Annotated in this window: 42 protein-coding genes (1 of these 42 running past the window's edge); 18 read left to right on the plus strand and 24 right to left on the minus strand. The window is 63.3% G+C overall.

Features of this window, described 5'->3' with window-relative positions; all coding sequences use genetic code 11:
* Positions 1 to 119 precede the first annotated feature (119 nt).
* The 4 genes from AC13FW_RS05260 to AC13FW_RS05275 form a co-directional block, all read right to left on the minus strand.
* Positions 120 to 3,908 carry a LamG-like jellyroll fold domain-containing protein gene (locus AC13FW_RS05260; RefSeq protein ID WP_482988426.1) on the minus strand — a complete coding sequence of 1,263 codons (3,789 nt, stop codon included), beginning with the start codon at positions 3,906 to 3,908 and terminating at the stop codon, positions 120 to 122.
* A gap of 3 nt (positions 3,909 to 3,911) precedes the next feature.
* Positions 3,912 to 5,108 carry a pectate lyase gene (gene pelA, locus AC13FW_RS05265; RefSeq protein ID WP_482988427.1) on the minus strand — a complete coding sequence of 399 codons (1,197 nt, stop codon included), beginning with the start codon at positions 5,106 to 5,108 and terminating at the stop codon, positions 3,912 to 3,914.
* Between the two features lie 78 nt (positions 5,109 to 5,186).
* Positions 5,187 to 8,357 (minus strand): TonB-dependent receptor, encoded by a 3,171-nt coding sequence (locus AC13FW_RS05270; protein ID WP_482988428.1) that lies wholly within the window; start codon positions 8,355 to 8,357, stop codon positions 5,187 to 5,189.
* A 209-nt stretch (positions 8,358 to 8,566) separates the two neighbouring features.
* Positions 8,567 to 11,374 carry a TonB-dependent receptor gene (locus AC13FW_RS05275; protein ID WP_482988429.1) on the minus strand — a complete coding sequence of 936 codons (2,808 nt, stop codon included), beginning with the start codon at positions 11,372 to 11,374 and terminating at the stop codon, positions 8,567 to 8,569.
* Positions 11,375 to 11,647: 273 nt separating this feature from the next.
* Between AC13FW_RS05275 and AC13FW_RS05280 the strand changes: the two genes are divergently transcribed.
* Both AC13FW_RS05280 and eda read left to right on the plus strand, forming a co-directional pair.
* The gene (locus tag AC13FW_RS05280; protein WP_482988430.1) at positions 11,648 to 12,670 is read left to right on the plus strand and encodes a sugar kinase; all 1,023 of its coding nucleotides are present in this window, start codon (positions 11,648 to 11,650) and stop codon (positions 12,668 to 12,670) included.
* Positions 12,657 to 13,295, plus strand: a complete 639-nt coding sequence (gene eda / locus AC13FW_RS05285; protein ID WP_296247385.1) for a bifunctional 4-hydroxy-2-oxoglutarate aldolase/2-dehydro-3-deoxy-phosphogluconate aldolase — start codon at positions 12,657 to 12,659, stop codon at positions 13,293 to 13,295. The genes AC13FW_RS05280 and eda overlap by 14 nt, the downstream gene beginning before the upstream one ends.
* Positions 13,296 to 13,521: 226 nt before the next feature.
* Here the strand turns inward: eda and AC13FW_RS05290 are convergent, their stop codons facing one another.
* A complete protein-coding gene (locus AC13FW_RS05290; RefSeq protein ID WP_482988431.1) occupies positions 13,522 to 15,381 on the minus strand; it encodes a sigma-54-dependent Fis family transcriptional regulator in 1,860 nt (619 codons plus the stop codon).
* A 243-nt stretch (positions 15,382 to 15,624) separates the two neighbouring features.
* On the opposite strand from AC13FW_RS05290, the gene adh reads away from it, so the two are divergent.
* Together adh and adhP are read left to right on the plus strand one after the other, a co-directional pair.
* On the plus strand, positions 15,625 to 17,154 hold the full coding sequence (gene adh, locus AC13FW_RS05295; protein ID WP_296247381.1) for an aldehyde dehydrogenase: 1,530 nt from the start codon (positions 15,625 to 15,627) through the stop codon (positions 17,152 to 17,154).
* 108 nt (positions 17,155 to 17,262) lie between these two features.
* Positions 17,263 to 18,291: an alcohol dehydrogenase AdhP gene (adhP, locus tag AC13FW_RS05300; RefSeq protein ID WP_296247378.1), complete on the plus strand. Its 1,029-nt coding sequence runs from the start codon at positions 17,263 to 17,265 to the stop codon at positions 18,289 to 18,291.
* A gap of 238 nt (positions 18,292 to 18,529) precedes the next feature.
* Here the strand turns inward: adhP and AC13FW_RS05305 are convergent, their stop codons facing one another.
* Positions 18,530 to 18,853, minus strand: a complete 324-nt coding sequence (locus tag AC13FW_RS05305; RefSeq protein WP_296247419.1) for a hypothetical protein — start codon at positions 18,851 to 18,853, stop codon at positions 18,530 to 18,532.
* 276 nt (positions 18,854 to 19,129) lie between these two features.
* Positions 19,130 to 21,250: a TonB-dependent receptor family protein gene (locus AC13FW_RS05310; protein ID WP_482988432.1), complete on the minus strand. Its 2,121-nt coding sequence runs from the start codon at positions 21,248 to 21,250 to the stop codon at positions 19,130 to 19,132.
* A 175-nt stretch (positions 21,251 to 21,425) separates the two neighbouring features.
* Between AC13FW_RS05310 and AC13FW_RS05315 the strand changes: the two genes are divergently transcribed.
* Positions 21,426 to 22,628: an amino acid aminotransferase gene (locus tag AC13FW_RS05315; RefSeq protein WP_482987100.1), complete on the plus strand. Its 1,203-nt coding sequence runs from the start codon at positions 21,426 to 21,428 to the stop codon at positions 22,626 to 22,628.
* 304 nt (positions 22,629 to 22,932) lie between these two features.
* Here AC13FW_RS05315 and AC13FW_RS05320 read toward each other — a convergent pair whose 3' ends face one another.
* The gene (locus AC13FW_RS05320) at positions 22,933 to 24,168 is read right to left on the minus strand and encodes an MgtC/SapB family protein (RefSeq protein ID WP_482988433.1); all 1,236 of its coding nucleotides are present in this window, start codon (positions 24,166 to 24,168) and stop codon (positions 22,933 to 22,935) included.
* A 286-nt stretch (positions 24,169 to 24,454) separates the two neighbouring features.
* On the opposite strand from AC13FW_RS05320, the gene AC13FW_RS05325 reads away from it, so the two are divergent.
* The 3 genes from AC13FW_RS05325 (at position 24,455) to AC13FW_RS05335 (ending at position 26,745) form a co-directional block, all read left to right on the plus strand.
* Positions 24,455 to 25,468 (plus strand): class 1 fructose-bisphosphatase, encoded by a 1,014-nt coding sequence (locus tag AC13FW_RS05325; RefSeq protein ID WP_282269224.1) that lies wholly within the window; start codon positions 24,455 to 24,457, stop codon positions 25,466 to 25,468.
* A gap of 138 nt (positions 25,469 to 25,606) precedes the next feature.
* Positions 25,607 to 26,326 carry a 2OG-Fe(II) oxygenase gene (locus AC13FW_RS05330; protein WP_482988434.1) on the plus strand — a complete coding sequence of 240 codons (720 nt, stop codon included), beginning with the start codon at positions 25,607 to 25,609 and terminating at the stop codon, positions 26,324 to 26,326.
* On the plus strand, positions 26,323 to 26,745 hold the full coding sequence (locus AC13FW_RS05335; protein WP_482988435.1) for a hypothetical protein: 423 nt from the start codon (positions 26,323 to 26,325) through the stop codon (positions 26,743 to 26,745). Before AC13FW_RS05330 ends, AC13FW_RS05335 begins: the two co-directional genes overlap by 4 nt.
* 343 nt (positions 26,746 to 27,088) lie before the next feature.
* Here AC13FW_RS05335 and AC13FW_RS05340 read toward each other — a convergent pair whose 3' ends face one another.
* The 5 genes from AC13FW_RS05340 to AC13FW_RS05360 all read right to left on the minus strand — a co-directional run bounded on the left by AC13FW_RS05340 (position 27,089) and on the right by AC13FW_RS05360 (position 32,137).
* A complete protein-coding gene (locus AC13FW_RS05340; RefSeq protein ID WP_481565610.1) occupies positions 27,089 to 28,180 on the minus strand; it encodes a PA0069 family radical SAM protein in 1,092 nt (363 codons plus the stop codon).
* Between the two features lie 64 nt (positions 28,181 to 28,244).
* Positions 28,245 to 29,243 (minus strand): HlyD family secretion protein, encoded by a 999-nt coding sequence (locus AC13FW_RS05345; RefSeq protein WP_482988436.1) that lies wholly within the window; start codon positions 29,241 to 29,243, stop codon positions 28,245 to 28,247.
* A gap of 14 nt (positions 29,244 to 29,257) precedes the next feature.
* Positions 29,258 to 29,467, minus strand: a complete 210-nt coding sequence (locus tag AC13FW_RS05350) for a DUF1656 domain-containing protein (protein WP_282268358.1) — start codon at positions 29,465 to 29,467, stop codon at positions 29,258 to 29,260.
* A complete protein-coding gene (locus tag AC13FW_RS05355) occupies positions 29,457 to 31,625 on the minus strand; it encodes an FUSC family protein (protein ID WP_482988437.1) in 2,169 nt (722 codons plus the stop codon). The genes AC13FW_RS05350 and AC13FW_RS05355 overlap by 11 nt, the downstream gene beginning before the upstream one ends.
* A complete protein-coding gene (locus AC13FW_RS05360; protein WP_482988438.1) occupies positions 31,622 to 32,137 on the minus strand; it encodes a MarR family winged helix-turn-helix transcriptional regulator in 516 nt (171 codons plus the stop codon). The genes AC13FW_RS05355 and AC13FW_RS05360 overlap by 4 nt, the downstream gene beginning before the upstream one ends.
* A gap of 427 nt (positions 32,138 to 32,564) precedes the next feature.
* On the opposite strand from AC13FW_RS05360, the gene cls reads away from it, so the two are divergent.
* The 3 genes from cls (at position 32,565) to AC13FW_RS05375 (ending at position 35,275) form a co-directional block, all read left to right on the plus strand.
* A complete protein-coding gene (gene cls / locus AC13FW_RS05365) occupies positions 32,565 to 34,025 on the plus strand; it encodes a cardiolipin synthase (RefSeq protein ID WP_482988439.1) in 1,461 nt (486 codons plus the stop codon).
* 177 nt (positions 34,026 to 34,202) lie between these two features.
* Positions 34,203 to 34,511 carry a hypothetical protein gene (locus AC13FW_RS05370; protein WP_482988440.1) on the plus strand — a complete coding sequence of 103 codons (309 nt, stop codon included), beginning with the start codon at positions 34,203 to 34,205 and terminating at the stop codon, positions 34,509 to 34,511.
* Positions 34,508 to 35,275, plus strand: coding sequence for a pyridoxine 5'-phosphate synthase (locus AC13FW_RS05375; protein ID WP_482988441.1), 768 nt, complete (start codon positions 34,508 to 34,510; stop codon positions 35,273 to 35,275). Before AC13FW_RS05370 ends, AC13FW_RS05375 begins: the two co-directional genes overlap by 4 nt.
* Positions 35,276 to 36,531: 1,256 nt before the next feature.
* Here the strand turns inward: AC13FW_RS05375 and AC13FW_RS05380 are convergent.
* The 11 genes from AC13FW_RS05380 to dnaA all read right to left on the minus strand — a co-directional run bounded on the left by AC13FW_RS05380 (position 36,532) and on the right by dnaA (position 49,843).
* The gene (locus tag AC13FW_RS05380) at positions 36,532 to 36,942 is read right to left on the minus strand and encodes an ExbD/TolR family protein (RefSeq protein ID WP_282268368.1); all 411 of its coding nucleotides are present in this window, start codon (positions 36,940 to 36,942) and stop codon (positions 36,532 to 36,534) included.
* Positions 36,943 to 36,945: 3 nt separating this feature from the next.
* Positions 36,946 to 37,371: an ExbD/TolR family protein gene (locus AC13FW_RS05385; protein WP_282268370.1), complete on the minus strand. Its 426-nt coding sequence runs from the start codon at positions 37,369 to 37,371 to the stop codon at positions 36,946 to 36,948.
* 47 nt (positions 37,372 to 37,418) lie between these two features.
* Positions 37,419 to 38,162, minus strand: a complete 744-nt coding sequence (exbB, locus tag AC13FW_RS05390; protein ID WP_057629874.1) for a TonB-system energizer ExbB — start codon at positions 38,160 to 38,162, stop codon at positions 37,419 to 37,421.
* A gap of 86 nt (positions 38,163 to 38,248) precedes the next feature.
* Positions 38,249 to 38,920, minus strand: coding sequence for an energy transducer TonB (locus AC13FW_RS05395; RefSeq protein WP_481508234.1), 672 nt, complete (start codon positions 38,918 to 38,920; stop codon positions 38,249 to 38,251).
* Between the two features lie 146 nt (positions 38,921 to 39,066).
* Positions 39,067 to 40,251, minus strand: a complete 1,185-nt coding sequence (locus AC13FW_RS05400) for a heme biosynthesis protein HemY (RefSeq protein WP_296247346.1) — start codon at positions 40,249 to 40,251, stop codon at positions 39,067 to 39,069.
* Between the two features lie 131 nt (positions 40,252 to 40,382).
* On the minus strand, positions 40,383 to 41,189 hold the full coding sequence (locus AC13FW_RS05405) for a M48 family metallopeptidase (protein ID WP_282268375.1): 807 nt from the start codon (positions 41,187 to 41,189) through the stop codon (positions 40,383 to 40,385).
* 70 nt (positions 41,190 to 41,259) lie between these two features.
* Entirely contained in the window at positions 41,260 to 42,093 is an 834-nt protein-coding gene (locus AC13FW_RS05410) for a CPBP family intramembrane glutamic endopeptidase (protein WP_296247342.1), read from the minus strand.
* 70 nt (positions 42,094 to 42,163) lie between these two features.
* Positions 42,164 to 44,623: a DNA topoisomerase (ATP-hydrolyzing) subunit B gene (gene gyrB / locus AC13FW_RS05415; RefSeq protein ID WP_296247340.1), complete on the minus strand. Its 2,460-nt coding sequence runs from the start codon at positions 44,621 to 44,623 to the stop codon at positions 42,164 to 42,166.
* 109 nt (positions 44,624 to 44,732) lie between these two features.
* On the minus strand, positions 44,733 to 45,833 hold the full coding sequence (gene recF, locus AC13FW_RS05420; protein WP_482988442.1) for a DNA replication/repair protein RecF: 1,101 nt from the start codon (positions 45,831 to 45,833) through the stop codon (positions 44,733 to 44,735).
* A gap of 1,213 nt (positions 45,834 to 47,046) precedes the next feature.
* The gene (dnaN, locus tag AC13FW_RS05425) at positions 47,047 to 48,147 is read right to left on the minus strand and encodes a DNA polymerase III subunit beta (protein ID WP_057629944.1); all 1,101 of its coding nucleotides are present in this window, start codon (positions 48,145 to 48,147) and stop codon (positions 47,047 to 47,049) included.
* Between the two features lie 367 nt (positions 48,148 to 48,514).
* On the minus strand, positions 48,515 to 49,843 hold the full coding sequence (gene dnaA / locus AC13FW_RS05430; RefSeq protein ID WP_282268384.1) for a chromosomal replication initiator protein DnaA: 1,329 nt from the start codon (positions 49,841 to 49,843) through the stop codon (positions 48,515 to 48,517).
* A gap of 252 nt (positions 49,844 to 50,095) precedes the next feature.
* Here dnaA and rpmH point away from each other — a divergent pair, with 252 nt between their 5' ends.
* From rpmH to AC13FW_RS05465, 7 genes are all read left to right on the plus strand, one after another.
* On the plus strand, positions 50,096 to 50,236 hold the full coding sequence (gene rpmH, locus AC13FW_RS05435; RefSeq protein WP_006404565.1) for a 50S ribosomal protein L34: 141 nt from the start codon (positions 50,096 to 50,098) through the stop codon (positions 50,234 to 50,236).
* A complete protein-coding gene (gene rnpA, locus AC13FW_RS05440) occupies positions 50,233 to 50,736 on the plus strand; it encodes a ribonuclease P protein component (protein ID WP_481508240.1) in 504 nt (167 codons plus the stop codon). Before rpmH ends, rnpA begins: the two co-directional genes overlap by 4 nt.
* A complete protein-coding gene (gene yidC / locus AC13FW_RS05445) occupies positions 50,736 to 52,445 on the plus strand; it encodes a membrane protein insertase YidC (protein WP_482988443.1) in 1,710 nt (569 codons plus the stop codon). The genes rnpA and yidC overlap by 1 nt, the downstream gene beginning before the upstream one ends.
* A gap of 258 nt (positions 52,446 to 52,703) precedes the next feature.
* Entirely contained in the window at positions 52,704 to 55,382 is a 2,679-nt protein-coding gene (locus AC13FW_RS05450) for a polysaccharide deacetylase family protein (protein ID WP_482988444.1), read from the plus strand.
* A 3-nt stretch (positions 55,383 to 55,385) separates the two neighbouring features.
* Positions 55,386 to 56,735 carry a tRNA uridine-5-carboxymethylaminomethyl(34) synthesis GTPase MnmE gene (gene mnmE, locus AC13FW_RS05455; RefSeq protein WP_482988445.1) on the plus strand — a complete coding sequence of 450 codons (1,350 nt, stop codon included), beginning with the start codon at positions 55,386 to 55,388 and terminating at the stop codon, positions 56,733 to 56,735.
* 60 nt (positions 56,736 to 56,795) lie between these two features.
* The gene (locus tag AC13FW_RS05460) at positions 56,796 to 57,182 is read left to right on the plus strand and encodes a VOC family protein (RefSeq protein ID WP_482988446.1); all 387 of its coding nucleotides are present in this window, start codon (positions 56,796 to 56,798) and stop codon (positions 57,180 to 57,182) included.
* Positions 57,183 to 57,395: 213 nt separating this feature from the next.
* On the plus strand, positions 57,396 to 57,671 hold the 5' end (the start) of the coding sequence (locus tag AC13FW_RS05465; RefSeq protein ID WP_482988447.1) for an ATP-binding cassette domain-containing protein. The gene runs 1,341 nt beyond the window's last position; the window shows 276 of its 1,617 coding nt (coding positions 1-276); the start codon lies at positions 57,396 to 57,398; its stop codon lies beyond the right edge, outside the window.

Raw genomic sequence — 57,671 nt, forward strand, 5'->3', positions numbered from 1 at the left:
CCAGGCGGCCCCCGCCCCCCCCCGCCTGATGCGCGAGCCCCCCCCCCGCCCCCCCCCCCCCCGCCCCCCCCACTACAGTTGGCAAAGCCCCTCTCCCTTCGGGAGAGGGGCTTGAACAATCACTGCAGCGGCAGCCGGTTATTGAGCTTGGTCACCTCAGCTCCATCCCCTTCCAGGCCAACCCGCACGCTCGCGCCCTCGCGCTTGAACCCGGCCGGCATCTGCAGCTCCACCGTCGCCGTCCGCGGCGACAGATCCAGCGGCGCTTCCAATGCAGGCACCGCAACCCGAGCGACCTCACGACCGCGCGCATCTTCCAGCACCGCATAACCAGCGCCAGTCCCGACATGCCCCAGGCTGTGCACGGTCAACAGCACGCGCTCACTCTCGATCTTCAGATCGCCGCGACCAATGCCCAGATCCGCGCGCGTCTCCACCGGCGTGCCCGGCGTCACCAGCTCGAACTCGAATACCTGGCTCTGCTTCGGCGCAAACCGCAGCCGCGTACCGACGCTCTTCTCCAGCAATACCTCGCGAACATCGGCCTTGCCGTCGATCACATCGTCACCATCGCGATCCACACCGCTACGCACACGCCAGGTACCGGCGACGACATTCCAACCGGTCATGGTCGCGTCGAGCGGCGTATTGCCAAGGTTGTAGGCAATCACCTTGAAGCGCTCGCGTGACGGCGCATGCACCAGCAAGGCGACCTGTTCGGCACCCTCAGGCTGGGCGAACTGCCAACTCACCGTATGCCCCGGCCAGCTCTGGTTGCGCTTCAGGCCGATGCCCCCCAGGCGCAGGCGCTGCAGGAACTCGCTCGGTGCTTCGACGCGGTCACTCCACCAGTGGCCTTCGGTGTTCATGTACTCGCGCTGCGCCTTGGCCTGGATGCCGTCGGCGTGCAGCGTTTCCAGGTACTTCTTGTCACCGGTCTGCTGCCAGGCGCTGATCGCGGTGAAGCCGCTACCGCCCTTGTCGGCGTCGGCCACCAGCTGCTTGCCCCAGTCCTGCTGCCTGCCCAGCACATCGACGTAGTTCTCGCCGAGGTTGGACAGCACGCCCGGCCCGCCACGCACCACGCGGTAATCCAGCGCCTGCAGGTACTTGGCATCGCCGGTCCAGCGCCATGCAGCCCAGAAGGTGTGCATCACATCGCCGCTGCCCGAGCCCTGGTTCAACTCACCGCCGCGGGTCTTGCCCGTGGCCCAGTTGATCTCGTTGGGCAGGGTGAAGCGGCCCTTGTCGTCTTTGTAGGCATGGGCCAGGTAGCCGTCAGCCAGACCGGTGACCAGCTTGCGACCGGTGGGATCGGCGTTGTACTCGCCGATCAGGAAAGCCGGATGCAGCGCCGGGAACGAATACGGCTTCTGCCACTGCCAGTTCGGCTCGCGATAAACCTTGTTGCCGCCAAACCAGTTGCTGGAGAACAGCAGGTTGCCCTGCGGGTTGCGCAGGATGATGCGTTCGTCGAAGGCCTTCACCGTCTCCATCAGGCGCTCGACGGTGAGCGGATCGCCCCAGTTGAGGTAGAGCATCGCGCTGTTGGCGTTGATGCCTTCCTCGTAGGCGTGCAGCTCGTCGGTCTCGATGGTGCTCAGGCCGTTGGAGAACATGCCGTTGCGGTAAACCGCATCGGAGAGTGCCGTCAGCGAGCGGTTCAGGCGCTCGGGCTCCACGCCCATCAGTGCCAGTCCCGGCCACTGTTGGGTCAGGTCGCTGTCATCGGAAATGCCGCCGCCGAAATCGCCGTAAGCGACCTGCCGGTTCTCGATCCACCAGTCGACAAAGCGACGCACGTACTTCAGGTCTTCGACCTGGCGGAACGCCCACAACGGAACGCCCTTCGGCGCCTGCGGCTGTTCAAACGGTGGCTTGCCCTGGCTGTTGTAGCTGATGTAATTCCAATACAGGCGGCCCAGTTCATGGTCCGGATCGACCCGCAGCAGATCACTCAGATCAGCATAGACGCGCGAATACAGCCGCTGGCGCTTGGAGGTGGTGTGCTCCTCGACCAGGAAGCCCCAGTTGTCGCGCACCTGGTTGAAGCGGTCGGCGACGTGCTGCTTGATCGCCTCCTTGCGTTCCTTGAACACCAGCCGCACTTCGGCGCCGTCCAGCGATGCGGCATTGAAGCCGGGCGCGGCCGAGGCCACCGAGATCCACAGGCTGTCGGCGGTGAGGATGCGGTCGCGCAGGTCCAGCCACAGCGTGCGTGCTTCACCCGGCTTCACCGACACCGAAACGTCGATCATGTCGCGCGCCGGCCAGATCGGGTCCTTGATGCGGATGTTCAGCGGGATCAGACCGTCATGCGTCGCCGGCAGATCCAGTGCGGGGATATCGATCGCCACACCATCGAGGCCGTCGTGCATGTTCTCCCAACTGTGCGCCCAGCTGCGGATCAGCGGCTGCGCGGCCGGTGCATCGCCGACGCCGGACGGAATCAGCACGTGCACGATCGGCATCGGCTTGGCCGGCAGGCTGTCGGCAGCGCGCTTGCGCGAGCCTGCGCCCTTGGGCAGCGCCATCACCGTGCTGCGCTCATCCGGCGCGAAGCGGCCGTCGATGTAGTCGCGCAGGCTTGCGATATTGGTGTAATCCGGCAGCACGCTGCTGTCGATCTGGTAGCGCTGCTTGACCGTGCCCTGCGGTTCGGCTGCGTCGCTGACCTGGTAGCCCCAGATCTCCTGGATCGGGGTTTCCTGCGCGGTGTTGTGGAAGTGCAACGTGCCACCAACCTGGTCGGCGAAGCTGTCCACGCTGCGCACCACGCCCTGCGGACGCTTGAACAGGGTGCCGGCCGTTCCCTTCAGCTCGCCGTAGGCGGCGCCGCGGATCTCGATGCGATTGATGTGCTCGCCTTCTGGAACCGTCAGGTCCAGTTGCTGGCCACCTTCGACGTAGGTGTTCCAGTCCGGCAGCTGGAAGTAATCATTGCGCCCGGGCAGGCGCGAGCGGTTGTAGACGCCCGGCCAGGTGGTTTCGGCGATGCCGTCAGTGCCTTTCCACATCCACTGCAGCTTGTCTTTTACGTCAGCAAACTCGACCTTGCGAATGCTTGTGGTCGGCGCGCTCAGTGCCGGCGGCGCTGCACCTTCCCAACCATAGCGGTGCCACCAGGCGCGCTGCGAGGCGCTGCCGCTCTCGGCGCTGCGCGGCTCGGCATTGCGCGCAAGCGCGGCAACACCAGCGCCATCGAGCATGCGGTCATAGACGCGGATCTCGTCGAAGTCGCTGCCACGCAGGAAGTTGTAGCGGCTCTGCACCTGGTAGGGCGCCATCACCCGGCCGGCGAGGCCGAGCTGGTCCAACGCTGCGTCGTAGTCGCCGGTGGTGGCTGCCTGTGCGACTTCACGGCCATCGACGAACAGCTTGACGCCCTTGTCCTCGTCCCAGGCAAAGGCGATGTGCTGCCATTGTTCGGGCAACGGATTCTTGTCGAGTTTGAACGAGACACGGGTGCGGGCCAGGTTGGCATCGGTGACGAAGGCATCGAAGCCGTGCCCGTTCCAGTCGATGCGCAGCCACGCCATGTCCCAGCTGCTGTGGTCGGCGTAGCCGACCCGGAAGATCACGAACGGGGTTTCGCCCACCGCATAGCGCGAGCGCCAGAAGAACGACAAAGTGCCGCGCTCGGCCTGGATGTTGCCGGGCGCATTCCACGACAGCACGCCGTCGTCCTGCCATTGGATGGCGCGGCCATGTGCGCCATCGTCGACAAGGCTGACTTTGTCCTGGAAGTTCGGCGTGGCATCGCCACCTGCGCTGTCGGCGACGAAGCCCTTGTCCGCCGAGACGCGGAACAACAGCTCAGGCGACTGCGCGGCAGCGCTCAACGGTGCCAACAGCAGGCCCAGCACGCAGGCGAGGTGGGTGGGACGCAACTCGGTTTTCTGGTTCATTGTCTAACTCGTTCCAAATCGGTTGACTGCCTTGCTTAAGCCCCTCTCCCTCCGGGGTGAGGAGGGGCGCTCGCGAACCAAAGGTTCGCGCCTCTCCGAACGCCCATGCGCTGGCGCGAGGGCCGGGGCGCGGAGCGGGGGTTGGGGAGAGGGTTGCTCTCGCCCATGCCGCTGCGCCCATTTCGGCCACTCCCGTTCCAGCAACTGCTCCGGCCACACGCCATACCAGGCATAACCTACCCGGCGCTCGTTCGGAATATCCGCGAAGCGCGCCACACGCTCACCCTCGCGATTGACGAACATCGGACGCCCCTGTTCCAGATCGTAGAAGCGTGCCCACAGCCGTGCGCCTGCCAAAGGTTCTACAAGCACGTCCTTGCCACTGGGCTGCTCCGGTGCCTCGACCTTGCGCATCGCCAGGTCCAGCAAGGCATTGGCCTGCAGCCACTGCAGGCCGGCTTCGATGGCTTCGATGGTCTGCGGGCTCGGCTCGGGCTGGCGCATCAACAGCCGCAGCACGCCCACCGACTCGGATACCGCCAACGATGGCAGCTCGTAGGAGCGCGCCTTGGCCGGTTGCAGGCTGACCTCGTCGTATTGCGCGGCCCAGATGGACAGTCGGCCATCCATTCGCACCTGCGTGGCCAGCACATTCTGCAGGCCGCGCTGCAAGGCGGCGTTGGCCTTGCCTGCATAGTCCGGCGGCAGGCCCGCAACCGCGGGCGCACCTTCGGCGATGTCCTGCAGCAGGTCCAGCACGCGGGTCATCGCGTCGTCGTTGAAGGTGATCTGGTGCCGGTACAGCGAACGCTCGGGGTAGTACTGCGGCCAGCCGCCATTGGCGTACTGCGCGGCCAGCAGATAATCCACGCCGCGCCGTGCGGCGCTCAGGTAGGCGACGTTACCGGTGTCTTTCCAGGCCTGCAGCAGATGGCGGATCTCGCGCGTGGTCGCCTTGTTGTCGATATTAGCGTCATCCAGCCGATCCGGGTCCTGCAACGCTGCGCGCTCGCTGGCGCTGAACACGTGCTGGTAATCCACCGCCTTGCCCTGGTACTGCTTGGACCAACCGCCGGAGGCAGTCTGCAGCAGCAACATGTTCTCGGCTTCGGGCTCGGTGCGTTGCAGGGCCGCCTGCACCGCCGAGGAGCTCCAGCCCGTGCTGATCAACAGCGCGGCCGACAACCACAAATGCCTCATCGCATCCTCCTGCGTACACCGGGACACCAGCGTGCTGGCATCCCGGTGTTACTGCATTGGCCGTGCGTATGTTTCATCTCAGAACTTATAGCGCGCGCCGACGTAGTACTGGCGACCGGTAACGGTGTAGCGGTCGGCCATCTGCCGTGACGAGTCCACATAGCGCTCGTCCGGGGTGTCGAGCAGGTTGATCGCCTCGAAGGTCAGCGACAGCTTCTTGTTGACCTTGTACGACATGTTGAAGTCGACGTTGCGCACGCTGTTCTTGCCGGTCACATCCGGCGTTGCGAACTTATTGCCGTCCAGGTCCCAGACGCTTTCCTGGCTGAGGATCTCGCCGATGTAGCCGTCACGGTAGCTGGTGGATACGCGGGCGCTGAACTTGCCGTCGTCATAGTACAAAGTGGCGTTGTACGAATTCGGCGACAGGTTGACCAGGTCGTTGTCGGTGAAGGTGGTGGTGATGCTGGTATTGCTGTTGCCGGCCGAGCTGAACATGTATTTGATGCTCGACTCGACATGCGTGTAGTTGAGCTGGATACCGAACTTGCTCCAGATGCCGGGCAGGAAGGTAAACGGCTGCTGGTAGCTCAACTCGTAGCCCTTCAGTGGGCCGCCCGGGGTGTTGTAGTAGCTCTGCACGTTGAACATGGTGTCGGCGGTGAAGCCAGCCGGCAACAGGTCCAGCGCGTAGCCCATGTCACCCCAGGTGGTCAGCAGGCGGGTGCGCTGCACATAGCTGTCGATGTCCTTGTAGAACAGTGCCGCCGACAGCAGGCCACCATCACCGAAGTACCACTCCGCACTCAGGTCGTAGTTGGTCGAGCGGAACGGGTCGAGCTTGGGGTTGCCAAGATTGATCGCAAACACGCGCCCATCATCGAAGTAGCCGGTGGGGCCGCCACTGACGCTGGGTGACAGGTAGGCAAGGGTTGGGCGTGCCATGGTCTTGGCCGCGCCGAAACGCAGCACCACGTTCTCGGCCACGTCCCAGGCCAGGTTCAGCGACGGCAGCACGTCCTGGTAGCTGTGGTTGACCACCGAGCGCACCAGCGAGCGTTCACCGGCTGCAGCCGTCGCGCTGGCCACACCAAAGAACGATTCGCAGTTGGCCGAGTTGTTGCCCGATGTGGCTGCGTTGCACGGTGCCCAGCCCGAAGAACTGATCTGGGTGTTGACCACGCGCACGCCGAGATTGCCGCGGAAGGCGCGGTCCCACAGTTCGGTATTGAAATCCAACTGCAGGTAGCCGCCGAGGCTGCGCTCGTTGACCTCGAAGTTGTTGTTGGAAGCGCCGAAGTGGCCGACGCCGGCCAGACGGTAATCACCGCCCTGCACGCCTGTGTCACAGTTGCAGTTGATGTTGAGCAGTTCGGCGATCTTGCCGAAATCCGGGACTAGCCAACCGTTCGGCACATTGCCGGACAGGTTCTTGCCGAAACCGGTCAGCGTGGTGCTCAGGTCACCGACGGTAACGCCCGCCGGCAGGGCCTGGGCCAGGCGGCCGTAGCTGATGTGGCGGTACTCCTCCGACTCCATGTCGTAGTCCTTGTAGGCAAGGCCGGTACGCAGGGTGAAGGTTGGATTGATGTTGAACTGCAGGTCGACCTTGGCAGTGTCGAAAGCGTTGTTGACGTAACTCGGGTTCAAGCGCACTTCGCTGATGTTGCTGCCGCGCGCGGTGCCGTTGCTGTTGACCGGCACCGCACCGTAACCCAGCCACGACCAAGCCGCCGGGTCGTTCAAGGCGAAGGGCAGGGTCATGTTGGGCATGTCGCCGCCGTTGCGCATGTCCATCACGAAGCCATCGACATTGCTGTTGTCGAAGCTCACCAGCGAGAACACCGGGCGCTCGTAGTCCGAACTGGAATGGCCGAGCACGGCCTCCATCTTCACCGCATCGTTGAAGTGATGTTCCAGGTTCAGGCTGTACTGCTGGAAGGTGGTCGATTCCTCGATCAGGCTGGACTCGGTGCGGAAGTCAACGTTGTCGAACACGCCGTAGATCAGCCGGTTCTGCGCGTCCACCTCGGCCTCGCGTACCACGATCTGGGTCTTGCCGCCGAGGTTGGCGGCGCGATGCAGGTTGGCGCCAATGGAGTCTTCGCGTTGTTCCTTGTCCAGCTTCGAGTACATCGCATCGAAACTGAGCAGGGTGTCGTCGGAGACGCGGAACTGGAGCGCACCGGTTACACCCAGCCGCTCGATCTCATGCGCGGTGCGGATGTAGCGCGGGTAGCGCGGGATCCAGGCATTGGTCGCGGTCTCGTAGGCGGCGATGTTTTCCGGCGTATTGTCCGGGCGCGGCAGGTCGGTACCGCAATGGGTGGCGCTGATGCCGTAGCTGCCCCAGCCGTTGTTGCGGTCCTGGTTGGCCTGGCTGCCGCTGCCAGCCGGGGTTTCGTTCGATGCCGGGTTGCGCGGCGTCTGCGGGTCATAACCCACCGGCGAGCAGAAGCCGTAGGTGCCGTTGTTGGCGGCGTTGGACTGGTTCGAGTTGCGGTGGTTGCCGTGCTCCCAACGCACCGGGTTGTAGCCTTCCTCGTACACGTTGCGCTTGCTGTACGAGCCAGACAACAAGGCACCAAAGCGGCCATCGGCCCAGGTGTTGCTGATCAGGCCGGAGAAACGCGGGTCATACTTCTCCGCCAGCTCGCCATAGCCGGCCTGTGCCGATGCCGAGGCCTGGAAACCGGCAAAATCGAACGGCCGCGAACCACGCAGGTCGACGGTGGAACCCAGCGAGCCTTCATCCATCTGCGCTGACTGGGTCTTGTTGACCTTGACCTGGCTGAAGAGTTCGGAGGCGAAGGTATTGAAATCGAAGCCGCGACTGCGGTTGACGCCGCTGCTGCCGTTGCCGGCGGTAGCCAATGCTTCCAGGCCGTTGAGGCGCACGCGGGTGAAGTCCGCGCCCAAGCCTCGGATCGAGATGCGCTGGCCTTCGCCTCCTTCGCGATCAATCGATACGCCGGCGATTCGCTGCAGCGACTCGGCAAGATTCTGGTCGGGGAATTTGCCGATGTCCTCGGCGAAGATCGCGTCCACCTGTTCGGTGGTGTAACGCTTTTCTTCCAGCGATTTCTGCAGGCTCTGGCGGTAGCCAGTGACGTTCACTGCATCCAGCTGGGTGGCCTCGGCGGCCGCAGGTGCGGACTGGGCGAAGGCAAGGGGAGCGGTCAATACCGAAGCAATGGCGGTTGCCAACAAGGTAACCGGTGTCTTTCCAAAACGGCGCTTACGATCCATGCGGTTGGCTCCTTCCCCGGGCGGGGAATCAAGCGGACTGGGAAGGGTGTGGGGTTGTCCCTGGCGAGTACTTCAGAGGTGCTGTCGGGCCGTTGCGGCCGCGCGTGGACAGCCGTCAGGCCATGGCATGACCATGGCCTGCGGAGGATGAAAGGGCAGGGCCGGAGCTGCGGAGAGAGTGCGCTCCGGTCCCTGCCAAACGGCGGCTATCAGAACTTGTAACGCAGACCCAGGGTGAACTGGCGACCGGTCTCGCTGTATTCCAGCGGCAGCGATACCGACGGGTTGGACACCCACGACTCCTGTGCTTCGTTGGTCAGGTTGGCGCCTTCCAGGCTGATTTCCAGCTGGTCGCTGATGCGGTAGTGGATCGACGCATCGAGGAAGGTGGTGCCGCTCTGGCCGTGCACGCCGAGGCCTGCGCTGTCGAAGCCCTTCTCGGTGCCCGGCACCTGGATCAGGTAATCATCGCGGTTGGTCGCCGACACGCGGCCCGACCAGTTGGTCCCTTCGTAGAACAGGGTGGCGTTCCAGGAATTGCGCGACAGGCCCGTCAGATCAGTCTTCTGTGCAAGCGCGCCGCTGCTGGTGATGTACTGCACCTTCGATTCCACATAGGTGTAGTTGAACTGCGCACCCAGGTTGGACCACTTGCCCGGCAGGAAGGTGAAGGGCTGCGTATAGTTGAACTCGACCCCGGTCAGGTCACCGCCCGGGGTGTTGACCGGCAGCGAGAACACGAAGGTGTCATCCGGGCTGGCATCGGTGCCTGCCAGCAAGCTGGCCGGCAGGCCGCTTTCCGAATAGATGCGGCTCTCACGGGTGTTCTGGATGAAGCTGCCGATATCCTTGTAGAACACGCCGACACCGAGCATGGCACCTTCGTTGAAGTACCACTCGAAGCCCAGGTCCGCGGTCTTGGCGCGGATCGGCTCCAGGTCGGGGTTACCAGCACTAACCGTCTTGGCACTGCCGCTGACGCTGACGGTGACACCCGGGGTCAGGCTGCCAAGACCCGGACGTGACATCACCTTGGCCGCACCGAAGCGGATCAGGAAGTCAGGCGTGATTTCCGCAACCAGGTTCAGCGACGGCAGGAAATCGTTGTATTCACGCGTTGCAGTGGCCACGACGGGCGTACCGGAACCGGTGGCGATGCCGTGCGACGTCTGCTTGGTCTTGACGTAACGGGCACCGATGTTGCCGGACACCGGAATCGAACCCAGTTCGGTGGAGAAGCGACCCATCAACCAGCCACTGCGATCCTGCTCCTCAACACCACGGATGCTGGGTGCGTAGTCGGCAACGGCAAAGGTGCCCTGGTTGCTGAAGATGCCAAACTGGTCGGCAATCGCACCGAAGTTCGGAACCACCCACTTGCCGGGCGAGCCCGACATGCCGCCGAGACTGGCGAGCTCCGTCATGTCAGCAGGTACCAGCTTGTTGCCGGTGCTGAAATTCGGGACGTTCGATTCGGTGTCTGCGCGGCGACGTTCCATCGAATCGAAGCTGTAGTTCTTGGCCTGGATGCCGCCGTCCAGGGTGAAGGACGGTCCCATCACCCAGGAGAACTCCAGCTGGCCATTGTTGAACTCGTTGGTCACGTAGTTCTGGCGCAGGCGAATGGTGGACAGCGTCCAACCATTGGGGTCGGTCGGGCTCACACCGTAGTTGAACACCGGCTTGTTGGCATTGCCACGGTAGTCGTAGCTGTAACCATCCACATCCAGCTTGTCCATCATGATGGTCGCTTGGATGGGGTTCTCATGCTTGGACTTGGACGTGCCGATCTTGCCGGTGATGGTGAAGTTGTCGGTCAGTCGGTGCTCACCATCGAGGCTGAGCTGGTAGAAATCGGTGGTCCATTCGTCGTGGCGGTTCTCCGCACGGATGTCCACGTTGTCCATCTTTGCGTAGACCAGCGCGCCGTTCTCGATCACGCCATCGGTGACCACGGCCTGCGCCTTGCCAGCCGTACCAGTCTTGCTCAAGCCATTGGCTTCGATGTACTTCTCGTCGCGCTTGGCGTCGATCTTGGAGTACAGCATGTCCAGGTTGAAGCTGGTGCGGTCACTGGGCTTGAACTGCAGCGCGCCGGTGATGCCCAGTCGCTTCTGGTCATGCTCGACCAGCGTGTAACGCGGGAAGCGAGGCGTATAGACCTTGTCGCTGCAGACGCCGGGGAAGGGCGCGGTGCCGGTAGAGCAACCGGCGAAGCCGACACCGTTCGGGTTGGCGGTGTTGGTGGGCGTGTTGGCCAGCGCATTGGCCCAGCGCACGGTGCCACTGCCTTCTTCAACGGTTTCACGTTCGGAGTAGGCCACCGAGAACAACGCACCGAACTTGCCATCGGCCCAGCTGTTGGCGATCAAACCGGCAAAGCGCGGCATCGCCGACTGCGAGGCATCGTTGTAGGACGCCTGCACGTTGCTGACGATGGTCAGGCCGTCATAGTCGAACGGGCGACCGGTACGCAGGTCCACGGTGGCACCCAGCGAGCCCTCGTCCACATCGGCCGATGCGGTCTTGCGCGCGATCAGCTGGGTGAAAAGGTCGGCGGCGAACACGTTGAAATCGAAGCCACGGCCGCGGTTGGTACCGCCCTGACCGTCGGTGCTGCCGACCGTGCTCAGAGCTTCCAGGCCGTTGATTCGCACGCGGGTGAAGTCCGGGCCCAGGCCGCGTACCGAGATGTTGCGGCCTTCGCCGCCATCACGGGTGATCACCACGCCGGGAATGCGCTGCAGCGATTCGGCCAGGTTGCTGTCGGGGAACTTGCCGATGTCCTCGGCGACGATGGCATCGACCACGCCGGCTTCGCCGCGCTTGATGTCCAGCGCCTTCTCCACGCTGGCGCGGTAACCGGTGACGGTGACTGCATCCAGTTCGGTGGCGGCGGTGCCGGCAGCCGGCGCAGCGGCGTCCTGGGCCATGGCAGCGCCTGCCTGCAGGGCCAAACTGATCCCCAACGCGAGCAAGGTAACCGGTGTCTTTTTCTGCGAGTTACGTGGATTCATGTGCTTCCCCTCTCCAAGGTTTGCATGCGATGCAGTGGCTCCGGCTTGTGCTTTGCGCCGGATGACACCGCTGGTCAAAACGGAAAGTAGCAGCTGCGTGAAGAGGGAGCATCTTGCAGTGCAGCAGGACTCAAACAGGGCGGAAACCATTGTCTGAAGGACATCGGGGGACGGTAACACGGGCAGTCGGAGGGACAGTCGCAGGCAAATGACACCGATAGCCAATCAACCATGCCATGATGCGCGCCGATCGACGAGGAGACAGGAATGGCGATGATTTCCCCCCGTGTTGTCTGTTTTGGTGAGCTGCTGCTCCGCCTGGGCGCGCCTGGTAACCAGCTGTTGTTGCAGTCGCCCACGCTGGACGTGCATGCCGGCGGTGCCGAGGCCAATGTCGGCGTGTCGTTGGCCCACTTCGGCCACGATGTGGCGATGATCAGCGTGGTCGCCGACAACCCGCTGGGTGCGGCGGTGGCTGGCGAACTGCGCCGCCATGGCGTGGACACCTCGCGCGTGCGCCGCAGCGATGGCCGCATGGGCCTGTACTTCCTCACCACCGGCGCCGGCCACCGGCCCAGCGAAGTGGTCTATGACCGCGCGGACTCGGCCTTCGCCAGCGCCCGCGCCGACAGCTACGACTGGCCGGCACTGCTGCAGGGCGCGCAGTGGCTGCACCTGTCCGGGGTCAGCCCTGCCCTGGGCATGGAAGCCGCGCAGGCCACCCTGGCCGCCGCACGCGCTGCAAACGAACGCGGCATCAAGGTCTCCTTCGACGGCAATTTCCGGCCCAAGTTGTGGGAACGCTGGGGCGGCGACGCCAAGGCGATCCTGCGCGACCTGTTCGACTGCGCGCACATCGTGTTTGCCGACTACCGCGACATCGGGGTGGTGCTGGGCGGCGAGTTCAACCAGCCCGAACCACAGGCACGCGTGGATGCGGCGGCGGCAATGGCGTTCGCAGCGTTCCCGCGCCTGCAGTACATGGCCTGCACGCAGCGCACAGCGCACAGCGTCGGCCACCATTCGCTGGGCGCGATGCTGCTCGGCCGTGATGGCACCCGTGCATTGGCGCCAGCCGAAGAGCTGACCGATATCGTCGATCGCATCGGCGGTGGTGACGCATTCGCGGCCGGCGTGCTGCACGGCCTGATCGAAGGCATGGATGCGGAAACCACGATCCGTTTCGGCCTGGCCGCAGGCTGCCTGAAGCATTCCATTCCCGGTGATTTCAACCCAGTCGGCGTGGCCGACGTCATGGCCCTGATGGGCGAAGGAAAGTTCGATGTCCGGCGCTGATCCGCGCGTACGCGCAGTGCTCAAACTGGCCCCGGTGATTCCGGTGTTCACTCCCGACAATGTCGACGATGCGGTGCAGGTCGCGCAGGCCCTGTTCAATGGCGGTCTGCCGGTGATCGAAGTCACCCTGCGCACCGCAAACGCGATGGATGCGATCAAGGCCATGGTCGAGGCCGTGCCGGATGCAGTCGTCGGTGCCGGCACCGTGCTGACCCCGGCGCAGATGGAGAAGCTGAAATCGGTTGGCGGTCGTTTTGCGGTATCGCCGGGCGCCACCGACACGCTGTATGCGGCGGCGCGCGATACCGACTTGCCGTTCCTGCCCGGCGTTGCGACTTCATCCGAACTGATGCGCGGCCTGGAGCAGGGGTTGGATACGTTCAAGTTCTTCCCGGCTGTGCAGGCTGGCGGCGTAGGCATGTTGTCGGCTTGGAATGGCCCCTTCGGTGATGTGCGCTTCTGCCCCACCGGCGGTATCAGCGCGCAGACCGCATCGCAGTTCCTGCATCTGCCGAATGTGCTGTGCGTGGGCGGCTCGTGGTTGACCACGCGCGAGTTGTTGCAGGCGCGTGATTGGGCGGGGATTGAGGCGTTGGCAAGGGCTGCGGCGGTGTTGCCGGGTTGATATGGCCTTTGGGTTGGGTCTAGATCGAAGTCAAAATCAAAGTCAAAGTCAAAAGCTGACCCCTCCCCAACCCTCCCCTTGCCTTCGGCAAAGGGAGGGGGCAGACGCAGGATGCTGCAGGCCGCCGGAACCACCCCCTCCCTTTCGCGCAGCGAAGGGGAGGGCCGGGGAGGGGTGCTGTTGCTGTTGCTGTTGCTGTTGCTGTTGCTGTTGCTGTTGCTCGGCTCTAAAGCTTCAACCGCCGATACAAGGTACTGCGGTTAACCCCCAGCCTTTTCGCTGCCAGGCTCACATTGCCATCGCAGGCCGCCAAGGTCTGCCGCATCACATCCAGGGCCAGCTCCTGCAGGCTGCCATCCACCACCGGAGCAGCAGCACCGCGTCGCACAGCCTGATGCAGGTACTCCGGCAGCAATCCCCTATCAATCACCGCACCCGGCTCGGTCAACGCCACCAGGGTGCGCAGGCAGGCCGCAAGCTGGCGCAGGTTGCCCGGCCAGTCATACGCCACCAGCGCAAGCTCCGCCTCCACGCTCAACACACGGCCTTGCGCCAAGGGCTGCCACATCGCCTGCAGCAGCTGCGCGCGGTCCTGTGCGTCGCGCAGCGGCGACAGCCGCATCACGTGATCGGCGATGCGATAGTACAAATCCGAACGGAACCGGCCGTCATCCATCGCCTGCTGCAGATCGCAGTGGGTGGCGCAGATCAGCATGAAATCCAGCTTGACCGGCTTACCGCCACCCAACGGTGACAGCTCGCGGTCCTGCAGCACGCGCAGCAGGCGCGGCTGCAGGGCCAGCGGCATGTCGCCGATTTCATCGAGGAACAACACGCCACCCTGCGCCTGCCGCAGCAGGCCCTGGCTACCTTGTCGACGCGCACCGGTGAAGGCGCCTTCTTCGTAACCAAACAATTCCGATTCGATCAGGCCTTCGGGCAGGGCTGCACAGTTCACCGCGACGAAGGGTTTGCCGCTGCGACTGCCTTGCGCATGCAGCGCGCGCGCCGCCACTTCCTTGCCGGTACCGGTTTCGCCCTGCAGCAGTACCGGCAGGCCCGCTTCCAGCACGCGGCCGGCACGCAACAGCTGTTCGCGCTGGCCTGCGTCGAATACCACGGCGGGCGCGGCGACCGTGCTTGGCATCGGTCGCGCCAGCGGTGACGCGACGCTGGTCGTCCGCGTACGGACTGCCGATGCTGGTGCATCCAACTGACCATGCAGCACGCGACCACTGCGATCCTGCAACATGCCTTCATCGCGCATCCGCGACAGCGGCATCTCGAACAAGGCCTCATACGATGCGCGGCCGATATCACCGCGCTCCAGGCCAAACAGATGCAGGCCGACGCCATTGGCTGCGACCAGGCGGCCATTGCGGAAGCCGAGCAGGGCTTCGCCTGCGGTGCCCAGCAAGGTGCGATCGTGGTGCAGACGCAATAGTTCGCAGTCGCCAATACCGTTTTCGAAGAAGCGGTGCTCGATGCGATTGGCAGCCAGCCGTGCCAGGCCCATCGCGTGCATCTGCTGCACGCTGGCTGGGCCGCTGATGTCGAGCACGCCGGCCAATTGCCCATGCGGATCGTGGATCGGCATGGCCGAGCAGCTGAGGATGCCGTGCGGGGCGTAGAAGTGTTCGCCGCCACGGACTTCCACCGCGCGGCCTTCCACGATCGCGGTGCCGATGGCATTGGTGCCCACCGCCGATTCGCTCCAGCACACACCCGGCATCAAGGCCACGCGGCCGGCCTTGTCGAGGAAGCCGGCGCTGCCCTCGGCATTGAGGATCCAGCCGCTCTCGTCGGTCAGCAGCACGATGCTGCCGGTGCTGGCAGTGTGTGCAGCCAGCCCATCCAGCTCGGCGCGCGCCAGCCGCCACAAGCGTTCATGGCGCTCGCGCAGTTCGCGCAGATTGTGGCCGGGCAGGGGTTCCAGCGCAGGCTCGGCATCCACCAGCAGGCCGCTGCGCTGGCAACGCCGCCAGGACTGCAGGATGGTGTCGGGCACGGTGCCCACGGGCGTGGTGCCGCGCTCGAAGAACGAGCGGCGGGCGTTGCCCACGCGATGCTGCAGTGCCAGTGCCATGAGCGCTCCTGTGTCGCATTTTGCGACAGCTGTTCAAACCACTGTTCCGATTAACACCACACCGGAGCGTGCGCTGCAATCACCTGCGATTTCGCAGTGCAGCAAATCTGCCGCCACGCCTCCGTAGTCAATGGCGTTTCATCGTGCCGCAACGCAACAGGCGGAACTTGGCATCGCTCTTGCGCCTGTTGTAGCCACCGCCACACACGCGGCCCACACACCGCTGAACCGGAGATTCCACAGATGAACGCAGTCCTGTCCGCCAAACCGCATGCCACCGACCCGCAGTCCCTGTTCAAAGCCCGCTACGGCAACTACATCGGCGGTGAATGGGTGGCCCCGCGCAGTGGCCAGTATTTCGACAACACCACGCCAGTCACCGGCAAGGTGTTCACCCAGGTGGCACGCTCCAACGCCGAGGACGTGGAGCTGGCGCTGGATGCCGCCCACGCCGCCAAAGACGCCTGGGGCAAGCGTTCGACCACCGAGCGCGCCAACATCCTCAACCGCATTGCTGATCGCATCGAGGAAAACCTTGAGCTGATTGCCCATGCCGAAACCTGGGACAACGGCAAGCCGATCCGCGAGACCCTCAACGCCGACGTGCCGTTGATGGCCGACCATTTCCGCTACTTCGCCGGTGCCTTGCGTGCGCAGGAAGGCAGCCTGTCGCAGATCGACAACGACACCGTGGCCTATCACTTCCACGAGCCGCTGGGCGTGGTCGGGCAGATCATCCCGTGGAACTTCCCGCTGCTGATGGCGGCGTGGAAGCTGGCACCGGCACTGGCCGCCGGCAACTGCGTGGTGCTGAAGCCAGCCGAGCAGACCCCGGCCTCGATCCTTGTGTTGATGGAAGTGATCGGCGACCTGCTGCCGCCGGGCGTGCTCAACATCGTCAACGGCTTCGGCCTGGAAGCGGGCAAGCCGCTGGCCAGCAGCCCGCGCATCTCCAAGATCGCCTTCACCGGCGAGACCAGCACCGGCCGGCTGATCATGCAGTACGCCAGCCAGAACCTGATCCCGGTGACGCTGGAACTGGGCGGCAAATCGCCGAACATCTTCTTCGCCGACGTGATGGCCGAGGACGATGATTTCCTCGACAAGGCGGTGGAAGGCTTCGTGATGTTCGCCTTCAACCAGGGTGAGGTCTGCACCTGCCCGTCGCGGGTGCTGATCCAGGAGTCGATCTACGAGAAGTTCATCGAGCGCGCACTGGCACGGGTGGCGGCTATCAAGCAGGGCAACCCGCTGGATCCCAACACCATGGTGGGTGCACAGGCCTCGCAGGAACAGCTGCAGAAGATCCTGTCCTACATCGAGATCGGCAAGGCCGAGGGTGCCGAGGTGCTGATCGGCGGCGAGCAGAACCAGCTCGGCGGCGACCTGGCCGATGGCTTCTACGTGAAGCCGACGGTGTTCAAGGGCCACAACAAGATGCGCGTGTTCCAGGAGGAGATCTTCGGGCCGGTGGTATCGGTGACCACCTTCAAGACCGAAGAAGAAGCCTTGGAGATCGCCAACGACACCCTGTACGGCCTCGGTGCCGGCCTGTGGAGCCGCGACGCTTCACGCCTGTACCGCATGGGCCGTGCGATACAGGCAGGGCGGGTGTGGACCAACTGCTACCACGCCTACCCCGCGCACGCGGCGTTCGGTGGCTACAAGCAGTCTGGCATCGGCCGCGAGAACCACAAGATGATGCTCGACCATTACCAGCAGACCAAGAACCTGCTGGTCAGCTATTCGCCGAAAAAACTGGGCTTCTTCTGAACCAAGCCCGGATCCGCCCGGTCGGCACTGGCCGGGCGTGATCTGGATCAAGGCGCCAGGCCACGCTTGGCGCCATGCTGGACTTATCCCCGCAAAGGAGATCGATTGATGGACAAGACGATGAAAGCGGCCGTGGTCCGCGAATTCGGCAAGCCGCTGGTGATTGAAGAAGTAACCGTGCCACGTCCGGCTGCGGGCGACATCCTGGTCAAGATCGAGGCCTGTGGCGTCTGCCACACCGACCTGCACGCCGCCGAAGGCGACTGGCCGGTGAAGCCCAATCCCCCGTTCATTCCCGGCCATGAAGGCGTCGGCCACGTGGTCGCAGTGGGCGCAGGCGTCACCCACATCAAGGAAGGCGACCGCGTCGGCATTCCGTGGCTGTATTCGGCCTGCGGCTATTGCGAGCACTGTCTGGGCGGCTGGGAAACCCTGTGCGAAGCGCAGCAGAACAGCGGCTATTCGGTGAACGGTGGCTTCGCCGAATACGCGCTGGCCAATGCCAACTACGTCGGCCTGCTGCCCAAGGAAGTCGGCTTTGTCGAGATCGCGCCGATCCTGTGCGCCGGCGTCACCGTCTACAAGGGCTTGAAGGTCACCGACACCAAGCCTGGCGACTGGGTGGCGATCTCAGGTATCGGCGGCCTCGGCCACATGGCGGTGCAGTACGCCAAGGCGATGGGCTTGAACGTGGCAGCGGTGGATATCGACGACAACAAGCTGGCCCTGGCCAAGCGCCTGGGCGCCAGCATCACCGTCAATGCCCGCAATACCGATCCGGCAGCCTTCCTGAAGAAGGAGATCGGCGGCGCGCATGGCGCCCTGGTGACGGCGGTCTCGCCCAAGGCCTTCGAACAGGCGCTGGGCATGGTGCGGCGTGGCGGCACGGTCTCGCTCAATGGCCTGCCGCCGGGTGACTTCCCGCTGGACATCTTCGGCATGGTGCTCAATGGCATCACCGTGCGTGGCTCCATCGTCGGCACCCGCCTGGACCTGCAGGAGTCGCTGCAGTTCGCCGCCGATGGCAAGGTCGCCGCGACGGTGAGCACCGACAAGCTGGAGAACATCAACGACGTGTTCAAGCGCATGCATGCAGGTGCGATTGAAGGTCGCGTGGTGCTGGACTTCAACGCCTGACCGCGACCGGCCAGCACATCCGCACCTCCCCCGGGGTGTGCTGGTCGAGTTGCTTTTTTTTTCTGATCAAGCAAGTTCTGCCGAGCATGGCTCGGCACTACATCAGCAATACCGGCTTTGTGGGAGCGGCGTCAGCCGCGAAGCTGATGGGCTGGCAGATCATCGCTCACAAAAATTGATGTTGCTGGGAAAGCCCCTGCCGAGCATGGCTCGGCACTACATCCCGGCCCCACATTGGTCAGCGTACGTGCACCGCAGCCACCGGCATGCGGTCCAGCGCCAACCATGCGTCTTCGACCAGATCCCGTACCTGTTCCCAGCGCAGCCGTGAGCCGCCGCGTGCCTGTTCCCAATGCTCGGCCAGTTCCACGTCGGTATCACCGCTGCCACGCGGCCAATCCGCTGCATGCGTGGCCAGCGCAAATGCATAAGCCGGCTGCAGATCCAGCCAACCGCGCGCGCCACGCCGACGCCGCGCATAGTCGTCGAGGCTGTACTGGACGAAATCCTGCGCCACTTCGTCAGCAGCGTGCTGGCTGCGCCTGAGCCGGCCACGCCGCATCAGCTTGGGATCGGCAGCAAACAAGGTTGGCGCGGCGGGATGCTCGATGCGATCGGGGCGGTACATGGCACAACCCTCCCTGTTGGGCGCTAACAGTTACGCCCGGGGCTGTTAGGTGGGGGTGAGCGGGGTGTTTAGATGGTTGTTGGGCTGGGTGCGACGGCAAAAGCAGAGGCGGAAGCAAAAGCAAAAGCAAAAGCCCCCCTCCCCAGCCCTCCCCTTGCCTGCGGCAAAGGGAGGGGGCAAGGGCGCGCGCTCAGCTTGCGGTGAAGCCGCTCACCGCGCCCATTGCCATTGCAGGCCCACGGTAAAGGCACGGTCCGGGCCCGGTTCGTAATAGCGCTGGTTGCCGTCGTTGACGATCACCGAGCCGATATAACGCTGGTCCAGCAGGTTATCCACACGGGCGAAGGCGCGCAGTGGCCCGCGTGATGTGCGCCATTGCCGCGCCATCTCCAGGTTCAACACGCCATAGCCGGCTGCGTTGGCGCTGCCCAGATCGTTCACGCCGATGTCGCTGGCAGCCACCACTTCAGCCGCCCACTGCCATGGCCCCGGCTGCCATTGCCAGCGCGCGAACAGCTGCTGGCGCGGCACGCCCGGCAACCGGGTACTCGTCGCCACCAGATTGCTGGGTTGGGTGCAGGGCGAGGGCAGGCCGGTACACGTCCTGTAGGCCTCGCGCACGCTGGCCTGCAACCAGGTATAGGCCAGCTGCAGTTGCTGGTCGCCGGCAATCGGCTGCTGCCAGCTCAGCTCAACACCTTGCCGCCGGGTCGCGCCGATGTTGCGGTAACTGCTGCGGCCACCGCTGTTGGTGGCTACCGCCAACTCATCCTCGCTATCGGCACGGAACAGCGCCAGCTCCAGCCGCGCACCGCTCTGCGCGCGCCATTTGCTGCCGATCTCGTAGTTGCGGGTGCTGCCGGCGGCCAGATCCAGCGCCAGACCTGCGCCGCCATCGGCGCGATAACCCAGCTCGTTGAAGGTCGGCGTTTCAAAACCGCGGCCAGCCGAGGCGTACAGACGCAGCTCGTCGCTGGCGCGGAACACCAGGCCCGCCACTGGCGTGGTCGCCGAGTATTCGCGGCGGCCGCTGTCGTCGGGGTTGCTGGCGGTGATGTAACGGTCGCGCGAACGGAACTGCAGCTCGCTATGGCGCGCGCCCAGCAATGCCGACCAGCGCGGGCTGAACTGCCACCAGGCCTGCGCGAACTGGTCGATGTTCTGCACACGGTCGTTCTGGTCACGGCGCAGCCGGCCCTTTATGCCCAAGGTGCTACCAATGAAGTTCTCGTAGCCGGTCCGGTGCTGCTGCTGTCGGTCTGCGTTTGCACCAATCACCAGCTCCAGCGGCTTGCCGGCGAGCTGCCCGTGCCAGGCCCAGCGCGCGTCCACGCCGCCGTAATCGCTGTCCAGGTCGATCACCCCGCCCGAATGCAGGGGACTGTTCTGCGGCCCCGGCGGGATCGCCAGAAACTGCTCCACCGCGCGCTGCCCCGCATAGCCCATCAGCCGCCAGGTCTGTTGATCACGCTCGACGCTGTAGACAGCCCCCAACTGTGTCTGCCGCACGGACTTGCGGGTGTTGTACTGGGTGGCCACGGCGGTGGCCTGACGTGGGTTCTCGCGCACCTGCTCCCGGCTCAGCCCCAGCGGGTCCTGCGCGTGCGGTGCATCGAAGCCGTTGAACAGCAGCTCCAGCCGCTGGCCTGCCGCCAGATCAAAACCCAGCCGCGCATTCACCGATTCACGCCGGGCAGCGCTGTGTGCGCGCCAGCCATCGGTACGGAAATGGCTCGCCGCCACGTTGTAGTGCATAGCCCCAGCCAGGCCCTTGAGCTGCACGCCGGTGCTGGAGGTGTTGTTGCTGCCAAGGCTGCTGCGCAGCCGCCACGGATCGCCGTCCTGCCCATCCGCGCTCCACAGCTGCAGCACGCCGCCGGAGGAATTGCCATACAGCACTGAGAACGGCCCGCGCAGCACCTCCACCCGGTCGGCGCCGAACACGTTGAAGTGGGAGAGCTGGCCCTGGCCATCGGGCATGGTCGCCGGCACCCCGTCGACCAGCAGCCGCACACCGCGCACGCCGAAGGTGGAGCGCGCGCCAAAGCCACGCAGCGAAAGCTGGGTGTCCTGTGCGTAGTTCTGCCGATCACGTGCCAGCAGCCCGGGCACCGCGCCCAGCACTTCGGAGACCTGCGCGCCACGGCCATTGCCGTCGGCGTCCAACGCCAACGTGGTGCTGGCGGCGGGCAGGTCGAAATCGTCCACCGCGTGGACCTTGGCGGCCTGGACCTGCACCCGATCCAGGGTGGTGGCGGGCAGCCCATCGGCCATGGCCGGCCATGCTGCCAACAGCCCCGAGAACACGAAAAACCGATTACAAGTACGCATCCGGCCATCATCTCCGATCCACGCAGGCAGCGTCATTGCCCCGCGCGCTGAAGTTCCAGCTGAAACCCTACGGCCACGGGGCTCCAGCCCTGTTACGATGATGCGGTTCTGAGCGCGTTTTTGCTGCATCCCGCGCCGAGCACCCCCACTCCCCGCCACTGATACGAGTATCGCCGTGTCCTTCTTTGCAAACGTGGAACAGGTACCTGGTGACCCGATTCTGGGTCTGACCGAGGCTTACAACGCTGACAGCCGCACCACCAAGGTCAATCTTGGCGTGGGCATCTACTACGACGAGAGCGGCCGCATTCCGCTGCTGCGCGCCGTCAAGCAGATCGAGCAGACGCTGGCCGCCGAGGCCAAACCGCGCGGTTACCTGCCCATCGACGGCCTGCCGGCCTACACCCAGGCCACCCAGAAGCTGGTGTTCGGCGAAGCGTCGGACCTGCTGGCCGCTGGCCGCGTCGCGACCTCGCAGACCGTTGGCGGCAGCGGAGCACTGCGCGTCGGTGCCGACCTGCTGAAGCGCCTGCTGCCGCACGCCACCATCGCCATCAGCAACCCAAGCTGGGAAAACCACCGCGCTGTGTTCGGTGCCGCTGGTTTCGACGTGGTCGATTACACCTATTACGACAACGCCGCGCACGGTCTGGACTTCGCCGGCATGCTGGCCGACCTGCAGAAGCTGCAGCCGGGCACCGTGGTGCTGCTGCACGCCTGCTGCCACAACCCGACCGGTGCCGACCTGAGCACCGAGCAGTGGAAGCAGGTTGCCGCGTTGATGAAGGACCGCCAGCTGTTCCCCTTCATCGACATGGCCTACCAGGGCTTCGACAAGGGCATCACCCAGGACGGCCAGGCCGTGCGCATCGTCGCCGATGCCGGCATCGACAGCTTCATCGTCGCCAACTCGTACTCCAAGTCGTTCTCGCTGTACGGCGAGCGCGTCGGTGCGTTGTCGGTGGTGGGTCCGGACGCGACCTCGACCAAGGCCGTGCAGTCGCAGGTCAAGCGCATCATCCGCACCATCTACTCCAGCCCGTCCACCCACGGCGCCGCGCTTGTCGCCGGCGTGTTGAACAGTGGCGAACTGCGTGGCGTGTGGGAAGCCGAGCTGACCGAAATGCGCGAGCGCATCCACGCCCTGCGTGCCGGCATGGTGCAGAAGCTGGCCGCCCTGGGCGCGCCGGAATTCGGCTTCATCCAGCAGCAGGCCGGCATGTTCTCCTACTCGGGCCTGAGCAAGGCGCAGGTAGACAAGCTGCGTGACGACTACGGCATCTACGCCGTCGGCACCGGCCGCATCTGCGTTGCCGCGCTGAGCCAGAACAACCTGGACTACGTGGCAAAGGCAGTCTACGAAGTCAGCCGCGGCTGATGCATCGTTGCTGCTGATGTAATGAAAAGCCCGGGGACACCCGGGCTTTTTTGTGGCTTGGGGTTGTGGATAAGGTTGTGGAATAAAGGCTTTGGAGCTTTAAAGCCCCCCTCCCCAACCCTCCCCTTGCCTGCGGCAAAGGGAGGGGGCAATGACTGCTGCCCTCGCCATTTCGCAAACTGCAGCTTAGCCCCCTCCCTTGCGCGAAGCGCAGGGGAGGGTTGGGGAGGGGTGCCGTTGCTCCAGCTCTTGCCGTTGCCATTACCCCCAGTCTTATCCACAAGCCCGTGTGGATATCCAGCAGCTACCCCGGCACCACCCAGGTCACCACCACCGCAGTCACCACCATCGCCCCCAGCCCAATCGCCACGCCAGCGCCATAGCGCCCGCCACCACTGGCGAACGCGAGCACCGACTTGGCCAATGACGCCGAGGCCAACAGCGCCACCACACCCCAGCGCGCCTGTGCCAACTCCAGGCCACCAGAAGCCGTAAGCCCGGCAATACTCGCTGCCGCCGCGTGCAGTTCACCCAATGCGGCAATCGTCGCCCCAGCCAGGGCACCGGCCTGTCCGAACAACTGCCGCAACCCTTCGGACAACAACAGCACCACCGCAATCACCAGTGCGATCAGCAGGGCATGTTTCAGCTGGAAGGCCTTGCTGGCCGGCCCCTGCGGCACCGCTTCATCGGCCACATGGCGCAGCCCCAGCACCGAGCACAACAACAGAACCAGGCACGCTGCCGCCAATGGCCAAGCCGTGGCCTTCAACAACGTCGCCGAACTCGTACCGATAACGGCGGCAAACAACAGCAACGAAGCGAGATTCGCCAACAACGCAGCCGCCACCGACGGCATCACCAGGGCCGGCGCGGCGCGGCTGCTGCGGCCAAACCCGGCCACTGCCGCAGTCGAGGAAGCAAAGCCGGAAAAGAACCCGGCTACCGGCAGCCCCCAACGCGCGCCCACCGCCCGCAGCGCGATATGGCCGAGCATGCCCACGCCCATCACCAGCACCACGATCTGCCACAGCTTGGACGGCACCAGCACGCCCCAGGGATCGACTGCGCTATCCGGCAGCATCGGCAGCACCACCAGCGCACAGGCGGCCAGCAACAGCGCGTCACGCACCTCCTGGTCGCTGATGACTTCCCGGCTCAGCCGCGCCAATGGCGCCTTCGCCCACAGCAGGATCGCCACCACCACACCCAGCGCGGCAGCCAGCGCCTGCTGCTGCATGCCCAGCCCACCCAGCAACACAGTTATCAACAGGGCGATCTCGCCGGTCAGGCCCGGATCTTCACGCGAGGTGACGCGATAACTGGTCCAGGCCAGCGCCGCCACCGCCAGCAGTGCGACCACGAATACCGCCTGGCCCAACATCAACGCTGCCGCACCCAACAAGGCCGACAGCGCATGCGTGCGAACCCCGGCCTGCAGGCTCTTGCGCCCGCCGTGCTGACGCTCGCGCACCGCGCCGATCAGCAGGCCGATGCCCAGGGCGGTCAGCAAACCATGTGTGGCCTGGTTCCAATCCATCGTGTTCTCCAGCAAGGCCCTGAATGGTACGAGGCCTGTGGATAAAACCAATACCCACGGACTTATCCACATCTCATTCCAATCTGGAGTTATCCCCAAACGTTTGTGGATAACCCCGAGGCGCCCGCCATGGCGGCCTTTTCATCGCCGGAACCAGTACACGCCGCTCTGGCCGGCTGTCGCTATCCAGATTTGTCCACAGGAAGACAAAATCTGGCTGCGACTCGCTAAAAGTGGAGCCAGCCGCGACAATAGCGCCCCTTTCGTCTGAAGGTAGTTGCCGTCCATGTCCCGTACGTCGCTGACCCGTTTCCTGATCGAAGAACAGCATGCCAAGCGCATCAACGCCGACCTGCGCCAGCTGGTGGCCGTGGTCGCCCGCGCCTGCACCAGCATCTCGATCGCCGTCAGCAAGGGCGCCCTGGGCGGCGTGCTGGGCGATGCCGGCACCGGCAACGTGCAGGGTGAGGCGCAGAAGAAGCTGGACGTGATCTCCAACGAGATCCTGCTCGAAGCCAATGCCTGGGGTGGCCACCTGGCCGCCTGCGCCTCCGAGGAAATGGACCACAGCCAGCCAGTGCCGTCGGAATACCCGCTGGGCGACTTCCTGCTGCTGTTCGATCCGCTGGATGGCAGCTCCAACATCGATGTGAACGTCTCGGTCGGCACCATCTTCTCGGTGCTGCGCTCCCCCAAGGGTGTGGATAAGCCGGGCGACGAGCACTTCCTGCAGCCGGGCACCCAGCAGGTCGCGGCTGGTTACTGCATCTACGGGCCCAGCACCATGCTGGTCCTGACCGTCGGCCATGGCACCCACGCCTTCACCCTGGACCGCGAAACCGGCGAGTTCGTGCTGACCCAGCGCGGCATGCAGGTACCGGCGGATACCAAGGAGTTCGCCATCAACATGTCCAACCAGCGCCACTGGGAAGCGCCGATGCAGGGCTATGTGGCCGACCTGCTCGCCGGCAAGGACGGCGTGCGCGGCAAGGACTTCAACATGCGCTGGATCGCCTCGATGGTGGCCGACGTGCATCGCATCCTGACCCGCGGTGGCATCTTCATCTACCCATGGGACAAGAAGGACCCGTCCAAGGCCGGCAAGCTGCGCCTGATGTACGAGGCCAACCCGATGTCGCTGCTGGTGGAGCAGGCCGGCGGTGCCGCTACCAACGGCCGCGAGCGCATCCTCGACATCGCCCCGACCCAGCTGCACCAGCGCGTACCGGTGTTCCTCGGCTCGAAGAACGAAGTGGCCGAAGCCACCCGCTACCACCGCGAGCACGACCTGCAGGGCTGAGCTTCTGCCTCTCCTGTAGTGCCGAGCCATGCTCGGCAGGAGCATTACCGGCAAAGCCCCGCTGCCGAGCACGGCTCGGCACTACACATGCGGGGCACTTCAGGCCACCATCGGCAGACACGCACTGCGAGGCTGCCGATGACTGCTGTTGATTTCATTGAGGTCTACGACAACGCCCTGTCCGCCGACGACTGCGCGGTCATCGTCGAACGTCTGCGCCACAGCACCCAGCTCAAACCGGGCCAGGTTGGCAGCGGCGTGTTCCCCGAACTCAAGCGCAGCCACGATCTGCGCATCAGCGGTAACGAAGGCTGGCGCGATGTCGAACAGCGCCTGCAGCAGGCGGTGTTCAACGGCATGCTGCATTACCTGCGGCGTTATCCACAGGTTCTGATTTCACCGTTGATGCTGCAGGTACCTGATGTGGAGGGACAGACGCGCCGCCTGAGCGCAGATGATTTCCCTGCCATGGACGATGCCGCGCTATCCGAACTCGCGCGCACCTGTTTGCGTCCGGGTGCGATCAACCTGCAGTGGTATACGGCGGGCGAGGGCGGCTACCCCTATTGGCACTGTGAGCTGTTCCCACGCGACCCCGGCGGCGAAACCCTGCACCGACATCTGTTGTGGACGCTGTACCTCAACGATGGATTCGCAGAAGGCGAAACCGAATTCCTGTTCCAGCAACGCAAGGTTGTGCCGCGCACCGGCAGCCTGTTGATTGCGCCTACCGCATTCACCCATACCCATCGCGGCAATCGCCCGCAGGGTGGGGACAAGTTCATCGCCACGAGTTGGATCTTGTTCCAGTCAGCGCAGCGTTTATATGGCGAGCCGACAGGAACCGGTGGGACATGAGATTCCTCCCGCTCGCTCTGACTTCTCTGTTGCTGTCGGCCTGCGCTTGTCCACCGCCGCCAGCGATGAAACAAGCCTTACCTACGGTCAACAGCTTTTGCGAGCGTCACATCGGTGTTCCTCAACCCGTTTCCCTCGGCGAGCTCCTCACAAACGGCCATGAGTACGAAGGGCGTGCGGTCTCTGTTTCGGGGTATTACTCACATGGCTTCGAATATTCCGCGCTGTATTCGGATGCAGGCGTTGATATTTACGCGCGTGATTACACCAAAGGCATTTGGATTGATGGCCTTTCACCTCTCCAAGCCGACCCGGAAACTCATGTACTTCTAACAGGTGTCTACACAAAAAAAACAGGAGGTCATTTGGATAAATGGCCAGGCAGTCTCTGCGTTGTGCAGGTACGACCTGCGTCCTGAGCAGTGCGTTTTGGTAGACCGGAGCCATGCTCCGCTGGGACGTTAGGAGTGACCAATGTGGGAGCGGCGTCAGCCGCGAAGCTGGTGATCAATCCAAGCTGGAGATACTGGCAACTTCATTGCTATCGGCTTCGCGGCTCACGCCGCTCCTACAAGCTGCATCACGCTCGGCTGGAGCTTTACCGGCTGGCCAACCCCTGTAGGAGCGGCGTCAGCCGCGAAGCTGGTGATCCGGTCTAGATGGAGATGCAGGCGGTTTCATTGCAGCTGGCTTCGCGGCTTACGCCGCTCCCACAACCGATGCGACGCTCTGCCGAGCATGGCTCGGCACTACAGGTGGGGCTTAGAACAATTCGCCCTGCAGCGACGGCTTTTTCGGCGGCAGCGGTGCAATGAACTTACTGCAGTCCAGCCACGGCCATTGCTGGCGCGATGCGTTGAAGCCCAGGCGCTTGCTGGCCAGCTTGAAGCGGTTTGCCAAAAGGTCCGCATACACGCCATCGCCGCGCATGCGCTTGCCGAACTGGCTGTCGTAATCCTTGCCGCCGCGCAACTGGTTGATGGTGCTCATCACGTGCTCCGCGCGCTGTGGATAGTGCGCATCCAGCCAATCGCGGAACAGCGGCGCAACTTCGTAGGGCAGGCGCAGCAACACGTAACCGGCGCTGCTGGCGCCGGCATCGCGTGAGGCTTCCAGCACCGATTCCAGTTCGGCGTCGTTGATCCACGGAATGACCGGCGCAACCATCACGCCGACCGGAATACCGGCATCACTCAACCTCCGCATCGCACGTAGCCGTGCATGCGGTGCCGACGCACGCGGCTCGAGCTTGGCTGACAGATGCGGGTCCAGTGAGGTCACCGAGAAATGCACACTGACCAGTTGCTGCTCGGCCAAAGGCGCGAGCAGATCCATGTCGCGCTCGACCAGGGCGTTCTTGGTGATCAGCGAGAACGGATGCCGGGTTTCCTGCATCACCTCGATCAGCTGGCGGGTGATGCCGAGCTTGCGCTCGATTGGCTGATACGCATCTGTGTTGATACCCAAGGCAATCGGCTGCGGTACATAGCCTGGCTTGGACAGCTCGCGCCGCAACACCTCGGCAGCGTTGGTCTTGGCGAAAATCTTGGTTTCGAAATCCAGCCCCGGCGACAGGTTCAGATAGGCGTGCGTCGGCCGCGCGAAACAGTAGGAACAGCCGTGCTCACAACCGCGATACGGATTGACCGATTGGCTGAAACCCACGTCCGGCGAGTTGTTACGGCTGATGATGCTGCGCGCGGTTTCCGGGCGCACGTCGGTACGCAGCCTCGCGGCAGCGAATTCCTCGCTTTCATCGACTGCCCAGCCGTCATCGACGGCTTCGCTGGTCTGGGTTTCGAAACGGCCGGGCAGGTAGGTGCTGGCACCGCGGCCCTTGATCGGGGTAGGCATGCGCCTACCCTAACGCCGGCTTGTCGCAGGATGTGCGACAAGCCGTATTCACCTGACGCCTGCTTCAGCCAGCCTTGGGCTTGATCACCAGGGTGGCGCTCATGCCGGCGCTGAGCACGGCATCGGCCGGTACCGACTGCGGATCGATGCTGACCCGAACCGGCACGCGTTGCGCCAGCCGCACCCAGTTGAAGGTGGGCTCGACCTCGGCCAGCAGGTTGCTGCTGGTCGGTCCGGCGGCATCGGCGATGCCGGTGGCGATGCCTTCGACCTTGCCCTGCAGGTGCACGCCACCCGCCATCAGGCGGATATCCACGGCATCACCGCGGTGGATTTTCGGCAGCTTGGTTTCCTCGAAGTAGCCATACACCCACATGCCTTCGCTGGCGACCAGCGCCATCCGTGCCTGGCCGGCAGCGGCGTAGTCGCCTACGCGCACATCGAGGTTGGTGATGGTGCCGTCGGCGCTTGCGCGCACTTCGGTGCGGGCCAGTTCAAGCTGCGCCTGCTGCAGCGTCACCCGCGCCTGTTGCAGGGCGGCACTGGCCTGTTGGCTGCTGGCGCTTGCGGCATGCGCACTGGCCTGTGCCTGCTTCCAGCTGGCCTGAGCAGCCTGCGCCACGGCGCGTGCATCAGCCTGCGATTCACGCGAGACGATGCCGTCGAGCTGGGCGCGGCGCTGTGCCTGTTCCTGCCGCATACGGAACTCGGCCTGGCTGGCACTGGCACCGGCGCTCGCGGCTGAGATCGATGCGCCGGCCGCGCGCGCAGCAGCTTCGGCAGCCTGCAGATCGGCTTCGGCCTTGGCCACCGCCAGCGCATAACGGTCACGGTCGATGACAAACAGCAGCTCGCCTTGCTTGACCAGCTGGTTGTCGTGCACGGCGACTTCGGTGACCAGGCCAGACACATCCGGCGCTATGCGCACCACCTCGGCGCGCAGGCGCGCATCGCGCGTCCACGGGCTAAGCATGTATTGGTGCCAGACCACGTAGGCAAGCACTGCGGCAAGCAGTACCACCATCGTGGTGACACCGCCTCGTATCAGGCTGGCGGTTTTCATCGGTACATCCTCGATCAGGAAAAGTGTGGCAGGAACAACAACAAGGCCAGGCAGTAAACACTGGCAAACAGGGCAACGCGCACCAGCGAGGGGTGCAGCGCGCGGCGGTACAGGCCAACCCGGCCCAGGCCGTAATCCAGCAGGCCGAACACCGGCAACAACAGCACCACCAGCACCAGCGCGCCGGGGAAATAGATGTCGCCGATGGATACTTCAAACGGCATGGCGGGCCTCCTTCAGGCGTTGCTGGCGGCGCGAGCGCTGCACATAGGCAGCCAGCACCGAGGCGCTGTCGTCCAGGCTCATCCGCAGCAGATACAGGTGATCACGCACGGCGCGCAGCGCCTGCGGTTGTGGGCCCACCAGTTCATCCAGTGCGGCATCCACGCTGGCCTTGGCATCGCGCAGGGTGCGCGCTTGTGGTTGGCGGTAAAGCTGGCCGAGCAGCGCCAGCGCCTTCTCAATCTGTGCGTGTAGCGTGGCTGGCAGTTGTTGCTCGGCCAGATCGTGGCGAAGGTCGATCGCACAATGGCCGGCTTCATGCACCAGCAAGGCCCATTCGAACAATTGCCGTGACGGCCGGCTGCCCGGTGCGGTGCGGCTGGCCACCTGCTGGAACAATTCGCGGCTGACGCTTTCGAACTTCGGCAGCAGGCCGGGCAAGGGCGCGCTTACCGCCAACTGCACCTGCGTACGCAGGCGTTCCAGCAGGCGTCGCTGGCGTTGTTTGCTGCCGGGCAGGCCCGGCACCAGCATGAACACACCGGTGGCGATGAAGGCGCCAACTGCCAGCGTCAGCGAGTTGTCCAGATAGGTCTGTGCGCTGGGGTGGAAATGCGGGCCCATGTTCCACGAGACCAGGATGCCGACGTTCAAGGCCATGCCGGTCACCGCGAAACGCGGCCGGGTGGAGATGTACAGCGAGGCGATCATCGATGGCAGGGTCAGCAGCACCAGCATCGGGAAGTTCGATGCCAGCGCCATGGCGATGAAGCCAGGTAGTGCGAAGAAGGGAGCGATCACGTGGCCGATGGTGGCGCGCCGCACTACCCACAACGGGTCTGGTGCAGCCGAAGACATCGCCACCAGCGCCGCCATGCCGAACACCGCCAGGCCGCCCTGGTTCCAGCTGCTGCTCAACCACAGCAGCGACAAGGCCAGCATCACCACGAAGCAGCGCACGCCGGCCAGGGCAATCGCATACCAGTCGTTGGCGCGGGTGAAGCGCACTTTGCTCAAGCGCGGCGCGCGTGCGCGCAGGCGGCCGTTGCCGGTTTCCATCCGTGCCTTGGCGCCCAGATAGGCCTGCAGCTCTTCGGCGAAACGACGCACCAGCAAGGTGCTGGCGTCGAAACCGGCTTGCAGGTCCATCGGCAATGCGCGCCTTTCGCGGGCAAACACGCCGTCGAGTTGTCCACACCAATGCTGCAAGGCCTTGGCCAGGGCCGGCACGTCATCGCGCAGCGCGCTGTCGTCCAGCAGCTGCGACAGCGGCTTCAGGCTTGCCCGTATCGCCTCGAGCAGGGCTTCGTCCTTGCTGCGGCGCAGGCGATCAATATGGTGGTGCAGTGCCTGGAAGCGCGAGGTGGCCGCCATGAAGTGCTGGTTGATCAGCTTCAGCTGGCCGTTGTTGCTGCGCAGGATCGGGTCGTCGAACCAGGCCATGGCACGCAGGTCTTCGAAGTTGATCGCGCCTTGCACCACCCGGCTCTGGGTGCGCTCGATCACTTCAAAGCCGTGCAGGCGGCCGCCGATCGCATCGGCGACGAAGCCAAGGAAGTCGTTGAGGTTGCCGTCATCGGCCGCGCGCAAGCCGGCACGCAGGCGGTTGGGCCACAGCACGTCGAACACCACACTGCTTACCGCCATGCCGAGCAGCACCTCGCCGGTGCGCTCCAGCGCGCTGTTGAGGATGTTCTGCGGGTGGTTGAGCACCGGGAACACGATCATCGCCACGGTGTAGCCGGACAGCACGAAGCCATAGGACGCCATGCCGCGGCTCCACACCGAGCCACCGGCACAGAAGCCGGCCCACACCGCCATCACCGTCACCAGGGCAACCGGGCTTTGCGGGAACAGCGACACCATCAGCACCGCCATCGCACAGCCCACCACGGTACCAACGCCGCGGTAGAAGGCCTTGGCCAGCACCATGCCGGTATTGCGGTTCATCACCACCAGCACGGTGATCATCGCCGTGCCAGGCGAACTCATGCCCAGCCGCATCGCGATCCAGCCAGACAGGTACAAGGCCACCAGCACCTTGCCGATATAGGCCCACACCGCGCGTTCGCCGCTCATGGCCTGGGCGAAGGCGTGCAGCCAGGTGTTGCCGTGGGAGCTGGGCGCGCCCGGCGCGTACTCAGCCGGTCGGGTGCTCATGGTTGTTGTTCCAGGCCCATCAGGATGCGGGTCAGCACGGTTTCGGTGTGGCGCAGTTCGGCCGGCTCGACGCCGCTGAAGAAGCGCTGCAGCTGCTGGACCACCGCCGGCATCACCTGCTCGATCAGCTGCTCACCGGCCGGGCTCAAGCGCACCACCAGCTTGCGCCGGTCCTCGTCGCTGGGCTCACGGCTGACCAGACCCTTGGCCAGCAGCTGGTCGATCAGGCGGGTGACGTTGGAGGACTTCTCGCTGGCGGCCTCGCTGATCTCCGACGGGCTCAGGCCCTGCTCGGAGCCGTCCAGCATCATCAGCACGTTGTATTCCGGATGGGAGATGCCGTACTCGCGCATCAGCTGGTTGCCGTGGTCGCAGAACAGCTTGTGCACCAGCTTGATCAACCGCGCCAGCATGGCCTGGTCGCGCGGGAAACCGGGGTGGCGGGCACTGCTGATCGCCAGCTTCTGGTCGATGCTGGCGTAGCCCCCGGCGGCGGGAATGGGTTTATCCATCCCGGTATATTACATTTATGTATTAAATGATGCAATGCACAAATTGAAGCTCGCCTTTGTGGGAGCGGCGTCAGCCGCGAAACTGACCTTGCATCCACACGACACACACACCCAATCCCATGGCAGCCAAACGCTTTTGACGCCGGATCCAGCAGTGGCTTCGCGGCTCACGCCGCTCCCACAACAGCGCGGGTTACTTCATCGGCGACCACATCGCAGTTTTTGTCGGAGCGGCGTCAGCCGCGAAGCTGACCATCCCACCGCGCAGAGCGCATACCCGATTCCATGGCCGCTTTGCGCTTTCGGCGCCGGATCCAGCGGTGGCTTCGCGGCTGACGCCGCTCCCACAACAATGAGGCGAGGGGTGCCGCCGCCCGGCAGGTGCGCAGCGGCCCCTGGCGTCATCAGCCATGGCTAGAATCGGAGGATGCGCGAAGCCCTCCAAGACCTGTGGACAAGTCTGTCCAGCATTCCCCACGTCGCCCAGATCCTGGCCGCCGCCTATGTCACCTATCTGCTGGTGCTGGCTTGCTACATCGTGCTGCAGAAGCGCGAGCCGGTCGCGACGCTGAGCTGGATCCTGTCGCTGGCGGCGCTGCCGTATATCGGCCTGTTCGTGTTCTACCTGTTCGGGCCGCAGAAGATCGTGCGCCAGCGCCTGCGCCGCGGTCGTTCGCGCGAGGGAATGAGCACCTATGATGCAGTGTGTCCACCCGATGCCAACTGCACCGAGCTGGCGCGGGTGGGGCAGGCCACCACCGGGCTGTCGCCGAGCACCGCAACCGATGTCGACTGGCTGCTGGATGGTGCGGCGACCTATACCGCCATCATCGACGCCATTGGCAAGGCACGCCGCCACGTCAACCTGGAGTACTACATCTTCGAACCGGACCATGCCGGCACCGCCATGCGTGACGCGCTGGTTGAGCGCGCCCGCGCCGGCATCAAGGTGCGCTTGCTGCTGGATGCGGTGGGTTCGTCAAAAGTCGGCCGGAAGTTCCTGCGGCCGCTGCTCGATGCCGGCGCCGAGGTTTCCTGGTTCCATCCACGCCAGCTGCTCAAGCCACTGAAGCGACCTTGGCTGAACATGCGCACCCACCGCAAGCTGGTGGTGGTGGACGGCGAGGTCGCCTTCACCGGCGGCATCAACGTCACCGACGAGGAAGACGACAGCCGTAACCCGAATGCGTATCGCGACCTGCACATGCGCATCCGCGGCCAGGTTGTCCACAGCCTGCAGCTGGTGTTCCTCGAAGACTGGATCTACGCCACCGAACAGGGTCCGGAGCTGTTCGAGCGCGGCGACCTGTTCCCGGCCGATGTGCCTACCCGCGCGCAGGGCAGCATCGATGCGCAGGTGCTGGTGTCCGGCCCGGATTCGGCCTGGGAGCCCATCCATCGCCTGCATGTGGCGGCCATCCAGGAGGCCAAGCGCCGTGTCTGGTTGGTGACGCCGTACTTCGTCCCCGGCGAAGCGGCGCGCATGGCGCTGACCTCGGCTGCACTCGGTGGCCTGGACGTGCGCCTGATGGTTCCGAAACAAAGCGATTCCAGGTTCGTCACCCTGGCTGCGCGCTCCTATTTCGATGAATTGCTGGAAGCCGGCGTGCGCATCTTCGAGTACGGCCCGCGCATGCTGCACAGCAAGGCCTTCATCGCCGATGACGACACCTGCATCGTCGGCACCGCCAACTTCGACCACCGCAGCTTCCGGCTCAATTTCGAGCTGTCGATGATGTACACCGACCTTAAACTCACCGGCGAACTGGAAGCCATCCTGCGGGCCGAATTCGACAGTGCCGAGGAAGTGCAGTTGCTCCGCGACCGCTCATTGTGGCGCAAGCGCCTGCCAGAAGCCTTCGCGCGCCTGGCATCGCCATTGCTATAGGCCAGGGCCGCCGGCAAGGCGCTGCACTTGCTTGATTCCGGCCGAAATGCCCTGAACGAAGTCCGCTTGTTTCGCTGAACCTACCGGCTGTCCGGTACAGCGGCCAAACCCCTGTCCATGCATGGAATCAGTGCTGCCAGCGCCGTTACACTGCACGCCTCTGACAGGGAGATCGTCATGTACTGGCTGTTTCTATTGCTCGCGCTTGGCGCGTTCCTGCTTGCCTTTTCCACCACCCATAGCGGGCTGCTGGTGTTGGCCCTGCTGGCTGCATTGGTGTTCCTGGTGTTGTGGGCAAAGGGTCTGTACGTCTCCCGCTTCAGCGGTGTGAGCTCGGCACCGCGCGCCCTGCATGCTGCTGAACTGCAGGCGCTGCGCGCCCAGCTTCAGCCCAAAGCCGATCCCGGCGCTGACGCAGCAGTCACCCCGCCTGTGCAGGCACCCGCAAGTCCCGCAGCTGGCGACCGCGAGCTGCCGCAGCCATGACCGTGCTCAGCGTCAACGTCAACAAGATCGCGGTGCTGCGCAATTCGCGCGGTGGCAATGATCCGGATGTGGTGCGGGCAGCAATGACCTGCCTGCGCGCGGGCGCCCATGGCATCACCGTGCACCCGCGTCCCGACCAGCGCCACATCCGCGCTGCAGACGTGCTGCTGCTGTCCGCGCTCACCCAGCAGCACGGGGTGGAGTTCAATATCGAAGGCAATCCGTTCGCACCGGCACGCGAGGGCTACCCCGGCCTGCTTGAGCTGTGCGAACAGACCCGCCCGGCGCAGGCGACGTTGGTACCCGATAGCGATGGCCAGCTGACCTCCGATCACGGTTTCGACTTCGGCCGTGATGGTGAGCGCCTGCGCCCGCTGATTGCCACCCTGAAGTCCTATGGCTGCCGGGTCAGCCTGTTCGTGGATGCCGGCAACCCTGACATTGCCCAGGCCGCCGTGCTCGGGGCCGATCGCGTCGAGTTATACACAGGTCCCTACGCCGAAGCGCATGCAGCAGGAGACCCTTGGGAATCCTTGGCGCTGTTCGCCGATGCCGCCCGCCGCGCCCAGGCCGCAGGCTTGGGTGTCAATGCCGGCCATGACCTGTCGCAGACGAATCTGACCGCGTTTCTGGCCCACGTTCCGAACGTGCTGGAAGTGTCCATCGGCCACGCCCTGATCAGTGAAGCCTTGTATACCGGGCTGGAAGCAAGCGTGGCGGGCTATCTCGCAGCCATTGCCGAAGCCGAAGACCTGCACGGCTAAGCGTGGCTGGGGCCACTCCAAAGCGCGGCGGCTGGCATCCGTCGCCGCGCTGCTTCAGAACTGACAAGCGGTACCGGCCCATCTGGCAGCGCGCCTGCAATGCACCGGACCTCCTCTTACGTGAGTTGGGTGAAATTGCATCCACACACTTATCCACATACGTTTCCACAACGTTTCGTAGGGATATGACTGAACCGCTCAGCATTGTGGATAGGCAGAAAACGCCGCTTGCAAGCAACCCGGAACCTGGTGTGTGCTGACTCCCGGACGCGGCCGCCTGATAGCTTATCCACAGGCTTTTGGCCGATGAAAAGTCCCTCGCGCGCTGCGTCGTAGTTGCCCCTCTCAGCCGGAATGGTCGAGTCTTGATTGCGGATAGGCCAGTCGCCGGTGCTGATTGGCGATTTTCTTCGCCGATCTGACTCTGCTCGACCACGACCGAAACAGCTCTTTTAGCTGGAATTAGCGATATTTATCCGCTATTTGCCGGAAAATCACGGCGGCGGCGGTCTCCAAACCCTACCTGACAACAGCTCGATGCCCACGCGGCGATCACTGGGAATGAGACACGGCGTGACAGTCGCATGCAAAGGATGATGCAAACACGCCAGTCGTCCTGCCCAAGCGGTCAGTGGTAATGGTTATCCACATGCTTTGTGAAAAAGTCAGGGCAGGGCTTCGTGCGGAAAGAGGCCCTTCCAATCCGAGTTATCCACAGTGCCAGGCAGTCTTTCGCGATCACCTTGCAATCAAGGGCAATCCGTCTCCACGTGGATCACTTCGAAGTAATCCACAGGCGAGGGGGACTTCCTTCAAGTTCTGGACTGCAGCAAGGCGCTATCCACAGGCTGCTGTGGATAATCCGCTGCGATGACGAGCGCACGGGAACGCGTGCCTCCTCCACGGCGGAGACCCAGGACTGCAAGCGCGATTTCTTCGGACACAAGCGGCGTTTCGCAGAGCGCCGCTGGGCCCCCTCGTGACCCTGTCCTTCTGACTTCGGAAAACCATCGATCAGCCAATAGACCGATGACGATCCGCGCTCTGCGTCCCGCCGCTTGTCCAATCTGGCGCAAGAACGGGCGGGGCAGCAAATCGGTGCTTCGCACGCAGCCCTCTCAGCCCGTAAACGGAAGAACGGAAGGAGGCTCGATCTGATCATTCGCCGCGATGCGCGCGCGGAAAAACGACAAAAAAAACGCCCCCGCAAGGAGGGCGTTTTCCAGTCGCGTCATGACTTGGTGTTGCAGTATTGCTTACTGCACGAAGCCAATTTTCTTCATCTGAGCGTTCTTCGCCTGGGCCAGGATCTTGGCCATGACGTCGTACTCCGAATCCGGGCTTGCTTCGATGCGAAGTTCCGGCTGGTTGGTCGGATCCTTCTGTACTTCTTCTTCCATCTTCTGCTGCAGGTCGCCCACGTTCACCGGACTGTTGTTCCAGTAAACCTGGTTGCTGGCGTCGACGCGGAGGTCGATCGGCGGCGGCGGCTCACGCAGCTGCGGCGGCGGGTTGATGACCCGCTGCGGCAGATCCACGGCGATCGGGTACGTCATGATCGGCGCGGTCACAATGAAGATGATCAGCAGAACCAGCATCACGTCCACGAGGGGCGTGACGTTGATGTCGGCCATTGGGCCCCTGTTTCCACCACTACTGAATGCCATGGCTTATTGCCCCTTTTCTTTGGTGGCAACGAAACCGACGTCCAGCATGCCCTGGCCCTGCGCGATCTTGGTGACCTCGTTGATCACCTTCATCTTGGTGGTCTTGTCACCACGCAGATTCAGCGGCGGCTGCGGCGTCTGCTGGGCAGCAGTCGCGAAACGCGACTCCAAGGTCTCCTTCGAGACCTCTTCGTCGTTCCAGTAGAGCTTGCCGTCTTCCTTGACCGCCACCGTAATCGGATTCTTGCGATCAGGCGCATCTTCCGGGTTCTGGATCAGGTTGGCTTCCGGCAACTCCACCTTGACCTTGTGGGACATCAGGGGAGCCGTGATGATGAAGATGATCAGCAGCACCAGCATCACGTCCACGAGGGGAGTGACGTTGATGTCGGCCATTGGGCCGCTGCTGTTACCACTACTGAAAGCCATAACGGGCTCCGTCTATATCGTTGCGAAGACTTACTAAAGCTGCCGGATTAGCGAACGCGCGAACCGGTGGCGAAGAAGTCGTGCAGATCGTGAGCGAAGGTGTCGAACTTGCTGACAGTCGCGCTGTTGATCTTGCTGAAGAAGTTGAAGGCGAACACGGCCGGGATAGCCACGAACAGACCGATGGCGGTCATGATCAGTGCTTCACCCACCGGGCCGGCAACGGCGTCGATCGAGGCCGAACCGGTTGCACCGATCTTGATCAGCGCGCCGTAGATGCCCCACACGGTACCCAGCAGACCCACGAACGGAGCGGTTGCACCGACGGTGGCCAGCAGGATCATGCCGCCCTGCAGCTTGTTGGATTCGCGGGTCACGGCCTGACGCAGGGCGCGGTCAACGAATTCCGAACGGCTCAGGGTTTCCGAAGCACCAGCCTGCTGGTGGTGGGCAGCAGCCTGGGCTGCGTCCAGAGCGATCTTGGAGAACGGCTCCGAAGCCGGCTGCTCTTCCATGGCGCGGATGGCGTCCTGTGCGTTCGGGGCATCCCAGAACTGCGACGGCACGCGATCAGCAGCCGACTTCAGGCGAGCGGTGCGGAAGATGTTGATGACGGTCCAGTACCAGGACATGGCCGACATGATCACCAGGGTCAACAGAACAACCCAGGAGACGGCGAAGTCGCCCGGCTTGGTGGTCATTTCGTGGATCAGATGCTCGAAGCCCATCTGCGAGAGAGCGTTGTTTGCGTTGCCCCCGGCAGCAGCGGCGATGAAAATTTCCTGCAGCATGACGCTTACCTTTGTTGTGTGTGGTGTTAAAGGGTGTAGCTAATGTTGACCTGACCTGGTGGCGGCTATCAAAGCCGCCCCCTGGATCAGCTCAGCGCAAAGTTGACCGGGACGCGGACGCGACCAGCTGCCTTCGATCCACCGCTCTGGGCGGGGTTGAACTTCCACTTGCGCGCCGCTTCCATTGCAGCTCGGTCGAGGTCGCGGTTGCGGCTGGACTTCTCGACAGACACATTGGTGACGTTGCCGCTGGCATCGACATCAATGATCAGGATGACCTCGCCCTGGATACCGGCACGGAATGCAGCCGGCGGGTAACGCGGCGGGTTCATGGCCTTGGACGAGATGTCGACGCTGGCCTGGATATCAACCGGCGGTGACGGTGGCGTCGGCGGCGACGGCGGCGTGACCACGTCGTTCGGACGCGGTTCCGGCACGTCGATCACCGGTGCTTCCGGCGGCGGCGGCAGCGGCGATTGCTTCGGCGGCGCCAGGTTCTTTACCGGCGGCGGCGGGGTGTCCTGCGGCGGCGGCGGCGGCGGCGGCGGCGGTGGCGGCGGCGGAGCGTCGACCAACGTCACCATGACGTTGCGTTCCTTCTCCGCAGCTGCCTTGGGGGCAACGGCCGGGATCAGGAGCATCATCAGGGCTGCGAGATGCAGTGCGATTACAAATGCGATACCCGCGATGCGGGGCCAGCTGAGGCCCGTCTCTTTCTGGGTGTCATACCTGTGGTGGAAGACCAGTTGTTCCGTCATGCGCCAAGAACTCTTTAGTGGGGTCGGGGCGGTGGTGTGAAGCCGCCCCTGATTCAGCGGTGCATGACACCGCAGGAACCTCCAAGCTTATACCAATCCTGACCAGCTGCGCATCTAAATTGCAGCCGTTCAGGCGTTATTCCTGCTTACTTCAGGTTGATGATTTTGTTTGCATCTGCCGGGTTTTTGACACCCTTGGCCAATGCGTCACGCGCTGCCTGCTTGGCTTCCGGAATGCGCCCTTCCGAGTGCAGAACCTTGGCCAGATTCAGGTAGGTTTCACCATCCTTGGACAGCGGGGCCGCGCTCTTCCAGGCTTCGATCGCCTGCGGCACCTGCTCGGTGTAGTAGTACGACTGTGCCAGCGCCAGGTAAGTCTGGTAATCCGGCTTGAGGATGCCCTTGGAGATACCCTCGTTGATCACCGCAATGACGTCCCGTTCCTTGTTGTCGGTGTTGGCGTAGATCGAATACAACTGCTTGTATTCGCGCTCTTCGGTGAGCTGCCCGGCCGCACGCAGCTTGTCCATCACTGCGGCAGCCTTGTCCATCTGGTCTGCCTGCATGTACATGCTGGCCAGGTTGAGCTGGGCCTTCTTGTCGGCCGGGTTCTTGGCGGCCAGTGCCTCGGCTTCCTTCACTGCCTCACCGGTCTGGCCGGCTTCGGAGTAGGCCGCCATCAGCAGCTGGTTCCAGTTGTCCTTCGGCTCGGGCGCGGCAGCGATGGCCGCCTTCAGCACCGGAATAGCCTCGGCATACTTTTCGCTCTGGTACAGCGCCTGACCCTTGATGATCAGTTCTTCCGGCTTGTTCGACTTCGATTCGGCGAAGTACTTGTCCAGGTTGGCCAGGCCTTCCGGGAGCTGATCATCCTGCAGCTGCAACTGGGCCAGCATCAACATCGCCTGGTAGTGGCCGTTGTTGTCCAGCTGGTTCAGCGCGATTGCCTGCTGCAGATATTGCTTGGCAGCGGCATTGTCGTCGAGGTTGTAAGCGCCCTGCGAGGCCAGCTGGTTGGCAACGGCCTTGTCGTAATCGTTGGCATCCGGCGAAGCGATGATCTCATCGGCCAGGGTGCGGGTTTCCGCGAATTCCTGCTTGTTGTAGGCGGCGAACAGCTTGTTGAGCTTGCTGCCCATCTTCGAGGAGGCCTTGCCCTTGGGGTCCACGCGGGTAGCTTCCGGGTACAACACTTCAGCCTTGGCACTGTCCTTGTTGCCCCGACGCTCGGAGGAGCGCGACTGCGCCGCAGCGTCAGCGACGACAACACCGCCCAATGCAGTGGCGATGAGGATGGAGAGCACGGCGTGCTTTTGGCTGCGGAAGATCATGTTTCACCTCGAAGGGGCCGCCGGGGCGGTAGAAATTCAAACTCTCGGAACGGGACCGAGCACGCAAACGTATCAGAAATTATTTGACGGAGAAATCACTTCTGATGGTGTACTGCAGCATTTTCCTACAACTAACCACAGCGTGGGACTACACCAGAGCGCCTAGCCTGCTGAAATACAGGCTCAAGCGCAGGTGTATCACGTTGCAACTCACGGATTCGATTGGCCGGGTCCGGATGGGTGGAAAGCCATTGCGGAGAGCGATTTCCGCTGGCTGCCATCATGTTCTGCCATAGATTCACAGCTTGTGAGGGGTCAAACCCGGCCTGTGCCATCAGCCGTTGCCCCACCACGTCAGCCTCACTTTCCTGGGTGCGAGAACCAGGCAGCAGGATCAGACCTTGCGCGCCCATTCCGCCGAATTGATTGACCGCACTTGCGGCGGTATCGCCGTAGGCTGCGCCAGCCAGTGCGCCCAGAATCCCCAAGCCCACCTGCGTACCCTGTTGCCGGGTCAACCGCTCTTCGTGGTGGCGCGAGATAACGTGGCCGATTTCATGACCGATCACCGCAGCCAGCTGATCCTGGTTCTTGGCCACGGTGAAAATGCCGGTGTTCACGCCAACCTTGCCGCCGGGCAGGGCGAAGGCGTTGGGTTCCTTGTCGACGAATACGGCGGTCTCCCACCGTACGCCATGGTATTGCTGTGGCAACTTCGCCACCAGGGCATTGACCACGCATTGCACGTAGGCGTTCTGTTTGGCGTCGCGGTTGAGGGTTTGCTTGGCCTTGGTTTCAGCAAAGGCCTGCGCGCCGAGCTGATCCAGCTGCTGCTGGGAAACGCCACCTATGACCTGACGTCGCCCGGTAGGCGAGGTGGTGGTGGCGCATGCGCTGAGCAACAGCGCGGCAACAACGGCTAGTCCGACAGCTTTCATCCGGGATCCCCTCGTTCACATCTGCAGTGTGCGAGTGTCTTGCTTAATTTTTCGTCAATCGCCGGCAGCTTTATTGCGTGCCGAACAGCACCATCGCCGCCAAGGCAACCGCATTGTTCAGCGCATGGGCGATTACCGCCGCCCACAGCGTTCCTGTCCTGCGATAAACCCATGCAAACGCAGCGCCCATGCCGCCGTATATCAACCACAGCTGCAGCATCGCCGGGAAGCTGTTGGGGCTGGTGCCGGGGATCTCGTGCACCAGGGCAAATGCCAAGCTGCTGAGCACGATGCCCAGCAGGGGACGGTTCGCCGCCCACAGGCGTCCGAACAACACGCGACGGAACAATAATTCTTCGTAAGCCGGCGCCAACACCACCGCGAAGACGATCAGGAATAGTGGGTATTGCGCCCACGCCTGCTGCATCAGCAACAGGTTGGTTGGCACCGGCTCCACGCCCATCTGTTTGGCGATCCAGCCAATCCCGCTGCTACCGAGAAAAACACCGGTAGCGACAACTGCGATCCAACCCCAGGTCGATGCACGGCGCATGGCCTGATGTGATTGCGCACGCTCAGCCGGAGTGGCGCGACGGCGCAGGAAGTAAAGCAGCAATGCCGCACCACCGGTGGATACCAGTGCAATCAGCATCTGCGGCAAGGCACCGGGCGTGCCCAAAGCGGTTGCCAGCTCTGCTGCTGCCGGCGCAGCACCATCGCGCGCAGCCTGCATGCCAACTTCGACGCCACGCCACAACGCCCACACCAGACCGCCCAGCACACTCAGGAACAACAGCGTGGCAATGCCGATCAACAGATCCAGGGCAAAGCCGAGCAGCGGCGAACCAGGTTTGGAGAGGGCAGGGGAAGACGAGGAGAGCGGTACGTCGGGAAGAGTGGACATCGCGGACCTTGCAGTGGCTCGATGAAAAGTGGGCGCCGTTACCGGCGCCCACACTGACGGTTGCGCTGGATCAGATATCCAGGTTGGTTACCTTCAGCGCATTGCTCTCGATAAAATCACGACGCGGTTCCACCACATCGCCCATCAAGGTGCTGAAGATCTGATCAGCTTCAACAGCGTCTTCGATGCGGACCTGCAATAGACGGCGCGTATCCGGGTTCACCGTGGTGTCCCACAGCTGCTCGGGGTTCATTTCACCCAGGCCCTTGAAGCGCTGGATCTGGCGTCCCTTCTTGGCCTCTTCCATCAACCAGGCCTGGGCCTGCGCGAAACCGGTGATCTCGGCAGACTTGTTACCGCGGTTGATGGTGGCGCCTTCGCGTACCAGCCCATGCAGCAACTGCGATGCCACGTGCAGCTGACGCAGTTCGCCAGATTCAAAAGCAGCCAGCGGCAGCACCTGGGTGTGTTCCTCGCCCATGTGACGACGGGTGACCAGCACCGCAGCCGGACGCTGCTCATTCGGTTCCTGCAGGACCAGGCTGAAACGCGGCGTGCCCAGGCTGCCCTGGTTCAGGCGCTTGGCCAATGCAGCCAGGCCTTCGTTCTCGCCGGCGCTGCGCAGGTGCTCAAGATCCATCGGAGTGAAATCGACCAGCGTTTCCAGCAGGCTGCGGTCATAGCGGTGCGCGTTGCGGTTGATGGTTTCCTGCGCAGCAGCGTAGGTCATCAACAGCTTTTCCAGGGCCACGCCCTCGATCGGCGGTTCGCCAGCAGCCGGGATCAGCGCCGCGTTTTCCACTGCGTTATTGGCCAGATAAGCATCCAGCGCCGGGTCATCCTTCAGGTACAACTCGGTCTTGCCCTGCTTGATCTTGTACAGCGGCGGCAGGCCGATATACACAAAACCACGCTCGATCAGCTCCGGCATCTGCCGATAGAAGAACGTCAACAGCAGCGTACGGATGTGCGCACCGTCGACGTCGGCGTCGGTCATGATGATGATCTTGTGGTAACGCAGCTTGTCCGGGTTGTACTCATCGCGACCGATGCCGGTGCCCAGTGCGGTGATCAGGGTACCGACCTGGTCGGAGGACAGCATGCGGTCGAAGCGGGCACGTTCCACGTTGAGGATCTTGCCGCGCAAGGGCAGCACCGCCTGGTTCTTGCGGTTGCGGCCCTGCTTGGCCGAGCCACCTGCCGAGTCACCCTCGACGATGAACAGTTCGGACAGCGCAGGATCCTTTTCCTGACAGTCGGCCAGCTTGCCCGGCAGGCCAGCGATATCTAGTGCGCCCTTGCGGCGGGTCAGGTCGCGGGCCTTGCGCGCGGCTTCACGGGCACGCGCGGCATCGACGATCTTGCCAGCAATGGCCTTGGCTTCGTTCGGGTTTTCCTGCAGGAACTCTTCGAGCTTGGCGCCGAAGGTGCTTTCCACCGCCGGCTTGACGTCGGAGCTGACCAGCTTTTCCTTGGTCTGGCTGGAGAAGCTCGGGTCCGGCACCTTCACCGACAACACGGCGATCATGCCTTCACGCATATCGTCGCCGGTGAAGCTGATCTTGGCTTGTTTGGCGATGCCGCTCTGCTCGATGTAGTTGTTGAGCGTGCGGGTCAACGCGGCGCGGAAGCCGGCAAGGTGGGTACCGCCGTCCTTCTGCGGGATGTTGTTGGTGAAGCAGTACATCGTTTCTTGGTAGGAGTCGGTCCACTGCAGCGCAACCTCGACCACGATGCCATTGGCTTCGCCGGTTACCGCGATCACGTTCGGATGCAGCGGGGTTTTCACCTGCGCCAGATGCTCCACGAAGCTCTTGATACCGCCTTCGTAGTGGTAATCGTCGCGACGGCCTTCGCCGCGCTCATCCACCAGGGTGATGTTGACGCCGGAATTCAGGAAGGACAGTTCGCGCAGGCGACGGGCCAGAATCTCGTAGTGGAATTCGACATTACCGTGGAATGCCGTCACCGACGGCCAGAAGCGCAGCATGGTGCCGCGGCGATCGCTGGTTTCCAGCTGCTTGAGCGGGGTGACCGCGGCGCCGTCGGCGTATTCCTGCTGGTAGTGGAAGCCACCCTGGTAGATATCCAGCAGCAGTTTCTGCGACAGCGCATTGACCACGCTGACGCCGACGCCGTGCAGGCCGCCAGAAACCTTGTAGCTGTTGTCGTCGAACTTGCCGCCTGCATGCAGGACCGTCATCACCACTTCGGCAGCGGAGACTTCGCGATCGAGCTTCTGGCTCATCTGCGCATGCTTGCCGACTGGAATACCGCGGCCGTTATCGGCCACAGAAACCGAGCCATCGGCATGGATGGTAACCAGCACATTGTCGGCATGACCCGCGAGGGCTTCGTCGATGGAGTTGTCGACAACCTCGAACACCATGTGGTGCAGGCCAGTGCCGTCATGGACGTCGCCGATGTACATACCGGGACGCTTGCGAACAGCCTCCAAGCCTTCCAATGCGGTGATGCTGTTGGCGTCGTAATTGCCGTTGTTGACCGGGGTGTTCTGTTCTTCGCTCATTGCGCTTGCCGTAGGCTCCGCAGGTCATGCGCCATTCCGTGGAACGGGCATGAGAGATAGGGGATGACGTTCCGATTATACCTGCCGGGGGAATTTCCGCTCTGAAGGCTCAACTCACGGCATTGATGGTGCCATGTTCCACGTGGAACACAGCCGCCGGACGCAGTTCTGCTTGCAGCGCAGTGGGCGTTTCGGTTGCGGTGATGAATATCTGCGCAGGCGTTGCCGCCAGATACTGCAGAACGCGGTGTTGGTGATTGCGGTCCAGCTCCGAACCCAGGTCATCCAGGGCGATTACCGGCCATTCGCCACGTTGGCTGGCGTAATCGTCGGCCTGCCCCAACAAGCAGGCCAGAGCGGTGAGCTTCGCTTGCCCACGCGATAGCGCGTCACGGCCAGGAATCTGCGTGAAACCAACGCTCCAGTCGGCCCGATGCGGCCCAACCGAGGTATAGCCAGCGCTACGGTCGCGCTCGCGGGCCAACAACAGGGCATCGCCCAACGACATTTCGTGCCGGCGCCAGCCTGGCTGCAGTTCCAAGGTACTCATTTGCAGCCCTGGAGCCAGATCTGCAGCGATTGCGACCGCTCGATCCTGCAAACGCTCCAGGTAGTGCTGGCGGCGAGAGGTCAGGGGAGCCCCCGCCTCGGCCAGCTCCCAATCCCAGGCATCCAGCTGTTTGCCAGGGGCGCCCATCTTCAACAGCGCATTCCGCTGTTTCAAGGCCCGCGTGTAGCGCCGCCATAGCGGGAGAAAGTCAGGTTCCACGTGGAACAATCCCCAATCGATGAAACGCCGACGGGGTTCACTGCCGCCGCTGACCAGGGCATGGCTGCCCGGTTCAAAGGTGACAACAGCCAGCGCGGCGCAGAGATTGCCCAGTTGCGCCACGTCTTCGCCGTCCAAGCGGCCTTTCCAGACCTGTCCACTGTGTCGCAACCCTGCCCGACGCGTTGAGACGCCGAGTTCTGCTTCGCTACGCTCCTGCCACTCGACAAAAACGTCCAGATTCTCAGCGCCTTTCTGCACCAGGCCGTCCCTGACCCGGCCTCGGAAGCTACGGCCATACGCCATCAGGTGCAGGGCTTCGAGCACGCTGGTCTTGCCCGCGCCATTGGCGCCGGTAATCAGGTTGATTCCAGGACGGGGAGCCAGTTCCACCGAATCGAACCGACGCACGCGGTTCAAGGCAACACGGACGATATGCATTGACGCTCGAAAGAAAGCACGACGCCAGCACGGGGGCCGTGGCTGGCCATGCGCAGCTTAAAGCATCCACCAGGTTCGAGCAGCCCGGTTCGCGAATCTGCGCGATCGCTGCTCCAACATCGAAAGGTGCCACGTGGAACATAACCGGATTTCTTCAAATCTGAGTAGTGCTCTGGGCACCAGCTCTGCAGATTTCACGAAAACACGGTCTGTTTTTTGGCATGTATAGGTTCGGGCACAAACCCTGTGTATAAGTGGGGCAATCTGTGGATAAGATTGGCCCTATAAGCCCACCTCGACCTTATCCACAGATATCCACAGGCTTGAAGCCCTGTTTTACAGGGGGTTTCAAGGCCAATAAGGCAATGTAAAACAAGCACTTAAGGTAGTTTTACATAAAATCTGCTCCTACCATCACCACCAAGCTTTTGATTTATTCTCAGATTTAAAGCATAGAGCTGAGAAAACAGGTCGCCAGGAAGAGCTAAAAACCAGAGCTGTGAATCTTTGAATTCTGGCCACTGGGATCACGCTGCTGGTTTCAGATTTCAAGAAATTCGAGGCTGAGCTGAGGCGGTAACCACCTCCGCCTCGACAACTCCTGGAGCCAGCTCCGGAATGGGGGCTGATTTCTTGAATTCTGAGAAACGGGGCAGGGTCCCAGCTCCCGGATTTAACGGATTTGGCTGCTTGCCTGGCTCTTCCGATCGGACATGACGCTCGGAAACACGGAGAACGTCGAACTGCTGATCTTTGATCTCGTTAGGCAACACGAAGAATCAGCGAAACCGTGCTCGGCCATGGGCGTTGGTGCAACCGGGCAAGGAGGAGGTTCTGTAGGTAAAAGCCTTCAGGTAAGCGCTGATGCGGTCGGACCAGACAGGAAATCCAGTGCAGGAACCTCGATGTGCTTCGAAGGCAATGGCGAGGCCGAGCGGCATGAACTGGAACCAGGTCTCTGGGCTCTACTGTCGAATGGTTGCCGGTCCTGGTAGCTGGAGGAATCGTCGGGATTCATATTGGCCAGAGATCTGGCGGCTCTTTGCTGCTCCACCGCGGGAAGCAGGCGGCTAGGGATGCCAAGCATCCAGGAATCAGTGAATCCCGTGGTTCTATCCTGGCTGTTCCACGTGGAACCTCAGTCAGAACCACGGCCCACAAAAAAGCCCGGCATCAGGCCGGGCTTCCTCGTGTTCCACGTGGAACCTGCCCGTCAGAGACGCAGCGGCATCACCACGTGACGCGACTTCTCGCTGCTGGCTTCACGCACCAGTGCCGAGGAGTTGGAATCGCGCAGCTGGATGACAACGTGCTCATCGCGCAGTGCCGAGAGGGCATCGAGCAGGTAGTTCACGTTGAAGCCGATGGCCAGATCGCTGACCACGGTATCGGCTTCGATTTCTTCCTGGGCTTCTTCCTGCTCCGGGTTGTGCGCGCTGATCTTCAGCTGGCCCGGGGTCACTTCGACGCGAACGCCGCGGTACTTCTCGTTGGAAAGAATTGCCGCACGCTGCAGCGAAGCACGCAGGGTTTCGCGCTCAACCTTTACTTCGCGGTCGGCGCCGATCGGAATCACTGCTTCGTAATCCGGGAAACGGCCATCGATCAGCTTCGAGGTGAAGGTGACATCGTCGCGCTTCATGCGTACATGGCTACGACCGACTTCCAGTTCAACTTCGCGTTCGCCGCCTTCCAGCAAACGTTGCAATTCGGTCACGCCCTTGCGCGGCACGATGATCTGGCGCTTGGCGCCGTTATCGTTTTCCAGCGCGGTTTCGCAAAGGGCCAGTCGGTGGCCGTCGGTTGCAACGCAGCGCAGGATGCTGTCGCGCAGGTCAAACAGCAGACCGTTGAGGTAATAGCGCACGTCCTGCTGCGCCATTGCGAACGCAGTGCGCTCGATCAATTCCTTCAACGCCGCTTCCGGCACGACGACGCGCTCGGTGGCTTCAACTTCATCAACCGACGGGAAGTCATTTGCCGGCAGGGTCGCCAGAGTGAAACGGCTGCGTCCGGCCTGGACGGTGATCTTGTCGCCGGTCTGCGAAACCGTGATGCGGCTGCCGTCGGGCAGGGCACGGATGATTTCGAACAACTTACGCGCCGGGATCGTGGTTTCGCCGTCCTGGGCATCCTCGACCGCGATGCGGGAGACCATTTCGACTTCCAGGTCGGTGCCGGTCAGCGAAAGCTGGCCGCCTTGAACCTGGACGAGGAAATTGGCCAGAACCGGCAGGGTCTGGCGGCGTTCAACCACGTTGACGACCTGGGCCAACGGCTTGAGAAAGGCTTCGCGCTGCAGTGTGAAACGCATGTGGTTTCGTGCCCCTATGCTTTTAAAAGATGTGGATTAAATCAAAAGCTTGGTGGTGCTGGTAGAGCCAGATTTGGCTTAAAACACACCTAAGTGTTTGTTTTTAAATGTTTATTTGAAGCTGAAACCCATGTATTACTGACGCTGAGCAGGTGGGGGAACCTGTGGATAATTTTGCCGCGGATTTGCTGACCAATTTTATCCACAACTTCTCCAAAACCTGCCCCCGAATCATGCACCGTTTTGTGCGATGACGCCGCAGTGGCGTCGGTGCATCATTCGCTCCACTTCCGGCCCAGACCTCGCTGCCCCAATGGTTTTCCCACCTGTTTCATCGATGAGCGTTCCCACAGGGCAGCGCCGGGGCTTACTCGCTGAGCTTGCGGATCAGCTTTTCCCAGTCCTCGCGCAGCTTGCCGTCGGTTTCCATCAACGTGCGGATCTGGCGGCAGGCGTGCAGCACCGTGGTGTGGTCGCGGCCGGCAAACGCATCGCCGATTTCCGGCAGGCTGTGTTCGGTCAGTTCCTTGGTCAGCGCCATGGCGACCTGGCGCGGACGGGCCAGTGAACGCGTGCGCCGCTTGGACAGCAGATCCTTGATCTGCAGACCGTAGTAGTCGGCAACCGTTTTCTGGATATTGGGGATGCTGATGGCTTGTTGCTGGGCACGCAGCAGATCGCGCAGGGTTTCCTGGGCAAACTCGGTGGTGATCGCGCGGCCGGTGAAATTGGCGCGGGCGGTCAGCGTATTGAGTGCACCTTCCAGATCGCGCACGTTGGAGCGCATCTTCTTGGCGATCAGGAACGCCACGTCATCCGGAATCTCGGCGCCGCGTTCGCGAGCCTTGGCCAGCACGATGGCAGCACGGGTTTCAAAGTCCGGCGGCTCGATGGCTACCGACAAACCCCAGGCCAGACGTGACTTCAGGCGGGCTTCCAGGCCTTCCACTTCGCGCGGGTAGCGGTCGCAGGTCAGGATGATCTGCTGCTTTCCGTCAAACAAGGCATTGAAGGTGTGGAAAAACTCTTCCTGGGTGCGGTCCTTGCCGGCGAAGAACTGGATGTCATCGATCAGCAGCGCATCGACCTGCTGGAACTGACGCTTGAACTGGTCCATGGACTTTTCCTGCAGCGCACGGATCATCGCGCTGAAGAACTGTTCCGAACGCAGATACAGCACTTTTGCCGCCGGATTGGCCTGGCGCATGGCATTGCCAGCAGCCAGCATCAGGTGGGTCTTACCCAGACCGGTGCCGCCGTACAGCAGCAAGGGGTTATGCGCACGATCGCCCGGCTTCTGCGCCGCCTGGAAGGCCGCGGCCAAACCGAGTTGGTTGCTGCGGCCTTCGACGAAATTGGTGAAAGTGTAGTGGGCGTCGAGGTTGCCGTTGAACGGCACCACCGGCGCAGCCGGCACGGAAGTGGCACTCGGGGCGACCAGCGGGGCCGGTTCCGGCGCCCGCGGACGCGAGCCGATTTCCAGGATCACTTCACCGAAACCGGCGAAATGGGTCAGCAATTCGCCGATGCGCGGCAGGTAGCGTTCGCGCACCTGGTCGACGATAAAGGCATTGGGCGCGTACAGCACAAGGCTGTCAGCGCGTTGGTCGGCCTGCAGCGGCTTCAACCAGGTGTGGACATCTTCGGGCGGAAATTCCGCCTCCAGACGTTCGAGACAACGTGTCCAGGCATCCATCAGCAATAGTCGTCAAAGGCTTGCCAGCCGGGCGCAGAAAGCCGCCGGGCCACAGGCCGGAAGGGGGAAAGTGGATGGCTCAGACTACCACCGCAGGCCCGATGCGGGAATGCTTGTCCCGGTTTTATTCACAGGCTCATCCACAAGATGTACACCGGGCTGTGGATAGCTTTGTCAAGCGAGACTTGACGTGACCCCGGTAGGGTCTATAGAATTTCCGGTTCTTTCCGTCCACTTCATACAGGTGCCCCAATGGCCACCAAGCGCACGTTCCAGCCCAGCAACCTCAAGCGCAAGCGCGATCACGGTTTCCGTGCTCGTATGAAGACCGCCGACGGCCGCAAGATCCTGTCGCGTCGCCGCGCCAAGGGCCGCAAAGTCCTCAGCGCTTGATTGCGTTGCCGCGTGAAGCGGCAATCGCAACACCGATCGTGATCAGTACTTGCCCGCGCAAGCGATTCCCTCGCTCTGCGCGGGTTCGTACGCGTGCCGAATATACAACGGTCTTCAACGGCGCCCGCCGTGTATCCGAACCCTTGATGACACTCCACTGGTTGAAAGGGGATTCCCCTGCTCGACTCGGCTTGGCTGTGTCACGCAAGGTGGATACGCGTGCGGTCGGTCGTAACCGTATCAAGCGTGTGTTGCGGGATGCAACACGCCATCTACGGTCGTGCCTGAGCGGTGGCGATTACGTCATCGTCGCCCGATCCGCGGCCAAGACCGCCAGTAATCAACAGATCCGTGAGGCGTTCGAGCGCCTGCTGCGCCGTGCCGGCGCATTGCCCGTTGTGGCTGCGGGCGGCACAATGCCGCCGCACGAGGGTGCACCCGCCCCTCTTCCTTTGAACGTACCGGACACTTCCTCCGGTCGAGCCGAGCCTGCCTGCTGATGAACCAGACCCGTGTATTCCTGATTTTTGCCTGGCTGATGGTAGCCGTGCTGCTGTGGATGGAATGGGGTCGCGAAAAGGCCGCACCGGATCCGGCAACCGTGGCCACCACCCAGCCGGCCGTGCCGGGCGCCAATGACGTCGATCTGCATGCACCGGCCACCGCCGACGTGCCGCAGGCCACCGTGCCGGGCCAGCCTCCTGTCGCTGCCGCACCTGCAGGCATGGAAGCCGCCGCCAGCGCCCAGCGCGTGACCGTCACCACCGACGTACTGAAGCTGGTGCTCGACGGCCGCAGCGTGCTTGACGCCGACCTGCTGCACTTCCCGCAGACCAAGGCCGCCGGCAGCCCGCCGGTGCAGCTGCTGACCGAAGACAAGGCACACCCGTACAGCGCCACCGCTGGCTGGGCCAGCCAGAACAACTCGCCGGTGCCCGGCGCCAATGGCTTCCAGCCGGTGCAGGGTGTCACCACCGTGGCCCTGGCTGACGGCCAGAGCGAAGTGCAGGTACCGTTCGTGTGGAATGGCCCGAACGGCGTCAGCATCCATCGCACCTACACCTTCAAGCGTGGCGATTACGCCATCAGCGTGAAGGACGAAGTGGTCAACACCGGTGCCGCACCGTGGCAGGGCTATGTGTTCCGCAAGCTGGACCGCGTGCCGCCGGTGATCACCAAGGGCATGACCAACCCGGACTCCTTCAGCTTCAACGGCGCCACCTGGTTCAGCCCGGCTGATGGCTACCAGCGTCGTGCGTTCAAGGATTACCTGGAAGATGGCACCATCAACCAGACCATCAGTGGTGGCTGGGTGGCGATGCTGCAGCACCATTTCTTCACCGCCTGGATTCCGCAGGCTGACCAGTCCGCGCTGTACCTGCTGTCGCAGAACGGTCCGCGCAACGTGATCGAAACCCGTGGCCCCGGCTTCACCGTGGCACCGGGCCAGAAGGTCAGCACCGAGGCGCGCCTGTGGGTGGGCCCGAAGCTGGTCAACCAGATTGCCAAGGAAGACGTGAAGGGCCTGGACCGCGTGGTCGATTACAGCCGCTTCTCGATCATGGCCATCATCGGCCAGGGCTTGTTCTGGGTGATGAACCAGGTGCACAAGCTGGTCGGCAACTGGGGCTGGGCCATCATCGGCCTTGTGATCCTGTTGAAGATGGCGTTGTTCCCGCTGGCCAACGCGCAGTTCAAGTCGCAGGCCAAGATGCGCAAGTTCCAGCCGCGCATCGCGCAGCTGAAGGAGCGCTACGGCGACGACAAGCAGAAGTTCCAGACCGCAATGATGGAGCTGTACAAGAAGGAGAAGATCAATCCGCTGGGTGGCTGCCTGCCGCTGCTGATCCAGATGCCGATCTTCTTCGCCCTGTACTGGGTGCTGGTGGAGTCGGTGGAACTGCGTCAGGCACCGTGGCTGGGCTGGATCCAGGATCTGACCGCGCGTGACCCGTACTTCATCCTGCCGATCATCAACATCGCGGTGATGTGGTTCACCCAGAAGCTGACCCCGGCTGTGGGCATGGACCCGATGCAGCAGAAGATGATGCAGTTCATGCCGCTGGTATTCGGCGTGATGATGGCCTTCATGCCGTCCGGCCTGGTCCTGTACTGGGTGGTCAACGGCGGCCTGAGCCTGCTGCAGCAGTGGTGGATGATCAAGAAGCACGGCGAAGACGCGCCGAGCAAGGTGATCGAAGCCAAGTAAGCAAAAGCCCGCCGCAAGGCGGGCTTTTCGCATGTGGGGGCAGGCCACACCAAGACAGATCGTTCGGCTGTTTGTAGGAGCGGCGTAAGCCGCGAAGCAGGGACACCTTCAGATCAAACAGCTGCGAGGGGTTTAAGCAGTGTCGGCTTCGCGGCTTACGCCGCTCCTACAAAGGGGGCGGCATTTCGTCGCAAGCCGGCCTCTTCACCTGTGGCGTTAGAATCACCACATCTGTTTCACCCTTTCCCTGAGCCCGCCATGCCCCGTTCGCCGTTGCGCCGTCTGATCCTGCCTGCCGTGTTGCTTGCCGCGTTGACGGTCGCCGGCTGTTCGAAAAAGGACGAGGCCGGTACCGCAACGCCAACCCAGGCCAGCGCGCAGGCTGCCGCCGCAGCCAATCCAGCGGCCGCACCGCTGTTGACCGCATTGCAGAAACAGTTGGACGGGCACCGCCGCATCGTCGTGTTGCTGGCTGACGAGGCGCAGCAATCGCCAGTCGACCGCCAGACCTCCAGCCGTATCGGCCAGCAGCTGTTCCACGACGGGCTGGAGCAGCGTCAGGCCATCGCCGCGCAGTTCGATGCCTTGCTGCGTGACCCCAATCCGCAACGCTTCGCTACCTTGGGCACGGTACTGGATTACATCGAATCCTCGCCCGAGCTCTACGACGCAGATCGTCTGGCTTTCCGCGAAATACTGCGCGAACTGCATCAGCGCGTGGGCGCGGATTCCTCGCTGCCAGCCGTAAAGCTGCACCAGCGCATCGGCGAGGACCTGGACGCGCTCGATGAGATCGAGCGCAACTACAACCAGGAACTGACCCGCATCTTCAGCCGCTTCGAGCGCACCCGCGCCATCGAGCTCAAGCGCGAGAAGTGGGATGACTATGTTGCCCACCTCAACACGCTGTACAAGCGCGACGCCATCCTGCGCGACTTCGGTGTGATCGAGCCCTACCCGATGTCGATGCAGGACAGCGACCGCGAGATCTTCGGTCGTGACCTGCCGGCCAAGACCGTCGTGCTTACGTTCGACGATGGCCCGCACAAGGCGTACACCGATGAGGTTGTCGCCATCCTGCAGCGCTACGACGTGCCGGGTGTGTTCTTTGAAGTGGGCCGCAACCTCGGTGCGGTCGAGGCCGATGGCAAGGTCAAGCTCGGGCCGATGGCTGGCATCAGCCGCAGCCTGATGGAGCACGGCTATGCGGTCGGCAACCACAGCCTGACCCACGCGCAGCTGTCGCGCACCACCGGCGATGCGCTGCGCCAGCAGGTGCTCGATACCGATACCTTGCTCAAGGGCGTGGATGCCAAGCGCGCGCCGCTGTTCCGTTTCCCGTATGGCGCGCGCAATGCCGAAGGCCTGCAGCTGCTCAACGAAGCCGGCCTGAAATCCATCATGTGGAACATCGACTCGATGGACTGGGCCGACCCGGTGCCCGAGTCCATCGTGCAGCGCGTGGTCGACCAGGTGCAGAAGGAACAGCGCGGCATCATCCTGTTCCATGACATCCACGACCGCGCGGTGAAGGCGCTGCCGCAGATCCTCGACAAGCTGATCGCCGATGGCTACCAGTTCGCTGGCTGGAATGGCCGTGATTTCAGCGTCAGCCGTGCGCGCAAGGGCGCGGTCGCCGACACCACGGTCACCACCGGCTACGAAAAATCCTGGGCGATCGTCATTGGCATCGATGACTACGCCAAGTGGCCCAAACTCGAATACGCCAGCCGCGACGCGCAGTCCATCGCCGACACGCTGACCGGCCAGTTCGGCTTCCCGTCTTCGCAGGTGATCGTGCTGAAGAACCAGCAGGCCACCCGCAACAACATCCTCGCTGCCTTCCACGACCGCCTGGCCGATGAGCGCACCGGCAAGAACGACCGCGTGTTCGTGTTCTTCGCCGGTCATGGTGCGACCCGCCAGCTCGCCTCCGGCCGCGACCTCGGCTACATCATTCCGGTGGATTCGGACCCGAACGAATTCGCCACCGATGCCATCGCGATGACCGACATCCAGAACATCGCCGAGAGCATGCAGGCCAAGCACGTGCTGTTCGTGATGGATGCCTGCTACAGCGGCCTGGGTTTGACCCGCGGCGGCAGTTCGTCATCGTTCCTGCGCGAGAACGCGCGCCGCAGTGCGCGGCAGATGCTGACAGCCGGCGGTGCCGACCAGCAGGTCGCTGACAGCGGCCCGAACGGGCATTCGGTATTCACCTGGGTGCTGCTGCAGGCCTTGGCCGGCAAGGGTGATCTCAATGGCGATGGCCTGATTACCGGCACCGAGTTGGCCGCGTATGTGGCGCCTGCGGTGTCGGCGGTATCGCGGCAGACACCGGCCTTTGGCAGCCTGCCCGGTTCGCAGGGCGGCGAGTTCGTGTTCCAGGTGCCGGACAGCCAGGAATTCCTCAATGCCGATACCCGCCAGCTTTCGGCTGACGCCATTGCCCTCAACAGCCGTGTCGATGCCGTGCAGGACGCCAAGCCTGCAGGCAGGACCGAAGCGCCGGTAACGGTTGCCGATCTGCAGGGCGGCAAGAGCACCCTGGTTGTGCCGGCCGCCGTACCAACTTCAGATCGCCAGCGGGCGCAGCAGGCCAACGACCGCGGTCTGCAGCTGTACCGCGAAAAACGTTACGACGAGGCGGTGGCGCAGTTCACCGAAGCCTTGAAGCTGCGTCCCGATTTCGCCCAGGCGGCGAACAACCTCGGCTTCGTCTATTACCGCCAGCAGCGCTATGCCGAAGCTGCGCGCTGGTTGGAGAACACCTTGAAGATCGATCCCTCGCGCGCGGTGGCTTATCTGAATCTTGGCGACGCTTACTTCAATGCCGGCGACAAGGCCAAGGCCAAGCTGGCCTATACGACTTACCTGGAGTTGCAGCCGCAGGGCAGCGGCGCTGCCCAGGCCCGCGCACAACTGCAGAAGCTGTAAGCCATGAGCGACGTGTCCACAGGCCAGACCATTGTTGCCATCGCCAGCGGTGCTGCTGCCGGCGGTGTCGGGATGCTGCGTGTCTCCGGCCCGCAGTCACTGCGGATCGCGGTTGCACTGGGTTGCCCGCAGCTCAAGCCACGCCACGCGCATTACGCGAAATTCCGCGATGACGCAGGCGAGGTCATCGACGACGGCATCGCCCTGTACTTCCCCGGCCCGCGCAGCTTTACCGGCGAGGACGTGGTGGAACTGCAGGGCCACGGTAGCCCGGTGGTGCTGCGCCAGCTGCTGGCCCGCTGCATCGAACTAGGCGCGCGCCAGGCCCGCGCTGGTGAGTTCAGTGAACGCGCATTCCTCAACGGCAAGCTCGATCTGGCTCAGGCCGAGGCCATCGCTGACCTGATCGCTGCCGGTGATGTGCGCGCCGCGCGTGCCGCGCGTCGCTCGCTCGATGGTGTGTTCTCGCGACGCGTGGAAGAGGTGGGCGAGCAACTGGTGCGGCTGCGCATCCATGTTGAAGCGGCCATCGACTTCGCCGACGAGCCGCTGGATACGCTGGGTGGCGCGCAGGTACGCGCCGGCATCGAGCAGGCCAAGGCCTTGCTCGCCCAGCTGCGTATCGACGCCGAACGCGGCCGCAAGCTGCGCGATGGCCTGCATGCGGTGCTGATCGGTCCGCCCAATGCCGGCAAGAGCTCGCTGCTCAATGCATTGGCTGGCAGCGAGCGGGCCATCGTCACCGATATCGCTGGCACCACCCGCGACACCTTGCGCGAGATCATCCGCATCGACGGCCTGGAGCTGGAACTGGTCGATACCGCCGGCCTGCGCGAAGGTGGCGATGCCATCGAACGCGAAGGCATGCGCCGCGCCCGCGCCGAGATGCAGCGCGCCGATCTGGCCATCGTCGTGCTCGATGCCCGTGACCCGGAGGCGGGCAGGGCAGCGATCGGCGATGCCGCCGCACAAGCCGCCCGCCAACTGTGGATACACAACAAGTCCGACCTGCTCCCGCAGTGGCCGCAGGAGTTGGGCGAAGACAGCATTGCCCTGTCCGCTGCCAATGGCCAGGGCCTGGAGCAGCTGCACACGCGCCTGCGCGAGATCGCCAGCCACGGTGCCGGCGAGGGCATGCAGGGTGAGTTCTCCGCGCGCCTGCGCCACGTCGAAGCGCTTGCCCTGGCCAGCGAACACCTCGATGCCGCCGATGGTCAGCTGCATTACGACCAGCTGGAACTGGCTGCCGAGGAGCTGCGGCTTGCGCATGATGCCCTCGGCGAAATCACCGGCCGCATGACCGCCGACGACCTGCTCGGCAGGATTTTTTCGAGCTTCTGCATCGGCAAATGATGCCGGCGTTGAGCCACCGGCCGGCAGCGGCCAGACAACCCAAAAGTCAGGAGGTAGTTGATGTTTTCGCACATCGTGGTTGGGGCAAATGACATCGAGGCATCCAAGGCGTTCTATGACGCACTGTTGTCCACGCTCGGCGCGAAGCCGGGCTTCGTCGATCCCAAGGGCAATGTGATCTATCTCCACGGCGGCGCCTTGCTGATCGTCGGCCATCCGCGCAACGGCGAGCCGGCCACGCATGCCAATGGCGGCACCATCGGCTTCAGTTGCGCCTCTCCTGAAGTGGTCGAAGCCTGGCACGCGGCAGGTGTTGGCAACGGTGGCATGAGCGTGGAAGACCCGCCGGGGCCGCGGCAAAGCCCGTTCGGCCCGCTCTACCTGGCGTATCTGCGTGATCCGGCCGGCAACAAGCTGTGTGCCACGCACCGTGCGGCGCAGGCCTGAGCATCGGCTTTCCCGACTACAGCGGCGTGGCCAAGAGCGCGCCGCCAGTTACTGACAGTTCTGTTTGCCGCCGTTAGGCTAGGCCCTGTTACGGGATTCCCCCGCCAACGGAGTCAGTCCAATGCGCCATTGATGCCACCGTCTTGATGACGGTCCCTACCAGTCCCTGCTGCCGCTGGCGGCCGGGTGCTTCGGGCATCGATGGAATACCGCATGACAAACTCAATTTCCGTGACGCTGGATGGCGTCGCGTGGCACACGCCTGATGGGCGCAGCCTGTTCTCCAACCTCAACGCACAGTTCGATGACCGGCCCACCGGTCTGGTCGGCCGCAACGGCGTGGGCAAATCCGTGCTCGCGCAGATACTGGCTGGGCTGCGCCAACCCAGTGCCGGGCACTGCCGTCGCATCGGTGAGGCCTACTACCTTGCACAACAGGTACGGCCACAAACAGGACAGCGCGTAGCCGAACTCGCAGCTGTGGATAAG

This window comes from Stenotrophomonas sp. 21LCFQ19 (genome assembly GCF_056861425.1).

Excerpts from the sequence above, each read along its gene's own strand:
- AC13FW_RS05260 (WP_482988426.1), bottom strand. The coding sequence starts at position 3,908 with ATGAACCAGAAAACCGAGTTGCGTCCCACCCACCTCGCCTGCGTGCTG.
- pelA (WP_482988427.1), bottom strand. The coding sequence starts at position 5,108 with ATGAGGCATTTGTGGTTGTCGGCCGCGCTGTTGATCAGCACGGGCTGG.
- AC13FW_RS05270 (WP_482988428.1), bottom strand. The coding sequence starts at position 8,357 with ATGGATCGTAAGCGCCGTTTTGGAAAGACACCGGTTACCTTGTTGGCA.
- AC13FW_RS05275 (WP_482988429.1), bottom strand. The coding sequence starts at position 11,374 with ATGAATCCACGTAACTCGCAGAAAAAGACACCGGTTACCTTGCTCGCG.
- AC13FW_RS05280 (WP_482988430.1), top strand. The coding sequence starts at position 11,648 with ATGATTTCCCCCCGTGTTGTCTGTTTTGGTGAGCTGCTGCTCCGCCTG.
- eda (WP_296247385.1), top strand. The coding sequence starts at position 12,657 with ATGTCCGGCGCTGATCCGCGCGTACGCGCAGTGCTCAAACTGGCCCCG.
- AC13FW_RS05290 (WP_482988431.1), bottom strand. The coding sequence starts at position 15,381 with ATGGCACTGGCACTGCAGCATCGCGTGGGCAACGCCCGCCGCTCGTTC.
- adh (WP_296247381.1), top strand. The coding sequence starts at position 15,625 with ATGAACGCAGTCCTGTCCGCCAAACCGCATGCCACCGACCCGCAGTCC.
- adhP (WP_296247378.1), top strand. The coding sequence starts at position 17,263 with ATGGACAAGACGATGAAAGCGGCCGTGGTCCGCGAATTCGGCAAGCCG.
- AC13FW_RS05305 (WP_296247419.1), bottom strand. The coding sequence starts at position 18,853 with ATGCGGCGTGGCCGGCTCAGGCGCAGCCAGCACGCTGCTGACGAAGTG.
- AC13FW_RS05310 (WP_482988432.1), bottom strand. The coding sequence starts at position 21,250 with ATGCGTACTTGTAATCGGTTTTTCGTGTTCTCGGGGCTGTTGGCAGCA.
- AC13FW_RS05320 (WP_482988433.1), bottom strand. The coding sequence starts at position 24,168 with ATGGATTGGAACCAGGCCACACATGGTTTGCTGACCGCCCTGGGCATC.
- AC13FW_RS05325 (WP_282269224.1), top strand. The coding sequence starts at position 24,455 with ATGTCCCGTACGTCGCTGACCCGTTTCCTGATCGAAGAACAGCATGCC.
- AC13FW_RS05330 (WP_482988434.1), top strand. The coding sequence starts at position 25,607 with ATGACTGCTGTTGATTTCATTGAGGTCTACGACAACGCCCTGTCCGCC.
- AC13FW_RS05335 (WP_482988435.1), top strand. The coding sequence starts at position 26,323 with ATGAGATTCCTCCCGCTCGCTCTGACTTCTCTGTTGCTGTCGGCCTGC.
- AC13FW_RS05340 (WP_481565610.1), bottom strand. The coding sequence starts at position 28,180 with ATGCCTACCCCGATCAAGGGCCGCGGTGCCAGCACCTACCTGCCCGGC.
- AC13FW_RS05345 (WP_482988436.1), bottom strand. The coding sequence starts at position 29,243 with ATGAAAACCGCCAGCCTGATACGAGGCGGTGTCACCACGATGGTGGTA.
- AC13FW_RS05350 (WP_282268358.1), bottom strand. The coding sequence starts at position 29,467 with ATGCCGTTTGAAGTATCCATCGGCGACATCTATTTCCCCGGCGCGCTG.
- AC13FW_RS05355 (WP_482988437.1), bottom strand. The coding sequence starts at position 31,625 with ATGAGCACCCGACCGGCTGAGTACGCGCCGGGCGCGCCCAGCTCCCAC.
- AC13FW_RS05360 (WP_482988438.1), bottom strand. The coding sequence starts at position 32,137 with ATGGATAAACCCATTCCCGCCGCCGGGGGCTACGCCAGCATCGACCAG.
- cls (WP_482988439.1), top strand. The coding sequence starts at position 32,565 with ATGCGCGAAGCCCTCCAAGACCTGTGGACAAGTCTGTCCAGCATTCCC.
- AC13FW_RS05370 (WP_482988440.1), top strand. The coding sequence starts at position 34,203 with ATGTACTGGCTGTTTCTATTGCTCGCGCTTGGCGCGTTCCTGCTTGCC.
- AC13FW_RS05375 (WP_482988441.1), top strand. The coding sequence starts at position 34,508 with ATGACCGTGCTCAGCGTCAACGTCAACAAGATCGCGGTGCTGCGCAAT.
- AC13FW_RS05380 (WP_282268368.1), bottom strand. The coding sequence starts at position 36,942 with ATGGCATTCAGTAGTGGTGGAAACAGGGGCCCAATGGCCGACATCAAC.
- AC13FW_RS05385 (WP_282268370.1), bottom strand. The coding sequence starts at position 37,371 with ATGGCTTTCAGTAGTGGTAACAGCAGCGGCCCAATGGCCGACATCAAC.
- exbB (WP_057629874.1), bottom strand. The coding sequence starts at position 38,162 with ATGCTGCAGGAAATTTTCATCGCCGCTGCTGCCGGGGGCAACGCAAAC.
- AC13FW_RS05395 (WP_481508234.1), bottom strand. The coding sequence starts at position 38,920 with ATGACGGAACAACTGGTCTTCCACCACAGGTATGACACCCAGAAAGAG.
- AC13FW_RS05400 (WP_296247346.1), bottom strand. The coding sequence starts at position 40,251 with ATGATCTTCCGCAGCCAAAAGCACGCCGTGCTCTCCATCCTCATCGCC.
- AC13FW_RS05405 (WP_282268375.1), bottom strand. The coding sequence starts at position 41,189 with ATGAAAGCTGTCGGACTAGCCGTTGTTGCCGCGCTGTTGCTCAGCGCA.
- AC13FW_RS05410 (WP_296247342.1), bottom strand. The coding sequence starts at position 42,093 with ATGTCCACTCTTCCCGACGTACCGCTCTCCTCGTCTTCCCCTGCCCTC.
- gyrB (WP_296247340.1), bottom strand. The coding sequence starts at position 44,623 with ATGAGCGAAGAACAGAACACCCCGGTCAACAACGGCAATTACGACGCC.
- recF (WP_482988442.1), bottom strand. The coding sequence starts at position 45,833 with ATGCATATCGTCCGTGTTGCCTTGAACCGCGTGCGTCGGTTCGATTCG.
- dnaN (WP_057629944.1), bottom strand. The coding sequence starts at position 48,147 with ATGCGTTTCACACTGCAGCGCGAAGCCTTTCTCAAGCCGTTGGCCCAG.
- dnaA (WP_282268384.1), bottom strand. The coding sequence starts at position 49,843 with ATGGATGCCTGGACACGTTGTCTCGAACGTCTGGAGGCGGAATTTCCG.
- rpmH (WP_006404565.1), top strand. The coding sequence starts at position 50,096 with ATGGCCACCAAGCGCACGTTCCAGCCCAGCAACCTCAAGCGCAAGCGC.
- yidC (WP_482988443.1), top strand. The coding sequence starts at position 50,736 with ATGAACCAGACCCGTGTATTCCTGATTTTTGCCTGGCTGATGGTAGCC.
- AC13FW_RS05450 (WP_482988444.1), top strand. The coding sequence starts at position 52,704 with ATGCCCCGTTCGCCGTTGCGCCGTCTGATCCTGCCTGCCGTGTTGCTT.
- mnmE (WP_482988445.1), top strand. The coding sequence starts at position 55,386 with ATGAGCGACGTGTCCACAGGCCAGACCATTGTTGCCATCGCCAGCGGT.
- AC13FW_RS05460 (WP_482988446.1), top strand. The coding sequence starts at position 56,796 with ATGTTTTCGCACATCGTGGTTGGGGCAAATGACATCGAGGCATCCAAG.